Below are 56,328 nucleotides of genomic sequence, written 5' to 3'. Positions count from 1 at the left end.
CGCGATGAGGGATATGTCATGACATCGGGTGGGCGCTCTGGCGGCGCGGCGCAGGCGGGCGAGGCGCGCGGCGGGCTGCGGCTTTTGGCGCTGCTCGGCGCGCTCTGTGCGGTGGCGCTGATGGGGGCGGCGATCTGGCGCTCCTCCGAGCAGCAGGCCTTGGCGGGCATCGCCCAAAAAGGCAGGGCCGATCTGGCGCTGGCCTCGGACCGCATCACCTCGCAACTCAAACGATATCAAGAGCTTGCCGTATTGATGGCCGATCATCCGGTTCTGGCCGATTTGGCCGGAGGCGGGGCCGCCGAGCGTGATGCGGCGCGCGCCCTTTTGACGGCGGCGGCGGATAAAACGGCGGCGCTTGATCTGGCCTTTGCCGATCCTTCGGGGCGGATTTTGGCGCGGGCCACGCGCGGGCGCGCGGCGGCGCAACTTGACTTGCGGCGCAGCGATTATTTTGCCCGCGCGATGCAGGGCGCGCTTGGCACGGGGCATGGGGCCTACGGGCGCGGGGCGGTGGATATGCCCGACCCCTCCGATGCCGATGGGGCGCAGCAAAGCGTGGATCGTCCGCAGCGGGCCTATTTCTACGCCGCGCCGCAGTTTGCGCCCCAAGGCCACGTGGCGGGCGCCTTGGTCGTGGTGGTCAATATCGACATGATGGAATGGGATTGGATCGGCGGCAATCCGGCGGTCTATTTCCTTGACGAAGCGGGCGAGGTCTTCATGTCCAACCGCAGGGAATTGCTGTTCTGGCAGGAGGGGGCGCAGGGCGCTTTGATCGCGCCGCAGGTGGCACAGAGGGCGATGGAGCAGGCGGCGGGGCAAGCGGTCGGGCAGGTGTCTGCTCTGGCGTCAGGGGAGGCGGGGCAAGACGGGCCAAGCGCGCGCCATGTGCCGCGCGGCAGCTATGATTTGTGGCGCCTTGAGTGGGGGCCCTATCTGCCCGCGCGCGCCATGGCGCTCAGCCGTGATCTGCCGGTGATCGGATTGCGTGCGGTCGCGATGGTCGATGCGGCACCCGCGCGGCGGATCGCGTGGCTGCAAACGGGGGTATTTTTGGCGCTGTGCTTTGGATTTGCGGCGATGCTGGTGCCGGTGATGGCGCGGCGGCGCGTCTTGGCGCGGGCCAATGCGCAGCTGGAGCGGCGGGTGGCGCGGCGCACCCGCGAATTGTCGGGCACCAATGCCGCCCTGCGCCGCGAGGTGGCCGAACGCATTGCCGCCGAGGCGGCGCTCAAACAGGCGCAGGCGGAATTGGTGCAGGCCGAAAAACTGTCGGCGCTGGGACAGATGTCGGCGGGGATCAGCCATGAATTGAACCAGCCCTTGATGGCGATCCAGCAGTTTGCCGAAAACGGCGCGCTTTTGCTGCAAAAGGGCAAGGCGGATGTCGCGGGCGAAAACCTTGGCCGGATATCGGCCTTGGCGGCGCGGGCGGCGCGGATCATCAAGAACCTGCGCGCCTTTGCCCGCAACGAAAGCGAGCCGGTGGTTAAGGTGGACCTTGTGCAAGTGATTGATACGGCTGTCGAAATGACGCAGGCGCGGCGCGAGAGCGACGGCGTGGTCTGTGATTGGCAAAGCGGCGCGCGCGCGCCGATCTATGTGCGTGGCGGCGAGGTGCGCTTGGTGCAGGTCTTTGTCAATCTGATCACCAATGCCGCCGATGCGATGTCGGGCGCGGACGGCGGGCGTATCGAGATCACCATCGAGCAGGGCGCGCGCCTCAAGGTGCGGCTGCACGACACGGGTCCGGGGATCAAGGACCCCGAGAAGATATTCGAGCCGTTCTATTCCACCAAAACCGTGGGCGAGGGCGCGCCCGACGCCGACGGCATGGGTTTGGGCCTGTCCATCTCTTACGGCTTGGTGCAAAGCTTTGGCGGACAGATCAGCGGCGCGAATGCGGCGCAAGGCGGCGCGGTGTTCACCGTTGAGCTTGAGCAATGGCAAGACGCGGAGGCGGCGGCATGACGCGGCGGGTTTTATGTGTGGATGACGACGCGGCGGTGCGCGAGGCCCTGCGCCAGACGCTCGAACTGGGCGATCTGGTGCCGCAGGTCGCGGGCAGCTTCATCGAAGCTAAGGACCATATCACCCCCGCCTTTGACGGGGTGATTTTGTCCGATATCCGCATGCCGGGGCGCGACGGGTTCCATTTGCTTGCGTTTACGCAGGGCGTGGATGCGGAATTGCCGGTGATCCTTTTGACCGGCGAGGGGGATATTCCGATGGCGGTGCGGGCCATGGGGCAGGGGGCTTTCGGCTTTTTGGAAAAACCTTGCAGCCCTGCGGATTTGCTGGCCGAGGTGGAGCGGGCGCTCAAAACCCGCGCTTTGGTTTTGGAAAACCGCCGTTTGAAGGCACAGTTGCAAACCGGTGATCCGGCGGCGCGGATGCTGTTCGGCACCTCTCAAACCTCGGAGGCGCTGCGCGATGCGGTGCGCCAAGTGGCGCAAACACAGGCCGAAGTCTTGATCTTCGGGCCGCCGGGATCGGGGACATCCAAGGTCGCCGAGGTGATCCATTTGATGTCCGCACAGGCCAAAGCGCCCTTCGTCAAACGCGGCGCGGCGGGGCTGACGCGCGCCGATCTGGCGGCGACCTTCGAGGCGGCGGAGGGCGGCAGCCTTTATCTGGACGAGATCGGCACCTTGCCGCGCGAGGCGCAATTCTTGCTCCTCGATCTGATGGACAGCGGCGCGCGGGTGCGCATCATGGCGGGGACCACGCGCGATCTGGCTGCCGATGTGGGTGCGGGGCAAATCAGCGCCGATCTCTATTACCGGCTGGAGGTAACGCGGGTGCATATCCCGTCCTTGGCCGAGCGCCCCGAAGACATCGCGCCGATGTTTCGCCAATATGTGGCCCAAGCCGCCGAACAGGCGGGCCTTGCCGCGCCCGAGGTCACATCCGAGGTCATCGCCGGATTGATGGCGCGCGACTGGCCGGGCAATGCGCGCGCGCTGATGAGCGAGGCGATGCGCTTTGTGTTGGGCGTGGGGCAAGCGGCGGCAGGGGGCGAGGCCACGGAATTGGGCCTCGCGCAGCAAATGGCGCAGGTGGAAAGCTCGCTTTTGGTTGCGGCCCTGCGCCGCGCAGAGGGGCGCGCCAGCGTCGCCGCCAAGGAGCTCAAGCTGCCGCGCAAAACATTTTATGACAAGCTGGCGCGTTTTGGCCTGCGGGCCGAGGATTACCGGTAGAGCATGGTTAACCCTTTGTGCGAATTTTCGCACAAAGCGCGGGCGGGCCTGTGCGGCTTTTCGCACATTGCCGCGCTGCGGCATGGCGCGGTCTCGCGATTGCCGCCTCTATCTATCTGTAAAATATGGATTAATGAGGGTCTCGTCGCGGGGCGATCACGGGGGCTTGAGCTTGCGCTGGCAAAAGCGAATCCTCTCTTCATCCCGCGTGGCCGCTTTGGCTTCGCGTTGATCACTTGTCTCAAAGAGGGAGGAGACCCCAAATGAAATTTATCACCGCAGCCGCCACCGCATTGGCGCTCACCGTGACCGCAGGCGCGGCCACTGCCGCCTGTGATGATGGCGAAATCGTCATCAAGTTCAGCCATGTCACCAACACCGACAAGCACCCCAAAGGCATCGCCGCCTCCTTGCTTGAGCAGCGTGTGAATGACGAGATGAACGGCAAGGCCTGCATGGAGGTCTATCCGAACTCCACGCTTTATGATGACAACAAGGTTCTCGAAGCGATGCTGCAAGGCGATGTGCAACTGGCCGCGCCCTCCTTGTCGAAATTCGAGCAGTTCACCAAACAGTTCCGCCTCTTCGATCTGCCCTTCATGTTCAAGAACATCGATGCGGTTGACGCCTTCCAGAACTCCGACAACGGTCAGGCGATGCTCGACTCGATGCAGCGCCGCGGCCTGCAGGGTCTGGCGTTTTGGCACAATGGCATGAAGCAGATGTCGGCGAACAAGCCTTTGGTGCTGCCCTCCGATGCCAACGGTCTCAAATTCCGCGTGCAATCTTCGGATGTGCTTGTCGCGCAAATGGAAGCCATCGGCGGCAGCCCCCAGAAAATGGCCTTCTCCGAAGTTTACGGCGGTTTGCAGCAGGGCGTTGTGGACGGTCAGGAAAACACATGGTCGAACATCTACGGCAAGAAGTTTTTCGAGGTTCAGGACGGCACGACCGAAACCAACCACGGCGTGATCGACTATCTCGTGGTGACCAATGTGGATTGGCTCGAAACGCTTGATGCGGATGTGCGTGACCAATTCCTCACCATCCTCAAAGAGGTGACCGAGACCCGCAACAAGGAAAGCTTTGCCGTCAACCAGCAAGCGCGCCAAGCGGTGCTGGATGCGGGCGGCGTGATCCGCGAATTGACGCCCGAGCAGCGTCAGGCATGGGTGGACGTGATGATGCCGGTATGGGCGCAATTCGCCGGTGACGTGGGTCAGGATATGATCGACGCGGCGCAGGCCATCAACGCGACGCACTAAGGCGCCAAGCGCCGCCTTGCCTCTCGCAAGGTGCAAAATGAAACGGGGCGGGCCGCGCAAATGGCCCGCCTTTTTCAAACCACGAAACACCCAAAATAAAACGGGGAGGGACGAGATGCATCCGCATCCGAGTGAAAGCCTCATGGACCGGCTCGAGGAGACGCTGATCGCGGTTCTCATGGGGCTGATGACCATGGTCACCTTTATCAATGTGGTCGTGCGCAAGCTGTTTTACAACGATCCGCCCGCCGTGATCGAATGGATGAAGCTTGAAAATATCGGCCTTTGGGGCGGCGAATTGACGGTGTTCATGTTCGCGTGGCTCGGGCTGCTCGGCGCCTCCTATGCGGTCAAGAAAAACGCCCATCTGGGCGTGGATGCGATCATCGATCTGTTCGGCACCAAAACCCGCCGCCGGATTGCTCTGTTCGTGGTTGCGGTCTGTTTGACCTATACGTTTTTGCTGCTCAAAGGGTCGTGGGATTATTGGGCGAATTTCGCCAATCTGCCCGCCACCGAGGGACGTTGGTTCCCGCTGGGCTTTGAAGAGAAATTCCGCCCCAAGGGCTGGTATGCGGTCGATAGCGTGCCCAATCCTGGCGCTTTGAAATGGCTCGAAGGCATCTTTAACGAGGGCGAGACCTACGACAAGCTGCCACGGCTTGTGCCCTATCTGGCGCTGCCTTTGTCGATGGCGCTGCTCTTGCTGCGCTTTGTGCAGGCGGGGCAATTGGTTTGGGCGGGGCGCCAGGACCGGCTTGTCGCCAGCCATGAAGTCGAAGACGAAATCCAAGAAATTCGCGAACAACGCGGGGAGTTTAACTGATGGAAGTGTTCCTTCTCTTCGTATTGATCGTCGGCCTGATGCTGGTCGGCGTGCCGATCGCGGTCAGCCTTGGCATGTCGTCGATCCTGTTCTTGCTGGTCTATTCGGACAGCTCGCTGGCCTCTATCGCGCAAACGCTCTTTGCCGCCTTCGAGGGTCATGCGACCTTGCTTGCGATCCCGTTCTTCATTCTGGCCTCGTCGTTCATGTCGACGGGGGGCGTGGCGCAACGGATCATCCGGTTTTCCATCGCCTGCGTCGGGCATTTGCGCGGCGGGTTGGCGATTGCGGGTGTGTTCGCCTGTATGCTTTTTGCGGCTTTGTCGGGCTCTTCTCCGGCGACCGTGGTGGCCATCGGATCGATCGTCATCGCGGCGATGCGTCAGGCCGGATATACCAAGGAATTCGCCGCAGGCGTGATTTGTAATGCGGGCACATTGGGGATTTTGATCCCGCCGAGCATCGTCATGGTGGTTTATGCCGCTGCGGTTGAGGTTTCGGTGGGGCGGATGTTCCTCGCCGGTGTGATTCCGGGGATCATGGCTGGGGTCATGTTGATGATCGCCATCTACATCATGGCGCGGATCAAGAACATGCCCAAAGGCGAATGGGCCGGATGGGGCGAGATTGGCGCATCTTTCAAGGATGCGGCATGGGGGCTTGGCCTGATCGTGATCATCATGGTCGGCATCTACGGCATCCCGGGCGTGACCAATGCGATTTTCACCCCGACCGAGGCCGCAGCCGTCGCGGCGGTCTATGCCTTCTTGATCGCCAGCTTCGTTTACCGCGATATGGGGCCCTTGTCGGGCAAGGATGGCGGGGGCAATGTCTCGCTCTTGTCCAAACCGCTTGCCCTGCTCACCGCATGGGGGCACAAGGACACGCGCCACACGCTGTTCGAGGCGGGCAAATTGACCGTCACCTTGATGTTCGTGATCGCCAACGCCTTGATCCTCAAGCATGTTTTGACCGACGAGCAAGTGCCGCAGCATGTCGCCAACGCGATGCTCTCGGCGGGCTTTGGTCCCGTGATGTTCTTGATTGTGGTCAATGTGATCTTGCTCATCGGCGGGCAGTTCATGGAGCCGTCGGGCCTTTTGGTCATCGTCGCGCCGCTGGTCTTCCCGATTGCGATCGAGCTGGGCATTGATCCGATCCATCTGGGCATCATCATGGTGGTGAATATGGAAATTGGCATGATCACGCCGCCGGTGGGGCTGAACCTCTTTGTCACCTCGGGCGTGGCGGGGATGCCGATGATGGCGGTGGTGCGGGCGGCTTTGCCCTTCCTTGCCGTGCTCTTCGTCTTCTTGATTATGGTGACATACATTCCGGCGATCTCGACCTATCTGCCCAATATGATCATGGGGCCGGAGATCATCACCAAATAGGACCGCGGCCTTAACCGGCGGTCATTATCGAACAAGATTGCGGCGCCTCGAAACGGGGCGCCGCGATGCGTTCAAGGGCGCGCGATTGCCCGCGCAAACCCCTTGTTTTCCGGCACTTTGATTGCTTCTCGGAAAAGGTGACAAATTTCTTGTCATTGATGCTTGACGGGGCAGGGGCTTGGGCCTAGAACGCCCTTCACGTTCGAAGGCTTTCGGACGGCAGCGAGCGGTTGTAGCTCAGTTGGTTAGAGTACCGGCCTGTCACGCCGGGGGTCGCGGGTTCGAGTCCCGTCAACCGCGCCATCGCTGCCCAAGATAAGCCCACGCAAACGTATGCGCGGTTGTAGCTCAGTTGGTTAGAGTACCGGCCTGTCACGCCGGGGGTCGCGGGTTCGAGTCCCGTCAACCGCGCCACTTTCCCCAAGGTCCAGAATTTGATCTTCGCAGCGCCGCCCGATTTTTTGGTCGCAATGGGATATATTCTTCGCAACCGCTATCCGGCGCGGGGTGTTTTGCTGTGAAGGGCCTGCCCGATGCAACGCCTTGGCCGATTGCCGTTTTTTACCGTTTTGCTGCTGTGCTCGGCGGTGGGCCTCGTGCTCTTCGCGCCCGAGCCGCATGATTGGGAAAAGCGCAAGATGCTGGCGGCGGGGCAGTTCCGCGCGCCGATGGATCATCTTTGATCTGGCCCTGCTTGGGGCACCTTGGGCGGTGTTGGCGCTCAAGGGGCTGCGCGCGATTAGCTGGGCAAAAACGCCTTGAGCGCCGCAAGGGTCGCAGCGGGATTGGTGTCGGGAAAGAAATGCCCGCCGGTGATCGCCTCGGCGCGCATATCGGTGCAGCGCGCGGCCCATGTGGCGGGCACGTCATAGGCCGAGGCCATCGCGCCCTCGGCCCCGTATAGCACCAAGGCGGGGCAGGTGACGGGGCGCGCCAGATCTGCCGCGTCATGATCGAAATCGACCGCAAGCGCGGCGCGGTAATCGTTGCACATGCCGCCCGTCACCGCCGGATCACGCCATGCCGCGCGGTAGGCCTCCAATTGCGCCGGATCGAAATCCTCCAGCCGCGCCGCGCCCCAGCCCAACAGGCAGCTTTCGTAAAACGCATCCGGATCATGCAAGATCATGGTTTCGGGAAAGGGCGCGGGCTGGGCCAGAAAAAACCAGTGGTAATAGCCTTTGGCCACATGGCGGTTCAGATCGTCCAGCAGCAGATGCGTCGGCACGATATCCATCACGGTGAGGGAGCGGATGCGCTCGGGCGCGTCCAGAGCCATGCGATGGGCGGTGCGCGCGCCGCGATCATGGCCGACCAGATCGAAGCGCCTGTGCCCAAGATGGCTCATCAACCCCAAGAGATCGGCCCCCATGGCGCGAAAGCTGTGCTCTGGCATGGTTTGCGGTTTTTCCGAGGCGCCATAACCGCGCAGATCGGCGCAGATCACGCGGCGGTCCTTGGCCAGCTCGGGCGCGATATGGCCCCACATGGCGCGGGTTTGCGGAAAGCCGTGCAGCAACAGGAGGGGCGGCAGGGCGCCGCCGTCAGGCCCGCCGATGCTATAGGCGACGCGCGCGCCGTCTATGGTGGCGATATGAGCGGTGAAGCCTTGGATCATCTCCTAGGTCTTCGCGCTCAGCGCGGCCAGAACCCGCGCCCATGACCGCGTGCCTTTGTGAAAGCTTTCCATGTCGTATTTCTCGTTCGGGCTGTGGATCTGGTCGTCGTCCTTGCCAAAGCCGATGAGCATCGCATCCATCCCGAGGATGTCCTTGAAATAGCCGGCAATCGGGATCGAACCGCCGCAACCGATATAGGCGGCGGTGTCGGGCCATTCGTCGCTGAGCGCGCCGCGGGCGGCTTCGAAGGCGGGGTTTTGGGTGGACATGACCGAGGCAGGCGAGGCCCCGTGGCCGCGAAATTCGACCGAGCAATCGGGGGGCAGCATGGAGGTCACATGGGCGCGAAAGGCCTCGCGCAGTCTATGCGGGTCTTGCCCGCCGACGAGGCGAAAGCTGATCTTGGCGCTGGCGCGGGCGGGCAGCACGGTTTTGAACCCGTCGCCCGTGTAGCCGCCGGTGATGCCGTTGACCTCGCAGGTCGGGCGCGACCAGACCATTTCAAGCGCCGTGCGGCCCACCTCGCCCGCAGGGGTCGACAGGCCCACATCGCCCAAAAAGGCCTTTTCGTCAAAGCTGAGCGCTTCCCATTGCGCGGCGATATCTTCGGGCAACTCCTCGATGCCGTCATAAAATCCGGGCACGGTGATGCGGCCTTGCTCGTCATGCAGCGAGGCGATGACCTTGGCCAGCACGCGAATGGGATTGATCGCCGCGCCGCCAAAGAACCCCGAATGCAGGTCCTTGTCGGGGCCGGTGATGGTGATCTCTTCGCCCAGAAGGCCGCGCAGCATCGTGGTGATGGCGGGGGTTTTCGATTGGAACAACGCCGTGTCGCAAATCAGCGCGATATCGGTTTTGAGCTCTTCGGCGTTCTGCTTCATGAAGGGCACCAGCGAGGGCGAGCCTGATTCCTCCTCGCCCTCAAAGAAAAACGTGATGCGGCAGGGCAGGGTGCCATGGACCGCTTTCCACGCGCGGCAGGCCTCGACAAAGGTCATAAGTTGCCCCTTGTCGTCCGACGATCCGCGCCCGCGGATCACCGCGCCGCTCGGGCCGTTCTCAACGGCGGGTTCGAAGGGCGCAGCGTCCCATAGCTCCAGCGGGTCAACCGGTTGCACATCATAGTGGCCATAGAACAGAACATGCGGGGCGTCGCTTTGCTCGCCGATATGGCCGATGACCATCGGATGGCCTGGCGTTTTGCGAATTTCTGCTTTTGCGCCAAGGCTTTGCAAATCGCACACCAGCCAGTTTGCGGCCTCCAGACACTGCGCCTGATAGGCAGGATCGGTCGAGATCGACGGGATGCGCATCAGGTCGAGAAGCCGCGCCGTCGCCGCCTCCAGATCGGTGTCGATACGCGAGAGAACAGGGTCGAGAAGCGGGGCGGCAGCCATCGGAATTCTTCCTTTATCAGTAAGTTACCGCAGCCTAACGTGTGATGCGCCGCTGTCTAGGGTCGCTTGATCGAAATCAATGCAGCAAAACAGATGCATGTCTAAAACAGTTGCGAAATGGATGCGCGAACGGTATTCATTCATGAAATTGAATAACTGACCTTCTGGAGACATGGCGCGACGTCATAACGCGGGAAGATCGACTTTCGCGGGGTAGGACTCTCTTAAAAGATGGTCTATAGCCTCGCGGCAAGAGCAAGACGGAGGACTGCCCGTGGACTACACGGCCAAGCTGGATCAAGCCATCAATAGCCTGCACGATGAGGGCCGCTATCGGACGTTCATCGATATCGAGCGCAAGAACGGGCAATTCCCGCATGCGACTTGGACCCGTCCGGACGGGGCGGAGCAGCCGATCACCGTATGGTGTGGCAATGATTATCTTGGCATGGGGCAGCATCCGGTGGTTTTGGCCGCAATGCATGAAGCCATTGATGCGGCGGGCGCCGGATCGGGCGGCACGCGCAACATTTCCGGCACGACCGTGTATCACAAACAGCTCGAAGCCGAATTGGCCGACCTGCATGGCAAAGAGGCGGCGCTTTTGTTCACCTCGGCCTATATCGCCAATGATGCGACGCTCTCGACCCTGCCCAAGCTTTTCCCCGGTTTGATTATTTATTCGGATGAATTGAACCATGCCTCGATGATCGAAGGCGTGCGCCGCAATGGCGGGGCGAAGCGGATTTTCCGTCACAACGACGTGGCGCATCTGCGCGAATTGCTGGCGGCGGATGATCCCGCCGCGCCCAAACTGATTGCCTTCGAATCGGTCTATTCGATGGATGGCGATTTTGGCCCGATCGAAGCGATTTGCGATCTGGCCGACGAATTCGGCGCGCTGACCTATATCGACGAAGTGCATGCGGTTGGCATGTATGGTCCGCGCGGTGCGGGCGTGGCCGAACGTGACGGGCTGATGCACCGTCTGGACATCATCAACGGCACTTTGGCCAAGGCCTATGGCGTCATGGGCGGCTATATCGCGGCTTCGGAGAAAATGTGCGATGCGGTGCGCTCCTTTGCGCCCGGTTTCATTTTTACCACCTCGCTTGCGCCCGCAATTGCGGCGGGGGCGGCGGCCTCGGTCAAACACCTCAAAACCGACAGCACCCTGCGCGAGCGTCACCAGACCCAAGCCAAGATCCTCAAGACCCGCCTCAAGGGCATGGGCCTGCCGATCATTGACCACGGCAGCCATATCGTGCCGGTGATTGTGGGCGATCCGGTGCATACGCAAAAGCTCTCGGACATGCTGCTGCAAACCTACGGCATCTATGTCCAGCCGATCAATTTCCCCACCGTTCCGCGCGGCACAGAGCGGCTGCGCTTCACGCCCTCGCCGGTGCATGGGGCGGGCGAGATGGATCATCTGGTCAAGGCCATGGACGCGCTCTGGAGCCATTGTGCGCTGAATCGCGCCGAATTGGCGGGGTAGCCTGTGGATAACGTGCAATCTCGGTTGCACTGTGCTAGGCTTCGGTAAAGAAATAGCACACATCGAATCGGGGATGGTTCGTGGTGTATTCCGAAGTGGGGCAGCAGCGATGATCAGGCGCAAATTCTCGCGCAAAAAGGTCGAAGCAGACGTGGAAGAACCGCGTGGCTTTGATGCGTTCGAGTTGCGTCTTGGCGATACCATGCGCGGCGAACGGGCGACGATGGGCAAAAGCTTGCTCGACGTGCAACGCGAGCTGCGGATCAAAGCCTCCTATATCGCCGCCATCGAAAACACCGATCCGACCGCCTTTGATACGCCCGGGTTTATTGCCGGATATGTGCGCTCTTACGCGCGCTATCTGAATATGGATCCCGATGCCGCCTTTGCGCAGTTCTGCGCCGAAAGCGGATTTTCCATCGCGCATGGCATGTCGTCGGAGGCCTCCAGCCCCCGCCGCGAAGCCGCGCCTGCGCAGCGCGTCGAAAAGGACCCCTTTGGCGGTGCGAAAACGCCCTTCACCCCGATTGCCGAAAGCTTCCTGTCGCGGATCGAACCAAGCGCTGTCGGCTCGGTTCTGGTTCTGGCGCTGCTGATCGGCGGCATCGGCTATGGCGGTTACAGCGTTTTGAACGAAGTGCAGCGTGTGCAATTCGCGCCGGTTGAAAATACCCCGACCGTGCTCTCCGATCTTGACCCGCTCGATGGCGCTCTGGCTGCAAATAGCGGCCTGAGTGATGACGCAGACACGGCGCGCGCCGCCGGTGCGATGGCTTCGGGCGACACCCCGACCGGCATTTTCGCGCCGCCCGCGGCATCGCTGGACCGGCTCTATCGCCCGCAAGCTTTGGATGTACCGGTGATGGTCGCGCGTGATGCGCCGATCTCGACGCTGGACCCATCCACGATTGGCACCTTCTATGGCGAAGCCTCGCCGCGAGCGACACCCGCGCCGATGATGGCCGATGGCACGGGCGCAGGTTTGAGCGCCGATCCCGCCGCGCGCAGCAATCAAAGCGGCGTGCAGGTGGTCGAAGGCCCCGCACCCGAAGTCGTCGTTGTCGCCGCCCGTCCCGCATGGGTGCGCGTGCGCGCCGCTGATGGCACGGTGATCTTCGAAGGGATCATGAATGCGGGCGACCGCTATGCCGTGCCCGCCACTGAAGAAGCACCCACCTTGCGCGTGGGCGAATCCGGCGCAATCTATTTCGCGGTGAACGGCCAACATATCGGCCCCGCCGGACCGCGCGGCTCGGTGACGTCCAAGCTGCCGCTTTCGGTGGCCCATCTGACGCAAACCTATAGCGTGGCCAGCCTCGACAAGGATGGCGATCTGGCCCGCGTTGTGGCCGAATTGGTGCAGGCACAAAACTGAACCCGCGATGGTGCGCGCGCCCTGCTTGCCGGTTCTAAAAATATCCCCGCCGGAGGCTTCGACCTCTTCTTCGGCACCTCTCGCCAAGGTGAGTATTGCCTGATTGCAGCCCCGTGCCCAAGCGCGTATTCCTAGGGCCGAACACCTCGGTGAAAGGCCCGCCTTATGTCGCTCAATCACGTCCGCCCGTGGAAAAACATCTATCGCCGCAAGAGCCGTCAGATCATGGTCGGCAATGTGCCCGTGGGGGGCGACGCACCGATCACCGTGCAAACCATGACCAATACCGACAGCGGCGATGTGCGCGCCACGCTGGCGCAGGTGATTGCCGCCTCTGAGGCTGGCGCCGATATCGTGCGCATTTCTGCCCCCGATGTGGCCGCGACCACGGCGCTCAAAGAAATCTGCCGCGAAAGCCCCGTGCCGATCGTCGCGGATATCCATTTCCATTACAAACGCGCCATCGAGGCCGCCGAGGCTGGCGCGGCGTGCCTGCGCATCAATCCGGGCAACATCGGCGACGAGACCCGTGTCAAAGAGGTGATCAAAGCGGCCAAGGATCACGGCTGTTCGATCCGCATCGGCGTTAACGCGGGCAGCCTTGAAAAACATTTGCTTGAGAAATACGGCGAGCCATGCCCCGATGCGATGGTCGAAAGCGGGCTGGATCATATCAAAATCCTGCAAGACAATGACTTTCACGAGTTTAAAATCTCGGTCAAAGCCTCGGATGTGTTTCTCTCTGCTGCCGCTTACCAAGCCTTGGCCGAGGCCACCGATGCCCCGATCCATTTGGGCATCACCGAGGCGGGCGGGCTTATGTCCGGCACGATCAAATCGGCCATCGGGCTGGGCAACCTGCTCTGGATGGGCATTGGCGATACGATCCGCGTGTCCTTGTCTGCCGATCCGGTCGAAGAGGTCAAGGTCGGCTATGACATCCTCAAATCGCTTGGCTTGCGACACCGCGGGGTGAATATCATTTCCTGCCCGTCTTGCGCGCGCCAAGGCTTTGATGTGATCAAAACCGTCGAGGCGCTGGAAAAACGGCTTGAGCATATCAAAACCCCGATGAGCCTGTCGATCATCGGCTGTGTTGTGAATGGTCCAGGCGAGGCATTGATGACCGATGTCGGCTTTACCGGCGGCGGCGCAGGGGCGGGGATGGTCTATCTGGCGGGCAAGCAAAGCCATAAGATGAGCAACGACAAGATGATCGATCATATCGTCGAAGAGGTCGAGAAGAAGGCCGAGGCGATACAGGCCGAAATGGACGCCGAAGCCCGCGCCAGCGCGGCCGGATAGGGCTATTTGTCCAAGCGCTGCGCGATATAGCGATCCATTACCACGGCGGGCATCGCGCCGCTAAGCACCATGTTTTCAAAGACATAGGCGGGCAGGTCGGTGATCTGCATCTCGCTCAGGAAGGTCGCGGCCTCCTCGGGCATAAGGCGCCGCACGCGGATGTCATAGCGATCGGCCAAGGCGCGCAAATCCGCCTCTGCCATCTGGCAAGGCGCGCAGTCCCCAGCGCCGATCAGCGCAATCACAAGCGCAGCATCAGCCTCGCCAAATCCCTCTGCGCGCCGATCAAACAAAAGCGCCTTGTGGCGCGCGATGATCGACAGATCGGCCTCGCGGTCATCGGCATAAAGATCGGTGGGCGTGGTTGCCGATAGCGCCTGCGCGATCACCGATGGATTGGCCATCAGATAGGATTTCACCAAGGCGCCAAAGGCTTGCCGCTCGGCGGGGGTGAGCGCCGTGATATCGGTCGCGCCCATCGGCCCGCCCCAAAGGGCAAGCGCCAGAACCGCGGCAGCGCGCACAGGACGGGCGCGCATGGGATCAGTCCTTGCGCGCCTCGGCCACCAATTGCTGCATCCCGTCGAAAGGCACATAGCCGCGCAGCATCCGGTCGCCCAACACAAAGGTCGGCGTGCCTCCGATCTGCAAGCGGCCCGCCAACGCATGATTGCGCGCGATCACTTGCGTGACCTCATCGGCCTCCATCTTGTCAAGGATCGGACCCGCGTCCAGATCAAGCGCCTTGGCGATTTTCGTCAAGCTGGCGTCATTGATACCGCCCTTATGCGAGATCAACGCATCATGCGCGCCCTTATAGGCCGCATCGCCATGCAGCATCCGCACCGCAATCGCAAAGCGCGAGGAGGCGACAGAGGCCTCGCCAAGGATCGGGAATTCTTTGATAATAAAGCGGATATTGCCGTCGGTCTTGAGCAGTTTTTCCACGTCGGCCACGGCCTTGCGGCAATAGCCGCAGCGGTAATCGGTGAATTCGACCAAGGTGATGTCGCCGTCCGGATTGCCGCCAACCCAAGAGGTCGGATCGTCAAAAATGTCTTTGGCGTTGACCTTGACCATATCCACATCGGTTTGGGCCTGCGCGGCGGCTTGGCGGTCTTCGAGAGAATTGACCGCATCCATGATGACTTGCGGATTTTCCATCAAATAGGCGCGCACCTCGGCGCCAAAGGCCTCTTTCTCGGCGGGGCTCATGGCGTTGATGTCAAAGGCAAAGGCCGGTGCAGCAAGGAGCGAGGCGCTCAACAGGGCGGCGGGCAGGGTGCGGTTCATCGGCTATCTCCGTTTCGATGCGGCTTTAGCAGCAAAGATCACATCCTGCGCGCGTTGCCAAGCACCAGAGCCGCGCGGCAACAGGCCCTCGGCGCGTTGGGCATGCACCGCCGCGTCCTTCATATTGCCGCCAAGCGCATGGCGTTCGGCCACCGTCAAGGAGGCCATGCCGTGATTGCCAAGCCGCGCATAAGCCATGCCCAGTTCGCGCATCGCATTGGCGTTGGAGTAATCACGCGCGCGTGATTTTTCGAGCACGGTCAAGGCTTTGCGCGTCGCATCCTTGGTGTCGAGCGCCAAAAGCGCGCGCCCGAGGCTGGCGAGGATCAGCGGGTCATTGGGCGCGCGGCGGGCGGCGGATTCATATGCCGCAACGGCGGCGCTGAACTGGCGCCGCTCGATCAAAAACTGGCCCTTGAGTTCCAACAAGAACGGGTCATTCGGCCGCATCACGATCGCGCGATCCAAAGTGGCCAGCGCCTCTTTGGTTTGGGTCTGGCGGTGATGGGCGATGGCTTGTCGCATCAAGGTGATATCGGGCGAGACGCTCTCTTTGGCGCGGCGCATGGTCCATTTGGGGGCGCGCTGAAAGGCCGAAAGCTTGCCCTTGGCGCGGTCGAACCAATAGCGCGCCTCGGCGGTGTCGCCATCTGGCGTTTTGCTGGCCAATCCGGCGGCGGCGGCCTCCATGCGGCGATACCTGTCACGGCTCATCGGGTGGGTGCGCGCATAGGGGTCTTGGCGCGACGTGCTCAGCGCCTCTTGTCCGCGAAACAGATCAAGCACCTCTAGCGCGCCCTTCGCATCCACGCCCGCCCGCGCCATATAGCGCAGGCCCGAATTATCGGCAGCGTTTTCCTCGTCGCGGGTGTGCGCCATAAACAGCCGCGCCGCCGAAGAGCTGACCCCGAGGCCGATGCCGGAGGCGGCTTTGGTATTGCCGGTGGTGGCCGCCGTCGCCGCCGCAAGTGCAAGGCCCAGCCCCGCCGCAGTGCGCATATTGGCCATATTATTTCGCCGCCGCGTGAGGTGCCCGCTGGCGATATGGGCGGCCTCATGGGCGATCACGGATTGCAGTTGCGCCGCGCGATCCAGTCGCAAAATCAACCCCGAGTGGATGAAAATATGATCACTATCAATCACATAGGCGTTCAGGTTGCTGTCATTGATGACCATGATCTTGACGCGGCTGGGGCTGAGCCCTGCGGCCTTGAGCAAGGGCGCGGCCAATTGGCCCAGCGAATACTCGATATCGGGATCGCGGATCAGGCTGGCGGCGCGCGCCGGTGCGCCGATCAGCGCGGCCATGAGGCACAGCGCAGAGGCGGCAGCCATGAGAGAGCGGAGAAGACGCATTGACGAGGGGCCTTTATCCTTGTGACAAGGAGGGACGAGCGGCGGCGCGTTGCGCGGCCTTTGGCACAGCTTAGGAAGAATTAGATGCGAACATCAAGGCGCGGCGCGGTCGATCCCTTCATTGTGATGGATGTCATGGAAGCGGCGCGCAAGGCCGAAGCCGAGGGCCGCCACATCATCCATATGGAAGTGGGCCAACCGGGCACGGCCGCGCCCGCCGGAGCGCGGGCGGTTTTGGCGCGCGAAATGGAGCGCTCGGCGCTCGGTTACACGGTGGGGCTGGGGCTGCCCGCATTGCGTGCGCGCATCGCAAAGCTTTATGGCGATTGGTATAATCTCGATCTTGACCCGAACCGCGTGGTGGTGACATCGGGCTCGTCGGCGGGGTTTATCTTGGCCTTTACGGCACTGTTTGACGGCGGCGACCGCGTGGGCATCGGCATGCCGGGGTATCCGTCCTACCGCCAAATTCTTAAGGCGCTGGATCTAGAGGTTGTGGCCATCGAGGCGCAGGCGGAAAACCGCTATCAACTGGTGCCGCAGGACTTTGCAAACCGTGATTTGCAAGGTTTGCTGGTGGCCTCGCCGGCGAACCCGTCGGGCACGATGCTTGGCCGCGAGGCGCTCGGGGCGTTGATGGGCGCGGCGGCAGAGCAGGGCGCGAGCTTTATCTCGGACGAGATTTATCACGGCATCGAATATGAGGCCAAAGCCGTGAGCGCCTTGGAGATCAGCGATGAGGCCTATGTCATCAATTCCTTTTCCAAGTATTTTTCGATGACCGGATGGCGCGTGGGTTGGATGGTGGTGCCCGAAGATCATGTGCGCGTCATCGAGCGGCTGGCGCAAAACCTCTTTATCTGCCCGCCCCATGCCAGCCAGATCGCCGCGCTTGGCGCCATGGAGTGCGATGATGAATTGCAATTGAATCTAGAGACTTACAAGGCGAACCGCATGTTGATGCAAGAGGGGCTGCGGGCGGCGGGATTTGACCGTTTCGCGCCGCCTGACGGGGCGTTTTATGTTTATGCCGAGGTCGGGCATCTGACCCGCGACAGCCGCGCCTTTGCCGCAGAGATCTTGCGCGACGCGGGGGTGGCGGTGACACCGGGTTTGGATTTTGACCCGCACCGCGGCAGCAGCACCTTGCGGTTTTCCTATGCGCGCAGCACCGAGGATATCCGCGAGGGTCTGGCGCGGCTCAAGGCCTTTATGGCCGCGCGCGGCCATGTTTAGGCCTAGGTGCAGCCGCTTGGGTTTGGCGCGGATCTGTTGTATCGTAGAGCGTAGAGAGCAAGCCCGAACGGGCAAAAGAGCAGGAAAATCAAGGTAATGTATCCCATTCCTCATCTGCGAAGCTGGGCGGTGATCGCCCTTGCGGCTGTGGTGCTTGCACTTGATCCGGCGCGCGCCGCCGCGCAGCAAGACCCAAGCCCGCCGTCGCCGCCCGCCTTTAGCGCCTTGGCCCGCGCCGAGCCAGGGGGCAGCCAGATACGCGACACTTGGGGCGGTTTGCAGATTGCTTTGCGGCTCAGCCAAGGCGTGCCTTACAGGTTGTTTTCGCTCGAAAATCCGCCGCGTCTGGTGATGGATTTCCGCGAGGTGGATTGGTCGGCGTTGCGCAGTGATACGCTGCTGAACGCGGATCGTGCCCTCTCGGTGCGGATGGGCGGCTTTCGTCCGGGATGGTCGCGGATGGTGGTCGAGCTGGCCGAGCCCATGGGTCTCGACAGCGCCTTGATGAGCATCGATCCCGAAAGCGGAAAAGCCGATTTGAAGCTTGACCTGTCGCCGCGCTCGCAGGAGGAGTTCGCCGCCTTGGCGGGCCTTCCACAGGACCCCCGATGGGATCTTCCCGAGCCGCAGCCCTTGCCGCGCAAACCGGCGCTGCGGCAGGCGGATGATCCTTTGGTGGTGGTGATTGACGCGGGGCACGGCGGCATTGACCCCGGTGCGCAAAGCGGCGGCAGAGTAGAAAAAGATCTGACGCTGCGGATCGCAAAAGAACTTGAAGAAGCGCTTTTAAGGCGCGGAAATTACATTGTTTATTTGACGCGGGATGCTGATTTTTTTGTCTCGCTGGAGCGCCGCGTTGCGATTGCGCACCGCGTGAACGCCGATGTGTTTATCTCGCTTCATGCGGATGCTTTGGCCGAAGGATTGGCCCATGGCGCAAGCGTGCATACGCTTTCGCATCAAGCCTCTGACGAGGCCTCGGCGCTTTTGGCCGAGCGGCATGACCGCGCCGATATGTTGTCGGGCGTGGATTTGACCGGCAAGGACGACGAGATCGCAGGCGTTTTGTTTGATCTGGCGCGCCTTGATACGGGGCCGCGCTCGGAAACCTTGGCCAAATCCATTCTTGCCGCGCTGCGCCGTGCGGGCGGGCCGGTCAACAAACGCGCGCTGCGCCATGCGAATTTTTCGGTCCTGAAGGCGGCGGATATCCCTTCGGTGCTGATCGAGATGGGCTATATGTCCAGCCCGCGAGATCTGGCCAATCTGCTTGACGCGGGGTGGCGGACCAAAATGATCGATGCGATTGCCGAGGCGCTTGAGGTCTGGCGCAACGAGGATGCGGCTGCGGCGGGGCTACGTCGGCAATAGGGGCGGTGCGCGCGGCGGCGGAGCCTTGCCGCAGACAAAGCCGTGACAATGATGTGTTTTGACCCCGCGCGCGCGCATGCGTATATGGGGGGCAAATTGGTGTGGGGACCGAGCTTTGATCAGATTCATCTTTTCCATTTTCGGGGCGTTGTTCAGCCTCGTGACGCTCGGTGTGATGATGATCGCGCTGACCATTGGCGCGGTGTTCTGGATTTACGGGCGCGACCTGCCCAGCCATGAGTTTCTCAAGCAATATCAACCCGCGACCATCAGCCGGATTTATTCGGGCGAGGGGCAGATCATCGATGAATTTGCCAAGGAACGCCGGTTGTTTGCGCCCTCGGACGAAATTCCCGATCTGGTCAAACATGCCTTTATTTCAGCCGAAGATAAGAATTTCTATGTCCACAAGGGCTATGACGCGCGCGGAATGATTTCGGCGGCGGTGGATGCGGTCAAATCGCGCGGGCGTGATGTGCGCGGGGCCTCGACGATCACGCAGCAGGTGATGAAGAACTTCCTGCTTTCGGGGGACCGTCAGGCCGAGCGCAAGATCAAGGAAATCATTCTTGCCACACGGTTGGAAAAGAGCCTGAGCAAGGAGAAAATTCTCGAGCTTTATCTCAACGAGATTTATCTGGGGCAAAACTCCTATGGCGTGGCGGCGGCGGCGCAGACCTATTTCAACAAGCCTTTGGCCGATCTGGCCCCGCATGAGGCGGCGTTTCTGGCCTCGCTGCCCAAAGCGCCCTCCGATTACCATCCGGTGCGCAAGAAGGAGCGCGTGACCAAGCGGCGCAACTATGTTTTGCGCGAGATGGCCGAGAACGGTTACATCAGCGAAGAACTCTATCAGGCCGAGCGAGAACTGCCGCTCAAATCCGTGCAGAACGGCGATTTCGAACCCTTCCGCGATCAATTGCCGCCGCGCGATTATTTTACCGATGAAATCCGCCGTCAATTGAGCAAGGATTTCGGCGAGGAGGAGTTTTTCTCTGGCGGGATGACGGTGCGGGCGACGATTGATCCCGACATGCAGACCGAAGCCGCCGAGGCGCTTCGCGGCCAGCTTGAAGCCTATGATCGCGGTTTAGGCATCTGGCGTCCGACGCGCAAAAACCTGCCCGAAGAGGTGTTGGGCGACGAGACCCAGTGGCGCGAGGCTTTGGCCAAGCTGAACCTGCCGCGCGACATCACGCTGGAGGCGCAATGGTATCCGGCGGTGGTTCTGGAGATCGGCAAGAATGATGCGCGGATCGGGATCGAGGGGGTCGAGACCGTCGAGGAGGGGCACTGGATCCCTGCCAAGGACGTGCAATGGGCGCGCCGGTTGAACAACGACGGCAAGCTTGGACCCAAGGCCAAGGTCGCAGGGGATTTGCTGCGCGCTGGCGAGGTGGTGATGGTGCGCCGCATGGTCGCCGACAGCGACGGCAGCTTCATCCGCTGGACCCTGCGCCAAGTGCCGCAGGTGCAAGGCGGGTTTATGGCGATGGATGTCAACACCGGCCGCGTGATCGCCATGCAGGGGGGCTTTAGCTACCAGCATTCGGTGTTCAACCGCGCCACGCAGGCGCGCCGTCAACCCGGATCGAGCTTCAAGCCCTTTGTCTATGCCTCGGCGCTCGACAGCGGTTATACCCCCGCCACAATCGTGATCGACGCCCCGATCGAGATCAATACGCCGCAGGGGCTTTGGCGTCCGCGCAACTCGTCAAATAAGTTCTACGGGCCGACGCCCCTGCGCACGGGGATCGAGCAATCGCGGAACCTGATGACCATCCGTCTGGCCGAAGAGGTCGGGATGGATATTGTCGCCGATTATGCCGAGCGTTTTGGTGTTTACGAAAACATGGGCCGGTTTTTGGCCAACTCTTTGGGGTCCGAAGAGACCACATTGTTCCGCATGGTCGCGGCCTATGCGATGTTCGCCAACGGCGGCGAGCGGGTTGAACCGACGCTGGTTGACCGCGTGCAGGACCGGTTTGGCAAGACGCTTTACCGCCACGACAAACGCTCTTGCGTGGATTGCGAGGCGCAATTGCTGCCTGCGGGGCTGGGGCCGCGGATCGTTTCCAACCGCGAGCGGGTGATGGATGCGATCACCGCCTATCAGCTCACCTCGATGATGAAAGGCGTGGTCGAGCGCGGCACCGCGGCGCGCACGGTCGGCCTTTCGGTGCCGGTGGCGGGTAAAACCGGCACAACCAACGAGGCCAAAGACGTGTGGTTCGTCGGCTTTACCTCCAATATCGTCGCCGGTTGCTTCATCGGCTATGACAACCCGAAGCCCATGGGGCGCGGGGCGACGGGCGGCGGCATGTGCGGTCCGGTGTTCCAACAGTTCATGAAAAAGGCCACGGCGAAATATGGCGGCGGCGAATTTGCCGTGCCGCCGGGCGGGCATTTTATCAAGATCGACCGTTTCACCGGTGCGCGCCTGTCCGATGATGCCTCTGGCGAACATGTGGTGGCCGAATATTTCCGTGACGGCGAAGAGCCGATTTTCGGCATTACCTTTGACGGCGGCTTTGCCATGGGTGAGGGCTTGCCCTTGATCGGGCGCGACGGCGACGCGGGGGCCAAACAAGTCACCACCTCGACCGGCAAAAAGGCCACCGTTGGCCCCAAGGCCAGCTTCGGCTCGCTCAGCGCGGGCGGGCTTTACTAAGGCCTGCGCGCGCCGATTGGGCACAGGCGGGCGGGGGCAAGTGGCGCGGCGATCTCGCGGATTATCGCAGGTCGCAGCCCCGCGCAGCGCTTGCGGGTCCGTGCGAGGGCCACTATAGTTAAAACCCCGCGCGGCTTGACGTTTTGCGCGGGTTTACCTTGAGGGACCAACATGCGCGCAGAGCTTCAAAATACCGTGGCCGAGATCGAAAAATCGCTTGATCTGCTCTATCAACGGATGGACGGGGAAACCGCGTCGCACAGGCTTGAAGAGTTTAACGCGCGCGTCGAGGATCCGACCCTTTGGGACAATCCCGACGCCGCGCAAAAGCTGATGCGCGAGCGCCAGATGTTGGTCGATGCGATCGACACCCATGCCAAGATCAAACAAGACCTTGCCGACAACATCGAGATGATCGAATTGGGCGAGATGGAAGACGACCAAGAGGTCGTGACAGACGCCGAAGAGGCGCTCAAGGCCTTGGCCGTCGTTGCCGCCGAAAAGGAGCTTGAGGCGCTGTTGGACGGCGAGGCCGATGCCAATGACACCTTCCTCGAGATCAACGCCGGCGCGGGCGGCACCGAAAGCTGTGACTGGGCGTCGATGCTGGCGCGGATGTATGTGCGTTGGGCGGAAAAGAAGGGCTATAAGGTCGAGTTGCAATCGGAAAGCCAAGGCGACGAGGCGGGGATCAAATCGGCGGCCTATAAGATTTCCGGCCACAATGCCTACGGCTGGCTCAAATCCGAAAGCGGCGTGCACCGTTTGGTGCGTATTTCGCCCTATGACAGCGCCGCCAAACGCCACACCTCGTTTTCTTCGGTCTGGGTCTATCCGGTGGTGGATGACAATATCGAGATCGAGGTCAATCCCGCCGATATCCGCATCGACACCTACCGCTCCTCGGGCGCGGGCGGGCAGCACGTCAACACCACGGATTCGGCGGTGCGCATTACCCACAACCCGACGGGCATTGTCGTGACCTCTTCGGAAAAATCGCAGCACCAGAACCGCGATATCGCAATGAAGGCGCTCAAATCGCGGCTCTACCAAATGGAGCTGGACCGGCGCAATGCGGCGATCAACGAGGCGCATGAAAGCAAAGGCGATGCAGGCTGGGGCAATCAGATCCGCTCTTATGTCTTGCAGCCCTACCAGATGGTCAAAGACCTGCGCACCAGCCATGAGACTTCGGACACCAAAGGCGTGCTCGACGGCGATCTCGATGCCTTTATGGCGGCGACTTTGGCGATGGATGTGTCGGGCAAGAGCCGCGCCGAGGCGCAGGGCGAATAATCACGCGCGCGGCGCTAGTCGCGTTTTTGTGTTGGGCTGCGTGCCCTTGCTGGCGGCGGAAATTTGCACCATCGGCCTGCCGCAGTTTTCGGCGCGGATGCGGCGAATATCTCCGCGCTCGGCGGCGCGCATGCCAGCAATCTATGCATTCCCTTGCCGTATCTGTTCATCGGGCTTGCCGCCGGTTGGCTTGAGCGCGCAGGGCGCGCAAGCGCGGGGCTTGCCCTGCTGGCCGCTTTGTCATTACCAATAAGCAGCCCCTCCAAGCGGGCGATGCCTGTGGAGGAGCATGATGGATATTTTGGAGCTTGAAGGCGCGGTGTTGGCGTCGATGTTGGCGCGGCGTGATCTGTCGGCGGCAGAGGTGATGGAGGCGTGCCTCGACCGCATCGAGGCGGCGAACGGGGCGGTCAATGCGGTGGTGGCCTTGCAAGATCGTGAGGCCTTGATGGACGCGGCGCGCGGCGCTGACAATCGCGCTCCAAAGGGCCCCTTGCACGGTATGCCGATCGCGGTCAAGGACCTTGCCAATGTTGCGGGCATCCCGACGACCATGGGCTCGCCCTTGATGCGCAATTTTGTCCCCAAATCCGACACGCTCGCCATCGGGCGCATGCGCGAGGCGGGGGCGATATTCATCGGAAAAACCAATTCCCCCGAGTTCGGCCTTGGCTCGCATACGGTCAATCCGGTCTATGGCGCGACCCACAATCCCTACTGCCACGGCAAATCGGCGGGGGGCAGTTCGGGCGGGGCGGCGGCGGCTTTGGCGGCGCGGATGCAATGGCTGTGTGATGGGTCCGATATGATGGGCAGCCTGCGCAATCCGGCGGGGTGGAACAATGTTTACGGCTTTCGCCCGACCTATGGCCGCATTCCGGGCGAGCCTCTGGGCGATCAATATATGCATCCGCTGGCCACCTATGGCCCGATGGCGCGCACGGTGCGCGATCTGGCGCTATTGCTTGACGTGATGTCGGGTCCCGATCCGCGCGTGCCCTTCAGCGCCCCGCGCGAGGCCGTCTTGCCGCATCTGGAGGCCGATGTGGCGGGCCGCCGGATCGGATGGCTCGGCGATTGGGGCGGGGCCATGGCGATGGAGGACGGCGTCATCGAGACCTGCGAGGCGGGGCTGGCGGGGTTCACGCAGGCCGGATGCACCGTCGAGGCGGCCCCGCCGCCCTTTGATGCGGAGCAAATCTGGCGCGCATGGATCGATTTGCGCGCCTATGCCAATGCCGCCCGCATCGCGCCCTTCTACAACGATCCGGACAAACGCAAACTGCTGCGCGACGATGTGATTTGGGAGGTGGAGCGCGGCATGGCGCTGAGCGGCGCGCAGGTGCAGGCCGCGTCCAATATCCGCTCGGCGTGGTTTGCCGCCGCCGCCAAGATGCTGCAAACCTATGATGCGGTGGTTTTGCCGACGGCGCAGGTCTGGCCCTTTGACGTGGAGATCATGCACCCCAAACAGATCGCGGGCCGTGCGATGCAAACCTATCACCATTGGATGGAAGCAACGTTGCCTGCCTCGCTCTTGGGGCTTCCGGCGATGGGCATGCCTTGCGGGTTCGGGGCGGCGGGACTGCCGATGGGGCTGCAATTGATCGGGCCTTGGATGGGGGATCTGGGGGTTTTGCAAATCGGCCATGCCTATCATCAGGTCACCCAATATCCCCAGCGTTTCGCGCCCGCGCTCGCCCGCGCAGAAAGACGCATTCTAGATAAGCCTTTGACGCCACGAGAAAATTGCGCCCGCTTGGCCCGCGCGAGGGTTGATTTGCGCCCCAAAACAGGTTCTGCTCTTTGACTGTATCGGCGGCGCGCGGGGAGGCGCGGCGCTGATCACACGGGGAGGGCGCAATGCACGATGCAAGCCAAAGCGGCGCGGGCCGCAACCATGAGACGCCGCAACTGGGCGCGCCGCAAATGCGCGCGGTCCGCTTTGCCATGCTGCGCGAGGCGCTGGCTCTGGCATGGGCCGATATGCGCCGCGCGCCGGTTTTTGGCGTGATCTTTTCGAGCGCCTATGTCTTGATCGGCTATCTTCTGGCGATGATCACATGGGCGACAGGGCAAAGCTACTGGCTGGTCTTTGCCGCCATCGGATTTCCCTTGATCGGGCCATTTGCGGCGGTGGGCCTTTATGAGGTCTCGCGCCGGTTGGAGCGCGGCGCGCCCTTGGACATCTACAAGATTTTCGGCGTGGTCTTTGGCCAAAGCAAACGGCAATTGCCGTCGATTTGTGCCGTCATCATCATCGTCTTTTTGTTCTGGTTCTTTTTGGCGCATATGATTTTCGCGCTGTTTTTGGGCCTGTCGACGATGACCAATATCTCGTCAAGCTATGAGGTCTATTTCACCGCCAACGGGTTGACCATGCTCGCCGTTGGCACGGCTGTGGGCGGGGCATTCGCGCTGCTGCTCTATAGCATCACGGTTTTTGCCCTGCCTTTGCTGCTCGACCGCGAGGTGGATTTTGTCACCGCGATGATCGTCAGCTTCAAGACCGTGACCGAGAACCTTTTGCCGATGCTGGTGTGGGGCGGGTTCATCGCAGGGGCGACATTCGCCGCCTTGCTGCCGTGGTTTTTGGGGCTGTTCATCACCTTGCCGCTCTTCGGTCACGCCACATGGCACCTTTACCGCCTGACCGCGGTCGAGGGCAGCACGCGGGGCTGAGCTGCGCGGGGCGTTACTGGAACGGCTCGTCAGGGCGCAACAGGCGCAGGTGGAAGGGCGAGAGGTCTTCTTTGTTGCAAATCCCCGCCGTACGCGCGGTGGTGAGGATTTCGCCGGTCTGATTTCCCAGATGCTCATAGACCATGCGCGTGGCGCGCCGCCCCGTGACGCTTTCGCGCACCGTGCGCGTGGCGTAGCCCTCAAAGAAGTTGGCCTGAAACGAGGTAACCTTGGACAGGAAGTTATAGGTGCAGGTCATGGCGTTTTTGTGCGAGACCAGCGCCGCGATACCTTCTTCTTGGCGCAAGACCAGACCGCGAAATTCGCGCGCGTCCTTTGTGGCCTTCAAACCTTGGTGCAGCATCGCTTTCTTTGGCTCGAACCCGCGCATGATGGTGAACCCGTCCTTGCGCGTGACAAACAACAGGCCGCGGGCATAGAGGCTGTTGTCGATGAAGGCGCGGCGCGAATAGCGATAGAAGCCCGAGGGAAATTCGGTTTCGGGCAGGTTGGTCGAACCGTGACCGACATATTCGGCGATCTCGGGATGGGACAGCAACCCGCTGCTAACCGGCGTCAGGTCTTCGACAGGTTCCAGCAAAATACGCGCATCAACGCCAAAGAACCCGCAGATGCGATGCAAGACATCGGGGCGCGGGAAGCTTTCGCCCGACAGATAGCGGTTAAATTGCGTCCGGTTGATTCCCAAATCGCGGCAAAGACCAGCAACCGAAGGGTAATTGCGGCTCAAATTGCGCAGATTCTCTCCGAAAATTCCGCGTAATTCGACGGGGTCTACATGTGTGTCACGATTTCGGACTCTTTGAGACATTTTTCCCCCGTTTCATGGCGCGACCCCCCGAATTAACGGATTCTCATAGGTTGCATACGCCAAAATCGCATCTTTCTGACGCTAGTTTGATCCTCGTGGGGTGCTTAATAGCATCACATTGCGTCTGATGCGACACAAAATTCGAGTCAGTCGACACTGAAATGGGAATGTTTTTTACCCGCCGAATACGGGAACCTGAGTTCAGGAAATAAACACTCACGGAATGACATCGAGGGGATGACACAATGTTCGGCGTAGTACTTTGGAGCGACACAGAAGACCAAAAGGCAGTGATCTGGTGCGAAGATCATGGCGACCTTGCTTTCTACAACGCAGGGCAGAAAAGCTGCTTTGACGGCGTGTCCTTGGATGCGGGCGATCTGGTTCAATTCGAGGTCGACACCGCCGAGGCAACACGCATTGCGCGCAACCCGCGTCTGGTTGCCGAAGGTCAGTATCCGACGCTGGCGGCCGATCTGGCGGGCAAGGGCGCGGCTGCTGCGGCTCCGGCTCCCAAGCCCGTGCAAGAGACGCCTGCGGCTTCGGTCGAAGGCAATGTGGTGGCGTTCCGCCCCGCTGCTGGTGGCAGCGCGCTGGCACGTCGCAATCGCGTGGCTTCGGCAGCGCTCTAAGACAGCCAAAACAAGACGGCGCTCCCTCGCGCCTGATCCTTGGATGCGTCTGCGCATCCGGCTGATACTCCCAAGGCATGCGGTTCCCCTCACTTGCATGCCGGTCCCAAGGCAAGGGGCGCCGAGTTCTCCCGGCGCCCCTTTTTTGTGGTCAGTGATATCTTGAACGGCGGCGTGGCGCCGCGCCGCGGTGATGCGGCGGCGCGTCAGGCCCCGCGCGACAGCGCCGCAACGCCGGTGCGCGCCACTTCCTCAAGACCCAAGGGGCGCATGAGGTCGGCAAACGCGTCGACTTTCTCCGGCGTGCCGGTGATCTCAAAGACAAAGCTTTCCAGCGTGCTATCGACCACATTGGCGCGGAAAATATCGGCGAGGCGCAGGGCCTCGACCCGTTTTTCACCTTCGCCTGCGACTTTGAACAGCGCCAGCTCGCGCTCGACCGAGGCCCCTTCGACCGTCAGGTCGTGGACGTCATGCACGGGCACGATGCGGCCGAGCTGTGCCTTGATTTGCTCGATCACCTGCGGTGTGCCCGTGGTGACGATGGTGATGCGCGAGAGCTTCCCAAGGTGGTCGACCTCGGCCACGGTCAGGCTTTCGATGTTGTAACCGCGCCCCGAGAACAGCCCGATCACACGGGCCAGAACGCCAGCCTCGTTGTCGACCAGAACCGCCAGAGTATGGCGTTCGGTGACATCGGAAAAATTCGGGCGCAGGTTGTAGGCCGAATGTTTGTTGGAGCCTTTTTTGATTTTTAGAGCAGACATTTATGTGCCTTTCTTAATGTAGTTGATCACGCGTTTTGCGCCCCGCTTGTTGGGGGCGCAAAACAGGCTCACACCAGAACCGCGCCTTTGGCACCGATGGCGTCATCCGTGGCATCGTCGCCCATCAGCATCTCGTTATGTGCCGCGCCCGAGGGGATCATCGGGAAGCAGTTTTCATGCTTTTCGACAAGGCAATCAAAGATCACCGGCCCGTCATAGTCCAGCATCTCCATAATCGCGTCATCAAGCGTGTCGGGATCATCGCAGCGGATGCCCTTGGCCCCGAAGGCTTCGGCCAGTTTGACAAAATCGGGCAGGCTTTCGGACCACGAATGGCTGTAGCGCTCGCCGTGCAGCAATTCTTGCCACTGGCGCACCATGCCGAGACGTTCGTTGTTCAAGATGAACTGTTTCACCGGCAGGTCGAATTGAATGGCGGTGCCCATCTCTTGCATGTTCATCAGCCACGAGGCCTCGCCCGCGACGTTGATCACAAGACCCTCGGGGTGGGCGAGTTGCACCCCGATCGAGGCCGGAAAGCCGTAGCCCATCGTGCCCAATCCGCCCGATGTCATCCAGCGATGCGGATCGTTAAAGCCCAAGAATTGCGCCGCCCACATCTGGTGCTGGCCGACCTCGGTGGTGATATAGCGGTCGTGATCCTTGGTCAGTGCCTCAAGCCGTTGCAAAGCGTATTGCGGCTTGATGATCTTGCCCTCCTGCTTGAAGGACAGGCAATCGCGCGACTTCCATTCGTCGATCTTCTTCCACCATTTGGCGAGACCTTCGGTATTGGTTTTGCGCCCGCGGGCCTTCCACACCTTGAGGATATCCTCAAGCACATGGCCGACATCACCGACGATGGGGATATCGGCGCGGATGACCTTGTTGATCGAGGAGGGGTCGATGTCGATGTGGGCCTTGATGGAGTTGGGGCTGAAATGGTCGATGGTGCCGGTGATCCGGTCATCGAAACGCGCACCGATGTTGATCATCAAATCACAGCCGTGCATCGCCATATTGGCCTCATACAGGCCATGCATGCCCAGCATCCCGAGCCAGTTCTTGCCATTGGCCGGATAGGCGCCAAGCCCCATGAGCGTCGAAGTGATCGGCGCGCCGGTGGCATCGACCAACTCGCGCAAGAGCTGGCAGGCCGCCGAGCCGGAGTTGATCACGCCGCCGCCGGTATAGAAGATCGGCCGTTTGGCGCGTTCGAGCGCATCGACCAATTTGGTGATCTCTTCCATATCGCCTTTGACTTGCGGCTGGTAATGGGAGGTGCGGGTTTTTTGCGGGCCGACATAGGTGCCATTGGCAAATTGCACGTCTTTTGGCACGTCGATCAGCACCGGACCAGGGCGGCCGGAGGTGGCGACGTGAAAGGCCTCGTGGATGGTCGAGGAGAGCGCATCGGTCTCGCGCACCAGCCAGTTGTGTTTGGTGCAGGGGCGGGTGATGCCCACGGTATCGGCCTCTTGGAAGGCGTCATTGCCGATCATGAAGGTCGGCACCTGACCCGAGAAGACGATCAGCGGAATGCTGTCGAGCAAAGCATCGGTCAATCCGGTCACCGCATTGGTCGCACCGGGGCCGGAGGTGACAAGCGCCACGCCCGGTTTGCCGGTCGAGCGCGCATAGCCTTCGGCGGCGTGGATCGCGGCCTGTTCGTGGCGGACAAGGATATGGCGAATGGCGTTTTGCTGAAAGATCTCGTCATAAATCGGTAGCACCGCGCCGCCAGGGTAGCCAAAGACGACTTCCACGCCCTGGTCCTTGAGCGCTTGCACCACCATTTTTGCTCCGGTCATCTGACGTGTCATCTTGTTTGCTCCGTGACTGACTTGACGTATCTTTTGCGCAATAAAAAAGCCCCCGTTTTGGCGGGGGCGCATGGGGTTCCCAGATGGGTGCCGTTACCGGCCCATGCGCCAAAATCCTACATTTACGACTAGCGTGCCCATAGGGGGTGCTCCTTTGCTTGCGTGGGAGACATTATTGACCCCTCTGGGGGGCGTCAACCGCGTTTTGCGCCAATAATCTGTCCTCAGGGGTGTTTTTTTGGTATTTTTGTTGCGCATGGGTGCTTGCCTTCGAAATTATCGCAAAATTATTGCCTGCCGGAAGGCTTGGCCGCCGCGCGCTGCGCAGGCGCGGTGCAAAAAAGGCGGCTCTCGGAGCCGCCTTTGCGCGCGCTGGATGCGCGGTTTGTGTGATGGTGCGCCGATAGGTCAGCTTGCTTTGCGCTTGCGGCGCAGGGCGGCAAAACCGCCCATGCCGGCAAGAAGCAAGGGCAAGCTGGCGGGCAGCGGAACCGCAGGCGCCATCGTGGTCAGCAAAGCATAATCGAGCGCCCATGTGTCAATGCTTCCGTCCAGTTTGACAAGCTCGATTGTATTGATCCCGTCGACAAGAAGGCTCGTGCCGAAGGAGTAGCTATGGGTGACAACCTGTTGGGATTCGAAGACGCTGCCGGTTACCATGGCGATGGAGCCGATGGATGTTCCATTGACGGTGACATCATAGGGGCCGCGATTATCGGCCATTGCATAGGTGCGAAATTCCAAAGACGCCATCGTGTCGCCGATGCCCGCATAGCTATGGGTCCAGCTGACGCCGTTGCTCAAGCCATGCATGTCCGTGATCGGCGATGTCGGATCGCTGCTCATGGCGCCGGTAAAGGTGCTGAAATCGCTCGCACTGCCGGTGCCGATGACCCCATCGGCGCAGACAAATCCGGTGCCAAAACAGTCGATGTCGCCAAAAAGCGACGAGGTGGCGGCCTGAGCAGCAGGAGCGGCAAGGACGCAGGCGCCAATTGCGCCCAATAGAATATGTTTCATGAAAGTCTCCATGGTCGGTAAAATATGTTGTTGTCGGTGTTGTGACACCGTGGCACCGAGTAATCGCAAGGCACAAGAAAACGGTCTCATAAAAGCGGCGTCGAAAAATGACAGCCCGACGCCCCCCCGCTCAGCAATCTGCCGCATTGTTAACGTGGAGTCAATTTTAGTTAAAATCCGGCGCCCGTGCCTTGCAATACCCCATGCTCCAAAGCGTAGCGCGTCAGCCCCGCGGTCGAGGAAATCCCCAGCTTGCGTTTGATGTTCTTGCGGTGGGTTTCCACGGTGCGCACCGAGATGTCCAAGGCGCTGGCCACGTCCTTGTTGGATTTGCCCTGCGCCAGTTGCAGCAAAATCGTTTGCTCGCGGGTGGTTAGCGGCTCGCGCCCTGTGCCTTGCGCGGGTTCCAAAGATCCTTTGGCGCCGGTGCACAGGTAGCGCTCGCCGCGCATCACCGCGTCGATGGCATGTTTGATCTCATCGGTCGGCACGTCCTTGAGAATATAGCCCATGGCACCATGGCTGAGCGCGGCGCCGATGTATTCGGGGCTGTCGTGCATCGAGAGGATCAAAATCCGCGTGCCAGGGCGGCGTTCGAGGATGATCTCCGTCGCGCTCAGCCCGCTGACTTCGGGCATATTGAGGTCGAGCAGGATCACATCGGGGGCGAGGGCTTCGACTTGATCGATGATCGCACGCCCGTTGCTGAGCGTGGCGATGACATTGATGTCGTCATAGCTTTCCAAAATCGCCTCAATGCCTTCGGCGACCATCGGGTGGTCATCGACGATCACAACGCGGATGGGGGCGGAGGCGGGCGGATGGGCGGCGGTGTCGGTCATGAGCGGGTCTTTTCGGTAGGGGCGAGGGCAGGCGCGGCAGGACCCGCGTTTGACGTCTCGCTTTCGGTTTGCGGTGAGAGCATATGGCTCAGCGGCACGATGGCCTCGATCGAGGTGCCTTTGGGCGAGGTTTGAATGCTCAGCGTGCCGCCCAATTGGTCGATACGTTCTTGCATATTGCGCAGGCCCAAACCGCGGCTGCCGCGTCCGGCGGCGACATCGGCAGGCATCCCCGCGCCATCGTCCTCGATCCGCATCAATGCGCCGATCTTATAGCCGCGCAGGGTGATTGTGAGCTTGCTGGCGCCGGCGTGGCGCTCGACATTGGTGAGCGCCTCTTGCGCGATGCGGTAAAGGGCGATCTTGCTTTCGCCGTCGAGGCGGTTGCGGAACGGGACGGTGTAAAACTCGATCTCGATGCCGGTGCGGGTGCCGAAATCATCCGTCAGCGCCTTGAGCGCAGGGCCAAGGCCCAGATCGTCCAAAACGCCTGGACGCAAATCGCGGCTGATGCGGCGCACCTCTTGGATGGCGCCGGACAGATGGGTGATCCCCTTGTCGAGGGTCGGCACCGCGCCGCTGTCTTCGCGCGCAAGGCGGCGGCGGGCGCTGTCGAGCGCATAGCGCACGCCGACAAGGATCTGGCTGATGCCGTCGTGAAGTTCGCGCGCCACGCGCCCGCGCTCTTCCTCTTGGGCGTCAAACACCCGCTGGGTGAGCCGCTTGAGCTTGGCATCGGCAAGGCGGCGCTCGTGGATCGTGATCCCCATGCCGGTGGCAAAAACCGCCAAAAGCGCCGCGAGGGTAATCCCCCCGATGTAGAGAAAGGTGCGTGCGATGCGGGCATTGACCTCGGCGCGGCTGGCGGCAACGGTTTCGAGCACATCGTCGATAAAGATGCCGGTGCCGATCACCCAGCGCCAGTCTTGCAGCCCGATGACATAGGAGACCATCCGCGCCTCTTCGCCGGTCGAGGGTTTGGGCCAGTCATAGGCATGATAGCCGCCGCCCGAGCGGGCGATGGTGATCAGCGGGCCCACGACGGGCGTGCCCGCAGGGTCGGTCAGATCGATCCAGTTGCGCCCGATCAAATCGGTTTTGCGCGGCGCGACGAGGTTGTTGCCCTCATAGTCATAGACAAAGAAATACCCGTCCTGCCCGTAAAGCATAGAGGAGAGGATCTGGCTGACCAGAAGTTTGGCCTCGGCGTCATCGGGCGCGGCCACGCCGTAGATATTGATAAAGGCCGTGCGGGCGATGGACATATAGTTTTTCAGCTCGGCCTTTTTGGCGGCGATGAGCTGGGCTTCGAGGGCGGCGATCTCGCCGGTGGCCAATTGCCGCGACTGGCTCAGCGCCAAAGTCGAGATCAATGCCACCGCAAGGATGAGCGGCACCGTGGCCAGCAAGAACAGCTTGTGCCCATAGCTCAGACGCCGAAGAAACGGCGGCGTCAGCATCGAGAAGGCAGGGCGCAAAGAGGGCAAGGTTGATTCGACCTAAATGGAAGGCGGCCACCATAGGGCGGTTGAACCAAAAGGGCGAGCATAGGCAGGCGCGCGCGAGAGTAAATTCATAATATCGGTCAAAAAATGTGACCGCAGGCGGCTTTCTACGCAATTCTAGGTATTTCCTCATGGGGCAGGCGCGGCTAGGCTCTGCGCACTACATGATCCGCGTTTCGCGCCCGGGAGAGGTGCGAACGCCGTTATACCTTGGGAGGAAAACCATATGGATCGTCGTTCCTTTTTGAAAACATCCGCGCTTGGCGGCACCGCTGCCGCTGCTTCTACGCTGGCCGCTCCGGCCTATGCGCAGGGCAAGCGCACATTGACCATGGTCACCACATGGGGCCGCGGTCTTGCCGGTGTGTTTGACGCCGCCGTCCACGCCGCCGACAGCATCACCGCGATGACAGACGGTCAGTTGACCGTTGACGTCAAAGCCGCTGGCGAATTGGTTGGTGCCTTTGAAGTGTTTGACGCGGTGACCTCCGGTCAGGCCGATATGTATCACGGCGCCGACTATTACTTTGTCGGTCAGCACCCGGGCTATGCCTTCTTCACCTCCGTGCCCTTCGGCATGACGGCGCAGGAACTGGCCAACTGGTATTACCATGGCGACGGCGCGGCCCTGCATGACGAGCTGGGCGAAATCTTCGGCCTCAAATCCTTCCTCGGCGGCAACACCGGCGCCCAAGCGGGCGGCTGGTTTGCAAAAGAAGTCAACGGCCCCGAAGATTTCAACGGCCTCAAATTCCGCATGCCTGGCCTTGGCGGTAAAGCCTTGGGCAAACTGGGCGCATCGGTGCAGAACCTTCCGGGCGCAGAAGTGTATCAGGCGCTGGCCTCCGGCGCGATTGACGGCACCGAGTGGATCGGTCCTTGGGCGGATGAAAAAGCCGGTTTCCAAGAGATCACCAAATTCTACTACACCGCCGGTTTCCACGAGCCGGGTGCCGGCCTGTCGATCGCGACCAACCGCGAAGTCTTTGACAGCCTGCCGGCCGCGCATCAGAAGGTCATCGAGATCGCATCCGCCGAGGCCCACCAGTGGAACCTCGCGCAATTCCTCAACAACAACGGTGCGGCGCTCTTGCGTCTGCAATCGGCTGGCGTGAAAACGCTCGAATTCCCCGAAACCGTTTGGGATGCCTTTGGTAAGGCATCGGAGGAAGTGCACGCCGAGAACATGGGCGATGAACTCTACAAGAAGATCTACGACAGCTACACCGCTTCGATGAAATCGTCGTCGGCATGGCTGCAAAAATCCGAAGGCGCATACCGTGCGCAACGCGACCGCGTTCTGGGCTAAGCCCCGCTTCGACACCGATTGGGCCTCGCGACATGTCGCGGGGCCTTTTCAAAAGGTCTGCTGATCCTCGCGCGCGGGACATGCGCGCGATGCGCAAGGCACATGCCCCGCTCAGCGTTCAACCGGACGCAGGGCAGGCGCAGCCGAGGCAGATGACACCTCGAAAACTGAGCTGGGGACAGGGATGCTGGACGCGATTGTCTGGTTCTTTACGAACATCGGATTGGCTTTCTATCACATGGCATATGCGGTGACGCATCCGTCGATGTGGCTGGATTGGACCAACAAAGAAGCCTTGATGCGCTTCATCTATTTTGGCGGCTCGACCGAGTTCTTCTTTGTCGCCTTCACGCTGTTTCTCGTCGTCACGGCGGTCGGATTTTGGAAACGCGCGTTTATGTGGGGCTGCGTGCGCGGCCTTGAGGGCATGGCCAATGGCATCGGGCGGTTCTTTGCTTGGGCGGGTCTTTTGATGGTGCTGCAACAGATCATCATCGTGTTCATGCAGCGTATTTTTGCCGCCGCCGAGATCAGTTTCGGTTTTGGCAAGGTGCTGAGCCACGACGTGTCGTGGTGGGCCGAAGAGCTCAAGCTTTACAACGCGATGATCGTCGCGCTTTGCGCCACATATACATTCGTTCAAGGCGGCCATGTGCGGGTGGACCTTGTCTATTCGGGCATCTCGTTTCGCGCCAAACGCGTGATCGACATGATCGGCGCGCTGGTGTTCATGATGCCGGTGGCGGTGCTGACGTGGATGTATGGGTGGTATTTCATGTGGCGCCATCTGGTGGTGCCCAAACCTTCGGCTTCCGACACGCTCGAGCGTTTGTTGATGAAGTCGCGCGCTCTGCGCTGGAACGTCGAAACCATCGGGTTCTCGCCCAACGGCTTCAACGCCTATTTCCTCTTCAAGGTGCTGCTTTTGGCCTATGCGGGCCTCGTCTTCTTGCATGCCATTGCCTTCTTCTACCGCTCTTATCTGGAGTGGAAGGAAGGCGAGGCCTCGGACGGCAAATACCTTGATCGTGATACCCTCGGCGAGGGTGAAGAAGCCTATGAGGGCACACACTAACCTTAGGGACAGAACCTATGCTTTTTGGACTTGATGGCGTCGAGATCGGCCTGATCATCGTCTTTCTGTGCCTCTTCGGCGGCATTCTTTCCGGCTTTCCGGTGGCTTTTTCCATTGGCGGCGCGGGGATCATTTCCTTCGGGATCATCGCGGGGCTCGATAGCGCCGGACTTTTGGTGCATCAGGCGATCGATACCGGATCGGCGATGTATAACGATCTGGTCAACTCGGGGGTGAAAGCCGATACGATTTCGGTCTTCCGCTATCCTGAGTTGCCGCGCGTGGCTCAACCTGTGTTCGAACGCGGTTGGGAAATGGCGATGGACCGCAACCTGTCGTTTATCGTCAACCGGATGAACGAGCGGGTCTTTGCTGGGGCCTCGATTGAAACGCTTCTGGCGGTTTTGATGTTCGTTTTGATGGGCATCACGCTGGAACGCTCGAAAATCGCCAATGATTTGCTCACCACGATGGCGCGGGTCTTTGGCCCCTTGCCAGGCGGTTTGGCGGTGTCGGTTGTGGTTGTGGGCGCGTTTTTGGCCGCCTCGACGGGCATCGTCGGCGCGACGGTTGTGACCATGGGGCTTTTGAGCCTGCCGACCATGTTGCGCGCGGGCTATTCGCCGCAACTGGCGACCGGTGTGATCGCGGCCTCGGGCACCTTGGGGCAGATCATTCCGCCCTCGATCGTGATCGTTCTTTTGGGCACTTTGGCCGGCGATCTTTATTCCGCCGCGCAAGAAAGCCGCGCGCAAGTCGCCGGATGCGGCGATGCGCTGACGCTTTTGGGCGAACCGGCGGTGGTGTCGGTGGGCACGCTGTTCCAAGCGGCGCTTTTGCCCGGGATCATGTTGGCGGTGCTCTACGGGCTTTATGCTTTTGGCTATGCGATGCTGAACCCGTCCAAGGCACCGGCGGTCGAAATGGCGGCCTCGACCGGCGAGGTGATCACCCGCCGCGAGAGCCTGACATGGTTCGTCGCCGCGCCCGTCGCCTTGATCTTTGGGGCCATCCTTTTGGCGCAGGTGAATGTCATCGGTTCGCAAAATGTGGTTGTCGACAGCTATTCGGACGCGGGTCAAACCGCCAGCTTGCGCACTAATGTGGGCGAGGAATGCCAAGCTTCGATGATCGAACTGCATGGCCAAGAGGCGTGGGATACCGCCGTCGCCGAACAAGCGGCGATTGACGAGGCGGGCGGCGTGGAGCAATCGCACCAACTGACGGACGAAGAGCGCGCCGCAGCTTTGGTGCAAAAGCTTGAAGATGCCGCACCGATCGGCACAGGCATTGCGGTGGGCTTTTTGCTCATGGCGCTCGTCCTGACCACGGCGCGCGGCGTTGCGCCCGCCGCCGCAGTTACGCCGTTGATGATCGGTGCAGGCGGTATCTTGCTGGGCCTGTTGGTCGACATCTTGTTGATATCGCCGCAAACCTCGCCGGGGATGACGGTGATCTTGCTGGCGATCCCTCTGGCATTGACGCTCTACGGGGTGAAATACGCGGCGGGATCATTGGCCAAGAACGAGCTGTTGCGCGTGGTCTTCCCGCCGCTGGTTCTGATCGTGGCGGTGCTCGGCTCGATCCTCGGCGGCATCACCAACCCGACGCCTGCGGCGGCTTTGGGGGCGGGCGGAGCGATCATGCTCGCGGCCTATCGCCGTCTGGCCGATGAGGGCCGTTCGGGCAAGATCGTGATCTGGACCACCTTTGCGATCATCATCATGATCCTTGTGGGGGTGAATTTCGATCTGCGGGTGAACCAAACGGATGTCTCTTTCGAGAGCTGGATCGCATTTATCGTCGCGCAGGGCGCCTATCTGTTCGCGGTCTTTGGCATTCTGTACGGGTGTTTTGTGCTCTGGCGCGGTGCGGTTTTACCGCCGATCGTGCGCGAGACGGCCAAGGTGACCTCGATGGTCTTTACCATCTTGATCGGCTCGCAATTGCTCAATCTGGTGGTGATTTCCTTTGGCGGCGAACATTACATTCAGGACTTCCTCAAAAGCTTTGACAGCGAATTCAAAGTCTTCCTGATCGTGATGCTGGTGCTCTTCGTGATGGGCTTTGTGCTTGATTTCCTTGAAATCATTTACATCGTCATCCCGATCGTCGGGCCGGTGATCTACGGCGGCACATTTGATCCCAAATGGGTGACGATCATGATCGCGGTGAACTTGCAAACCTCCTTCCTGACCCCGCCCTTTGGCTTTGCGCTGTTCTACCTGCGCGGGGTTGCGCCCAAAGAGGTCACCACGGCGCATATCTACAAAGGCGTTGTGCCCTTTGTTTTGATCCAAGTCGCGGGGCTGGCCCTTTTGTGGTTCTTCCCATCGATTGTGACCATTGTTCCGGCGCTGATCCCGAACTGATCACAATCACATACCACGTCACGCGGCCGCCCTTTCGGGGCGGCCGTTTGCATTGGGGACGTGCAGGCATGAAAAAACCGCCCCCAGAGCAAGGGCGGTTTGTAGCCGTGACAGGCGGGGGCGTTTGTGCGGCCTGCTCAGCCGCGCTCGGCGGCGCGTTTGGGGCTGAGGTCGGGCAGGGCGATATTGGCGACCTGCTCGGAAATCGGATCATTGGACAAAGGATGCGCGGGCGCTTCGTAGTCGTCGGGATGGGTCATCGGTTGCCATTGACCGCCGGTGTAAAGCTCCAGCCCCGAGAAACGCGCCTTATAGCCCATCTTGTCGCTGCCTGGCACCCAATAGCCAAGGTAGACATAGGGCAGCCCCGCATCTTGGGCGATCTGGATATGGTCGAGGATCACATGGGTGCCAAGGCTGTCTTTGGGGCGGTCGGGCGTGTAAAAACTATAGACCATGCTCAGCCCGTCGGAGAGCACATCAGTCAGGCAACTGCCGACCAATTCATCCGCCTCGCGGTCGGTGTATTCGATCACGCGGGTGCGGATCGGGGTTTCCTCGATCATCGCGGCGAATTCATAGACATCCATATCGGCCATGCCGCCATCGGCGTGGCGGTTTTCCAAATAGCGCCGGAACAGCGCGTATTGCTCTTCTGTGGCCCAAGGCGAGGTCGCGCGGCGGGTCAGATGCGCATTGCGCTTCATGATCCGGCGCTGGCTTTTGGTCATTTTGAATTTCGACACATCGATGCGCGCCGACAGGCAGGCGGCACATTCGGTGCAAGACGGGCGGTAGAGCACATTCTGGCTGCGCCGGAAGCCTTGATGCGACAGGCTGTCGTTGAGCTTTTCGGCATTGTCGCCTTGCAAGGAGGTGAACAGCTTGCGCTCCATCCGGCCCTCAAGATAGGGGCAAGGTTGCGGGGCCGTCACATAAAATTGCGGCGCAAGGGGCAGGGTGTGGCGCATCAAATAACCGTTAATTTGGATTCACTTAAAAAGATACCAATGATCCATCATAGCGCCAAGCCTTGATTAAAATCCGGTTAATTGTAGCGTTAAGGGCATGAAAATATGCCCCTAAGACAGCGCTTTTTGCGAATTTGGCGATTCGCTTGGGGCGGCCTTGCGCAACGTCACGCGCCGGCGCGTTTGTTCAAAACCACCGTGCCGATCACTTGGTCGGTCAGCCCCTGACCGCGCGCGGTTGCCAGCATCATGACGATCGAAGCGATCTGTGCAGGGAAAAAGGCAAAGGACAGCGTCGTGCCAAGCGTATGCGCAGCGGCCATCGGCAGCGACAGGCGCGCGCCCGTCAAGGTGCGCATTTCAATCGCCATGATCCGCATGCCGGGTGTGGCGGAGCGGTTGGCAATGCTCATGGTGCGGTAGATGAAGCTGATCACCGCATAGACCAGAGCGGCGATAAAGGTGAACAAGAACAGCGAGAAAATGATCGCGATGACGGTCAAAACCCCGATCAGCAGCACGTCGATCACAAAGGCCAAAAGCCGTTTGGTCGCCACATCGGCGTAAAACTCCGGCTGGGTCTCGGGGTCGGGCAGGGCGTGGGTGAACTCGGGCTGATACATTTATGGCTCCGCTAGGCGCGTCGATGCGCGACGGTTGAAATCGGCCTTGCCCGCGCGAAAGGTTGCGCGGGCAGGGCATTGGCTTGGCGGGCGGATTACGCTTCGCGGGGTTGGCCGTTTGCGTCATCCATGTCCGGCGCGGCGGCGCGTTTGGCACGGTCTTCCATGAAGCTGTCGAACTCGGATTTGTCCTTGGCTTCGCGCAGGCGCTGCAAGAAGGCTTCGAATTGCTCTTGCTCTTCTTCAAGGCGGCGCAGCGTGTCCATCTTATAGGCGTCAAAGGCACTGTTGCCCGTGGTTTTCATCGCGGACATGCCGTGATGGGAGAACCGCGCGCGGCGGCTGCAGTTTTTGGAAAACATTTTCTTGCTCCAGATCATATAGGCCAGAAGGGCGAGGCCGACAGGCCAAACAAAGATAAAGCCCAGCACCATAGCGGCGATCCATGCGCCTTTGCCTTTTTGGTCAAGCCATGCCTCGCTGCGGGCGAGCCAGCTCATTTGCGGCGCGTGGGGTTGGGCGGTTTGGGCGGCGAGGGTCATGTCTGTCTCCGTAAGTAAAAGGGCGCTTTGGGTGTGGCCCGTGGGTTAATGTTTATCGTCTTCACATTGATAACATCGGCACGGAGCACCGATTTGCCAAGGGGCTATGTGAATGTTTTTTACATTATTTTTGATTGTGAAATAAAATCAGCTACTTGCGCGCCGGTTAGGCGCAAGATTTCTTGCGGTGCGAGGGCGAAAATATGCCGCGGCGTGCCCGCAGCGGCCCAGATTCGGTCAAAATCCAGCAAGCGCGGGTCGAAAAAAGCGCGCGGCGGTGTCAGATGCCCGACGGGCGCGACGCCGCCGATGGCAAAGCCGGTTTGCGCGCGAATAATGCCCGCATCTGCCTTGCCAAGCGGCTCACCGGCCAATGCGCCGGCTTTGGCGCCGTCGACCTGATTGCCGCCTGCGGTCAAAAACAAGATCACGGCACCCGATGTCTCGCCGCGAAACAGGATGGATTTGACGATGGCGTCGATCTCGCAGTCTGCCGCGACGGCGGCCTCGGCGGCGGTGCGCGCCGCGCCGACCTCGCGGATATCAGCCTCGACCTGCATCGCCTCAAGCGCCGCGCGCACCCGTTTTAAACTTTTGCTCATGCCCGCGCCTCTCCTTGCCTGTGCCGTCCGGTTGCACGCAGATTTACCCATCGACATCCGCTTGACCAGCCCCCCGCGCGGGCGCAACCTGCGGCCATGACACAGCAAACCTCCTTCGCCGCCCGCATCACCCGCACGCCTTTCGCCTTTGACGCCGACCGCGGCGCCGAGGCGCGGGCGCTTTTTGCCGATCAGACCGGCGCCGTGGCCGAATTGATCACGGGGGCGGGGGGCTGTTCGCCCTATCTGTCGGGGCTGATGACGCGCGAGCGTGATTGGCTGGCGCGGGCGCTGGAGGGGCCTGAGGCGGCATTGGCCGCGCAGGCGCGCGCCCTGACCGAGATGGCCGAGGGCGATTGGACCGGTGATTTGTCGAGCGCGCTGCGCCAAGCCAAGCGCCGCACCGCGCTATTGACCGGATTGGCCGATCTGGGCGGCGTGTGGAACTTGGAAGAGGTCACCGGCGCGCTGACCGATTTTGCCGCCCTTGCCGCCGATCTGGCGCTCAAATCCGCCGTAGCCACCGAGATCAAGCGCGGCAAGCTGCCGGAGGCGGGCGAGCAGGATATCGCCGTCGCGGGCGGTATCGCCGTTCTGGCCATGGGGAAAATGGGCGCGGGAGAGCTGAACTATTCCTCCGATATCGACTTGATCTGCCTCTTTGACGAGGGCCGCTACGGGCGCGATGACTATCACGAGGCGCGCGCCTCGCTGATCCGTGCCACGCGCAAAATGGCCGCAACGCTGAGTGAGATCACCGCCGAGGGCTATGTGTTTCGCACCGATCTGCGCCTGCGTCCCGACCCGTCGGTCACGCCGGTTTGTATGTCGATGGAGGCCGCCGAACGTTACTACGAGAGCCTTGGCCGCACATGGGAACGCGCCGCCTATATCAAAGCGCGCTCTTGTGCGGGCGATGTGGCGGCGGGCGAGAGGTTTTTGAACGATATCAGCCCCTTTGTATGGCGCCGTCATCTCGATTTCGCCGCCATTCAGGACGCCCATGACATGCGCCTCGCGATCCGCGAACATAAAGGCACCGGCGGGGCGATCACGCTTTTGGGACATGATATGAAGCTGGGGCGCGGGGGCATCCGCGAGATCGAGTTTTTCACCCAGACGCGGCAATTGATTGCGGGCGGGCGCGATCGCGGGCTGCGCGACCGGCGCACGGTGCCCTCGCTCAATGCCTTGGCCGATAAGGGCTGGGTGCCGCGCGACGTGGCCGAGGCCTTGGCCGCGCATTACCGCTGGCACCGCGAGGTCGAGCACCGGTTGCAAATGGTCAATGACGCGCAAATCCACGCCTTGCCGCAAACCGAAGAGGGCATGGCGCGAATCGCGGCCTTCATGGGGCGCGATCTGGCGGGGCTTAAGGCGGAGCTGACCGAGCGCCTGAGTGCCGTGCATGAGATTGCCGAACAGTTTTTCACCCAAGAAAGCATGGCGGGGCGCGCATTGGAGATGCCCGCCGCGCCCGACGCCCTGCCTAGCCAAGCCCCCGAGCGGCGCGCACAGCCCGAGTTCGACCCCGAGGTCATAGCCCGTTGGCGCAGCTATCCGGCGCTGCGCTCGGCGCGGGCGCAAGAGATATTCGACGAGCTGTCGCCGCAAATCCTCGCCTGTCTCGGGCGCGCGGCGCGCCCTGCCGAGGCGCTGGCGGCCTTTGACGGGTTTTTGGCCGGATTGCCCGCAGGGGTGCAGCTTTTCTCGCTCTTTAAGGCCAACCCGCAACTGATTGATCTGATTGCGGATATCTCCGGAACCGCGCCCGAATTGGCGCGCTATCTGTCGCGCAATTCCTCGGTCTTTGATGCGGTGATCGGGGGCGATTTTTTTGCCCCTTGGCCGGGACCGGAGGCGCTTGAGGCACAGCTGGGCGCCGTCCTTGACGCGGAGCGCGATTACGAATCCAAACTGGACGCCACCCGCCGTTGGGCCAAGGAATGGCATTTCGGCATCGGGGTGCATTTGCTGCGCGGATTGACCGATGCAGCGCAGGCGGCAGAGCAGTATTGCGAATTGGCGGCAAGCTGTTTGAAGGTGCTGTTCGAGCATGTGGCGGCGCAGTTCGCGGTCAAACACGGCCCGCCACCCGGGCGCGGGGCCTGCGTTTTGGCGATGGGCTCCTTGGGCGCGGGGCGGCTCAATCCGGCCTCCGATCTGGATGTGATCGTGATCTATGATCCGCAGGAGGCCGAGGAGTCGCTGGGCACGCGTCCCTTGCCCGTGCGGACCTATTATGCGCGGCTGACCCAAGCCCTGATCACCGCCGTGAGCGCGCAAATGGCGGGCGGGCGGCTATATGAGATCGACATGCGCCTGCGCCCGTCCGGCACCCAAGGTCCGGTGGCAACCTCTTGGCAAAGCTTTCAAAACTACCAAGATAGCGAAGCATGGACGTGGGAGCATCTGGCCCTGACGCGGGCGCGTATCGTCGCCGATAGCGGCGGCGCGGCGCAGGGTCTGGGCGCCGATATCGAGGCGTTTCGCGCGGCGCTTGTGGCGCGCAAAGGCGCCGCCGAGGAGGTGCTGCGCGAATTGGCGCAGATGCGCACGCGGATCAACGCGGCCAAAGGCGGCGGCGGGCCGTGGGAGGTCAAAATCGGCGCGGGGCGGATGCAGGATATCGAGCTTTTTGCGCAGGCGGCGCTGTTGATGGCGGGGCAGGCGGCGCGCGATGTGCAGGCGGGGTTGGCGGCGGCGGGCCAAACCGGATGGATCACCGATGAGGGCGCGGCGCAGTTGACCCAAAGCTATGCGCTTTGCTGGAAGCTTCAGGTGGTCAGCAAGCTTTTGACCGAAGGGGCGCTCGACACAGATGTGATCGGGCGCGGCGGCTGCGCCTTGCTCTTGCGCGAAACGGGGCAGGAGGATATCGCGGCCCTGCGCGAGACGCTTGCGCGCCTGTCCGCGCAGGCCGCGGCGGTAATCGAGGCCGCGCTGCAAAGGCCCGCAGCCGCCATTCGGCAGACCGGCAAAGAACCCGCCCGCGCCCCGCGCGGCGATATGACGAGCTAAAAACAGGAGCGAGGCGAGCCAATGAAGGGCGATGAAATGGATCCCAAGGCCTTGATCCGCGAGGCCTATCATATCGAGGGCATTCGGGCCGAGGAATGCCGGTCGGTGTTTTTGGATTGGGCGCTCAGCTTGCCCGCCGGTTTGGATGCGCCCGAGGCGGCAAAGCAGCTTTTGACGCGCTATGGCGCGCAGGCGCCGGAGCATCCGATGACGCAAGTCCTGCGCGAGGCGGGCGACCGCATATTGGCGCCGAAACGGCGCGGCGGCCGGTCGACGCGGATCGCGGATGCGTGATGTATTTCAGCGATTTGTGCGGCGCTCTTAACGCGGCAATGCCGCCGCTTGCGCCGCCAGTTCGGCAATAGCGTCCCAATCTTTTGCCGCGATCAAATCCGCCGGTGCGACCCAGCTTCCGCCGACGCAAAGCACATTGTCCAGCCCAAGGTAATCGCCCGCATTCTTGAGCGAGACGCCGCCCGTGGGGCAAAACCGCACCTGCGGGATCGGTGCGCCGATGGCTTTGAGAGCCGCCGCGCCGCCGTTGATTTCGGCGGGAAAGAATTTTTGCACCCGATAGCCGCGCTCCAAGAGCGCCATGGCCTCGGAGGCGGTCGCGGCGCCGGGCAAGAGCGGCAGGTCCGCCGCCTCGCAGGCCTCCAGCAGCCGCGCCGTGCTGCCTGGCGAGACGCCAAAACGCGCGCCGGCCTGCACGGCGGCGGTGACGTGCTCGGGGGTGAGCAGCGATCCGGCGCCAACCACGCCGCCGCCGACCTTGGCCATCTGCGCGATGACCTCCAAGGCTTTGGGCGTGCGCAACGTCACCTCAAGCACCGGCAAGCCGCCTTTGACCAAGGCGCGCGCGAGGTCTTGGGCGATGTCGGGATCGTTGAGAACCAGCACCGGAATGACCGGCGCCAGAGTGCACAGGGCTTCGGATTTTTGCGAGGCGACTTCGGGCGTCATTGGGGCAAGTCCTTATGAAATATGAAAAAGAGCGGGTTAGACCACGACCGCCGCGCCGGTTTTGGCGGGGCCGACTGCGGCGCGAAAGGCCGAGAAAAGCTCGCGCCCGACGCCGGTGCCATTGCCGGTCAGATCGGCGGTGACGGCGGGGCGGTCGATGAAACCGGCGGTGAGGTTTTCCAATGTGCCCGCCTCGGCATCAAGGCGCAGGATGTCGCCATCGGCCACATGGGCGAGCGGCCCGCCTGCGGCGGCTTCGGGGCTAAGGTGGATGGCGGCGGGGACTTTGCCCGAGGCACCGGACATGCGCCCGTCGGTCACCAGCGCGATTTTCAGACCGCGATCTTGCAGCACCGAAAGCGTCGGGGTCAGCCCGTGCAATTCCGGCATGCCGTTGGATTTCGGCCCCTGAAACCGCACCACGACGATGGTGTCACCGGTAAATTCCCCTGCTTTAAAGGCGTTTTTCACACTCTCTTGGTCGTGGAACACGCGGGCGGGGGCTTCGATGATGCGCCGCTCGGGCGCGACGGCAGAGGTTTTGATGATCGCCTCGCCAAGGTTGCCCTTAAGCAATTTGAGCCCTCCGGAGCTTTGGAAAGGATCGGCGGCGGGGCGGATGATCTTTTCGTTCTCGGATCGGCGCGGACCCTCGACAAAGGTCAGCTTGCCGCCCTCAAGGCGCGGCTCGCGCGTATAGTGGTGCAGCCCGTCGCCCGCCACGGTGCGCACGTCCTCATGCAAGAGGCCTGCGTCCAGAAGCTGCGCAATCATCAAGCCAAGCCCGCCCGCCGCATGGAAATGGTTCACATCGGCCAATCCGTTCGGATAAACCTTGGCCATCAGCGGCACGATGGCCGAGATCTCGTCGAAATCCTGTAAATCGAGGATCACTCCCGCCGCCCGCGCCATGGCGGGCAGGTGCAGCACGAGATTGGTCGACCCGCCCGTGGCCATCAGCCCGACGATGCCGTTGACAAAGGCCTTTTCATCCAAGATCGCTGCCGCAGGGCGGTAATCATTGCCAAGCGCGGTGATTTGCAAGGCGCGCTCGGTCCCCGCGCGGGTCAAGGCCTCGCGCAGCGGCGTGTTCGGGTTGACAAAGCTGGCCCCGGGCAGGTGCAGCCCCATGAATTCCATCAACATCTGGTTGCTGTTGGCGGTGCCGTAAAAGGTGCAGGTGCCCGCGCTGTGGTAGGAGGCCATTTCGGCGGCCATCAAGGCGGCGCGGTCCACCTCGCCAGTGGCGAATTTATTGCGCACGGCGGCTTTTTCATCGTTGGGCAGGCCCGAGGGCATGGGGCCTGCGGGCAGGAAAATCGCCGGAAGATAGCCGAATGTCGCGGCGGCGATCACCAATCCGGGCACGATTTTATCGCAAACCCCGAGGAAGAGTGCCGCATCGAAGGTGTTGTGCGACAGGCCGACACCGGCGGCCAAGGCAATGACATCGCGCGAGAAAAGCGACAATTCCATGCCGGTCTGGCCTTGGGTGACGCCGTCGCACATGGCGGGCACGCCGCCTGCGACTTGGGCGGTGCCGCCATTGGCGCGTGCCGTGTCGCGGATCATCGCGGGGTAGGTTTCAAACGGCTGATGCGCCGAGAGCATGTCGTTATAGGCGGTGATAATCCCGAGGTTCGGCGCGGGCGATTGCACCAAACGGTCCTGATCCGCGCCCATGGCGGCATAGGCATGGGCTTGGTTGCCGCAGCTTAGATGCGCGCGGCGCGGCCCGCCCTGTGCGGCCGCCGCCATACGGTCCAGATAATCGGCGCGCGCGCCTTCGGAGCGTTTGCGGATGCGGTCGGTGATGGCGGCAAGTGTCGGATTGAGGGGCATATTTTACTGGCCTTGGCTATGCTTTCGCCGGTTTGCGCGGCGGCGCGTGGCGGATTTTCCGCGCCGGTATTGCGCGCGGTTATGGGGCGTTTTGCCTTGCTATATCAAAGTTCGTTAGCGCTAACAAGTTCACTCTTGGGCATGATCTATATCGGCGAAGGACCGTTGGGCAGAGCCTGCGATGCAGCGCCGGATGTGCAAAGCGATTTTGGCCCTTTGGCGCGCAGATGTCACGCAAACATCCTCTAAATATACGCAATTTGCCGCAAATTCGCCCAATTTACGCGGGAATATAAAGACAATCAAAACCGGCCCGAGCGGGAAAAACCGCCCAAAGGCCAATAGAGGGTCAAAGCGGGCAGGTCGCGGCGCCTCTCACATAGACGGGCAGAAGGCCCGATGAAGGACGGGACATGAAACATATCCGTGTAATCGCACTCATGATGATGGGGCTGAGCGTTTCGGCGTGCGCCTCGGTTGATACCGCCACGCGCAACGCGCCGCTGGAGACGCAAACGCACCAGCAGATGGCCACCGCGCCGCTTGACGTGAATATCGTCGGCTACAATATCGTCGCGCCCGACAGCTTGCGCGTCTCCGAGGCCAATATGTATTACCCCTTGGGCGATGTGGTCTGGCGCGAAGATGCGCCGGGCAACCGTTTGCGCCAGATCGAGGCGATTTTCAAAACCGCTTTCGAACGCGGCACCGAGCAGGTCAAAGGCTCGGTTCCGGTGGTGGCCCAGATCGAAATCAAACGCTTTCACGCGTTGACCGAAAAGGCCCGCTATACAATTGGCGGGGTGCATTCTCTTAAGTTTATCATGACCTTGACCGATCCCTCGACCGGTGCGGTGGTGGCGCCTGCGCGTTTGATCGAAGCCGATCTGGAAGCGTACGGCGGGGCCAAGGCGATCTATCACGAGAACCACGGCATCACCCAAAAGGTGCGCATCACAGAGCATCTGGCCAAGGTCTTCCATAAGGAATTGACCGACCCGACACGGCCGGAGCCCGAGAAAACCGCCGCGATCCAAAACTGATCGCGCGGCGCATGGCGGGGCTTCCCCCGCGCCACAAACACGATTAAGGAGGGCGGTATGAACCAGCCCTCCTTTTCCGCTTCATTGCCCGTCATTCGCCTACTGCCCAAGACCAAGCCGCAGGCCATCCGTCACGGGTTCCCTTGGGTCTATGCCAACGAGCTTGTCCTCGACCGGCGCGCCAAATCCTTGGCCGCAGGGTCTTTGGCGGTGCTGGAGGATGCCGAACGCCGCCCGATGGCCATTGTCGCGGTCAATGTCTCAAGCCGGATCACCGCGCGGGTGTTGGAGCGCGATCTGGACGCGGTGATTGATCAGGCGTGGTTTGCCGCCAAAATCCGCCGCGCGCTGGCGGTGCGCGAAACCCTATATGATGCGCCGTTTTACCGGTTGATCCATGCCGAATCTGACGGGCTGCCAGGGGTGGTGATCGACCGCTTTGGCGATACCGCCGTGGTGCAGCCCAACGCGGCCTATGCCGAGGTGATGATCGACGCGCTGGCGGCGGCTCTGGCCGAGGTGACGGGCGTCAAGAATATCCTCAAAAACGCCTCGGGCCGTGCGCGCAGCCTTGAAGGTCTGGACGAGGAAAGCTCTGTTTTGCTGGGCGCTGCGCCCGATGCGCCGGTGCCGGTGCAGATGAATGGCGCGACCTATATGGCCGATCTGACCGGCGGGCAAAAGACCGGTATTTTCTTTGACCAGCGGCCCAATCACGAGTTTGCGGCGCGTTTGTCAAAGGGCGCGCGGGTGCTCGATGTTTTCTCCCATGTGGGGGGCTTTTCGCTGGCCGCTTTGGCGGCGGGGGCGGCTTCGGCTCTGGCGGTGGACGGCTCCGATCCGGCGCTGGCCTTGGCGCAGGACGGCGCGCGCGCCATGGGCGCGGCGGACCGGTTCGACACCCGCAAGGGCGATGCCTTTACCACGCTCGAAGCCTTGGCCGCAAAGGGCGATCAATTTGATGTGGTGATCTGCGATCCGCCCGCATTTGCCCCGAATAAACAAGCGCTTGAGGCCGGTTTGCGCGCCTATGAGCGCATCGCCCGTCTGGCCGCGCCTTTGGTGGCCGAGGGGGGCTATCTGGGCCTGTGTTCGTGTTCTCATGCGGCGGATCTGACCAAGTTTCGCAACGCCTCGGCGCGCGGGATCGGGCGGGGCGGCCGGCGCGGGACGTTGATCTATACCGGCTTTGCGGGGCCGGACCATCCGCTGTTGCCGCAGTTGGCCGAAAGCGGCTATCTCAAGGCGCTGTTTTTCCGGCTGTGAGGGCAGGGTCGTGAAAGTCCTGCTCGACGCTTGCGTGTTGTTTCCCACGGTGATGCGCGAGATGTGCCTTGGCGCGGCGCGGCGCGGGGCCTTCGAGCCGGTCTGGTCGGCGCGTATCTTGGAAGAATGGGCGCGTGCGGCGCGCAAGATCGGCCCCACGGGCGAGGCGCAGGCGCGGGCCGAAGTGGCGCTGTTGCGTGCGGCGTGGCCCAAGGCCGAGACGGGCGTTCAGCCGCGGCTTGAGGCGCGGCTCTGGCTTCCCGATCCGGCCGATATCCATGTTCTGGCGGCGGCGGTCTCTTCCTCGTCGGATATGATTTTAACGTTGAATGCCAAAGACTTCCCGCGCCAGATTTTGGCCGAAGAAGGATTGGAGCGGCGCGATCCGGACGGGTTTTTGCACGGGCTGTGGCAGTGCGATCCGCAGATGATGGCCGATGTCGCAGCGCAGGTTCTGGACGAGGCGCGGCGGCTGTCGGGGGAGGAGTGGCAGATGCGCGCCCTGCTCAAAAAGGCGCGATTGCCGCGGCTGGCAAAGGCTTTGGGATAGGCGCTGTCGGGCGCGGTTTGGGCCTTGGTCCCTAGACGCCGCTGACGCTCCATTTGCGCTCCAAGGCCTCGATGGCGCGAATGCGTTCGTCGGTCTTGGGATGGCTCAAGAGCCACGCAGGGGCATTGCCCGCGCGCCCGCCTGTAAGCTCCATCAGCTTGTTAAATAAGGATATTTGCGGCTCTGTCCCGATCCCTGCCTTGGTCAGAAGCGCGGCGGCATAGGCGTCGGCCTCATATTCATCGCTGCGCGAGAGCCGCGCGGCGAGGGCGGAGGCCATGAAATTGGCCACATAGACCGCCAGTTGCCGCAAGAAGGGCGCCAGCAGGATCATCAGCAGCATGCGCAGCGCGTTTTGCCCCGTAAAATCGATCATCCGGCGACGCGAATGGCCCAAGGCGACATGGCCCAACTCATGCGCGATGACCGAGGTCAATTCATCGGCCGTGACCTTGCCTTGGCGAAATTTGTTGTAAAATCCACGGGTTATAAAGATACGCCCGTCCGGCGCGGCCAATCCGTTCACCGCCTCGATATCGTAAAGATAGACCCGCACCCGCGGCAGATCGAGCGCCTTGGCCAGCCGGTCAAAGCTTTGCTTGAGGGCCGGATCGGCCAGTTCGGCAGAGTTGTTATCCAGCTCGGCGAGCGTGCGGCGCACCGAGAAGAAATACATCACGAGGCCGAAACCGATGGCGAGCAGGACGGGGATAAGACGCAGCATGCACCAGATATGGCGGCTTGCGCGGGCGCTGACAAGAGGGCGCGAAGGGGGGCGCGAAGGGGGCGCAAAACCCGCGTCGGTAACACGTCGGTATTTTGTCGGTATCGCGTCGGTGCGGTTTTGGCGCAAACCCGTGCCCGCAGGGGGCGGCGGTGGCATCGCGGGGGAAGCGGCGGCGAGCGGGCGGCTAGCGCGTCAGCTCGCGCATCCCGCGCTCCAGCCCTTCAAGCGTCATCGGCACCATCTGGCCTTCGAAAATCTCCGACACCATCTGGATCGAATGGGTGTAGCCCCAATATTTCTCCGGCACCGGATTGATCCACAGATTGCTTTTCCATTGCGCGCGCGTGCGTTCGAGCCAGACCTGCCCCGCTTCGGGGTTCCAATGTTCGTTCGCACCGCCCGGATAGGCGATCTCATAGGGCGACATCGAGGCGTCCCCGACAAAGATGCATTTGTAATCGGGCCCGTAGGTGCGCAGGATTTCGTCGGTCGGCACCTGTTCGGCCCAACGGCGGCTGTTGTCGCGCCACACGCCTTCATAGAGGCAGTTGTGGAAATAGAAATGTTCGAGATGTTTGAATTCGGACCGCGCGGCGGAAAACAATTCTTCGACCACTTTGATATGCGGGTCCATCGAGCCGCCGACATCCAAAAACAGCAAGACCTTGACCGCATTGCGCCGCTCGGGGCGGGTCTTGACGTCAAGATAGCCGTGTTCGGCGGTGGCGCGGATCGTGCCGTCGAGGTCAAGCTCCTCATGCGCCCCGTCGCGCGCCCATTTGCGCAGCCGTTTGAGCGCGACCTTGATGTTGCGGGTGCCCAGTTCGACCGTATCGTCGAAATTCTTGAATTCGCGCTTGTCCCAGACTTTGACCGCGCGCTGGTGGCGGCTTTCCTTTTGGCCGATGCGCACGCCTTCGGGGTTGTAGCCTTCGGCGCCAAAGGGCGAGGTGCCCGCCGTGCCGACCCATTTGTTGCCGCCCTGATGGCGGCCTTTTTGCTCTTCGAGCCGTTTTTTGAGCGTCTCCATCAGCTTTTCAAAGCCGCCCAAAGCCTCGATCTCGGCTTTTTCTTCCTCGGTCAGGTGCTTTTCGGCCATCTTGCGCAGCCAGTCTTCGGGGATGTCCACGGCTTCGAGCATCTGCTCCATGCTGATCGCCTCCAGCCCCTTGAAAGAGGTGGCAAAGGCGCGGTCGAAGCGGTCGATGTGGCGCTCGTCTTTGACCATGGCGGTGCGCGCGAGGTAGTAAAACGCCTCGGGGTCATAGGTGACAAGACCCGCGCGCATGCCTTCCAAAAAGGTCAGGTATTCGCGCAAGGAGACGGGCAATCCTGCGGAGCGCAGGTTTTCGAAGAAGGGCAAGAACATGCGCAGACGCTATCGCCGCGCGGGGGATTTGCCAAGTGGGATCAACGGGTTTTGACGTGGAACGCTACGGCGCGATCACATCAGGATGCGGTGCGTGAGGATGGTGGCAAAGAGGCCCGTCAAGGCGCCGATCAGCCCGTAAATCACCGCATATTGCAAGATATCGAGCGGTTTGCCTTTGCGTTTGCGCGCCAAAAGCCCGCCGTAAATCAACCCGATCACAAATCCTGCCAATACGATCATAATGCGCCACGCTTTCCTTTCAGCGGGCTGAGCGATCCGATTTCGCGCAGTTTTGCACGCACGGCCCAATCCGCGCCGAACCCGTAACGCGCCCAGCCCAGACTGTCCAGACGCACGGTGCGTCCTTCGGACACGCGCCCTTCAAGCTCCAGCGCCTCGGCGCGCAGCAACATCAAGGTCGACAAAAGCGCGGCGTTCTCATGGCGCGCGGCGACGTTCTGGTAAGGCCCGATCAGGCGCAGCGCGTCTTCGCCGCGGCCATGGATGAGCGCATAGGCGGCCAGTTGCGAGGCGACATAGGCGCGGTGCAAATTGGTGCCGGGGGTTTGCGCATAATAGCGTTCGGCAAGGACAAATTGCTCTTGCGCGCCATTGGGATCATTGGCGAGGGCAAGGCGGCCCATGGCGTAATGGGAAAAGGCGCGGCGGTGGTCGGTCCATCCCATCGCCTGTGCGATGCGCAGGGCCTCGGCGCCCGCGGTGCGGCGCTGGATCGGGTTGGCACCCGGGCCAAGCGCGGTCTGGATGGCGCGGATCCATTCGCGCGGGGTGCGCGAGATGGCCATGGGCGAGACATGCTCGCCCGCCGGATTGATACGGGCCAGAACCGCCGGAAGACGTGCGGCGACCTCGTTATAGGACATGCCGTTGCGCAATTCGGGGGCGTAATAGGCGCGCAGGATCATCATGTCGAAACCGGTCAGCACCGTATGCACATTGTCGTCGTTAAAGACGCTGTCGGGCAGGCGGTAAAGATCGTTGAGCGGGCCGAGCGCTTGGGCGACTTCCTCGTGCAGGCAATCGCGCACCTCTTGCGGGGCGGCGTCATTGGGCAAGAAGACCGCCAGCTTGCGCCGCTCGCTGAGCAAGGCCCAATTGGTTTTGGCGCTGCGTTTGGCGGCGCGGTATTCGCTAATGTCGGAAATATTGGGGACGACGAAACAGGCGGCCTGCGGCAAGGCGGCGCGAATGGCGCTGCGCGGCACGGCCTGAATGGTGATATTGGCCTCGCCTTGGGAAATCTGCTCGATCCGCAGCCCCGCTTCGGTGCGCAGCCGGTGCAGCAGGCGGTTGAGATCGGGCGCGAGGCTGGCGGGGGGCGTGCCGGTGACGCGCACCGAGATCGGCGCTTCAAAACGGGTCAGCGCGGGCAATTGGCGCCCCGATTCCAGTTGAAAGCTCAGCTCCAAGAAATCGCGGGCAATATCGCGGTTCGAGCGCACGGGGCGTTCGGGGCGCGGGGTGGAAAAGCTCTTCATCGGGGGCAGGGCGCTTTGCGGCGCGCTGGCCATGATGGCGCGGGTCGGCATTTCGGAGGCGCCAGGCATACAGGCGCCCAGCATCAACATGAAGGGCAGCACAAACCGGCTTGGGATATGAATTCGGCGCATTCGGCTCTCAGTAACTTTTAAACGTGCATGGGGAGCCGGACCTGCGGATGCAGGAGGTGGCCACGACAGGGCCAAGGGGGGAAACCTCGTGACACCGGAGCCTGCGGGATGCGGCCGCACCTGTAGAGACCTCGAAAGGCGTCTTGGTCGGTCGGGGTGTGTTACCTGCTTGCTCGGTCATCGCGGCGTTTCTCGCTCTTGGATGTTCGTAACCTCGCCTCTTATCTGGTCGGTTCTAGGGACGAATTAAGGCAAGAATGTGGCCGAATCGCCGGCGCGCGCCCGAATGTGGCGGCGTAAAAAATGCGCTTTAAAAACAGGAGTTTAACCTGTGTTCTGGCGGCAACATCTGGTGAAATCTTGCCTTTGATCTGCCGCGAAGAGGGGGATTTGGGGCTTGTTTGCCCATTTGCTTAACGCAAGGTAAATTTGCGGTTTTCGCGCCCTCAAAGGCGGTGATTTGCGCCGCTGTGCCGCGGCGCAAGAATCGCCCGCCGCCATGGCGCGCGCGGGCGCTAGCGGCGGCGCGGGCGGTGTTTGCTGCGGCGCGGTTTGCTGCGCAGCGGGGCCAGACGCGGGCCGATCAGATTGGCCAAGGCGCTCAAGCTGCATAGGGTTATCAAGGCCACCAAGGGAAAGAACACGGTCAGTAGGGTCAATGAAAAGGGCATTGTCGCCTCCTCGGGCTAGGCGCGCCTTCTGCGCGCAGGCCCAAGATACGCGCTCATGGTAAAGCGGGGGTTAACCGAGGTTGCAAAAGCCCTGCCTCCCCGTTCGCCTCCGTTCGCTTGCCTGTGCCGGTCAGGGGCAGATCAGGCCCAGATCAGGCCCAGATCAGGCCCAGATCAGGCGCCGACAAAAACGGCGGCCCGATTGCGCGGGCCGCCGAAGGGAAGGTCAGGGTGGGACAGGGGAGAAATCAGGCCTCGCCCGCCTAGGGCGTTATGTCAGCCCTTGCGCGCCTAAGGCGCGATATCAGGCTTTACGCGCCTTGCGCCGTCCCAAAAAGCCCAAAGCCGCGAGGCCGGAGGCGATCAACGGCAGGCCCGCAGGGACCGGCACGGAGGGCGCCATTTCATTGAGCGCCAGATCGTCGATCAGGTAGTAGCGGCCCATGCCGAGCACCAATTGGTCAATCAAACCGGCTTGACCCTCAAGGAATTGATAGCTGCCGTCGAGCACGGTGTTGACCGACCAGACCAGAGCGCCGTTGTTAAAGCCTTGCATCACGCCGAACAGATTGCCGCCCGCGGTGCCGCTTTCGGGGGCGGTGGCCCAGCGTTTGGCCCAGACGCCGTCAAAGGTGAAATCCGACGCATCCGCAGCGGCGACGGTGATGCTGCCCGTGCCGCCGTTGTTGAGCAGGGCAAAATCGCCGCTATGGGCACCGAAGTTCCAATGCGACCCTGTGCCGACGTCGATGATGCTGGCAGGGGCAGAAAAGGTGAACCCTTCGGTGGGCACGTTCAGATAGCGCCAATTGTTGTCGATGCTTACGCCTGCGACGGAGTCAAAGTCGACGACGACGGCTTGGGCGCTGCTGGCAAAGCCGACAAACGCGAGGGTGGCGAGGGTCTTCTTGATCATGAAATTCTCTTTTGTTGTGTCATTTGTGGGGGGCCGCGCGACACACAACATGCAAGGGGAAAGCCTTGCGAAAAACTTGCGGCGGATATGACCTAAGGGAATGGAGCACGGCGCGCTTGGCCGCAATCGGCGCGCTGGCGACGGATTGGAAACCGATTGTTCGCGCCGCGCGCTCAATCGCGTGCGGGCCATGCGGGTAAGGCCCGAATGCAAACCACCCCGCCGCTGGGTGCGGCGGGGTGGTGCTTTGCGGTCACAGCCTCGGCAAGGATTACAATTTGGTTAAATTCTTGCCCTATTGCCGCCGTAAAGATTTTGCGGGCGCGTTATCGCCCGCCTTGGCTGCGCGCCATAAAGGCGAGGCGTTCGAACAAATGCACGTCCTGCTCGTTCTTGAGCAAGGCCCCGTGCAATTTGGGCAAGGCATTGGCCCCGTCGCGCTTGAGGTCTTCGGCGCTCAGGTCTTCGGCCAAAAGCAGTTTGAGCCAATCGAGCACCTCGGAGGTCGAGGGTTTTTTCTTCAGCCCCGATTGCTCGCGCAGCTCGTAAAACTGCGTGAGTGCGGCGGCGAGCAGGTCGCCCTTGATGCCTGGATGGTGGACTTCGACAATCTTGCGCATGACCGAGGGTTCGGGGAAGCGGATGTAGTGAAAGAAGCAGCGGCGCAAAAACGCGTCGGGCAGTTCTTTTTCATTGTTCGAGGTGATGATCATGATCGGGCGCTGTTTGGCGCGCACGGTCTCGCCGGTCTCGTAGACGTGGAATTCCATCTTGTCGAGTTCTTGCAAAAGATCGTTGGGAAATTCGATATCGGCCTTGTCGATCTCGTCGATCAAAAGCACGACCTTCTCGTCGGCGTCAAAAGCTTCCCAAAGCTTGCCCTTCTTGATGTAGTTGGACACATCGCGCACGCGCTCCTCGCCCAGCTGGCTGTCGCGCAAACGGCTGACGGCGTCATATTCATAGAGGCCTTGCTGCGCTTTGGTGGTGGATTTGATGTTCCATTCAATCATCCGCAGGCCAAGCGCGCTGGCCACTTGGCGCGCCAGTTCTGTCTTGCCGGTGCCTGGTTCGCCCTTGACCAGCAGCGGGCGCTCGAGGGTCACCGCCGCATTGACCGCCACGGTCAGGTCCTCTGTCGCCACATAATCGGATGTGCCTTCGAATTTCATCTGCTGTTCGCTCCATGGAATAATATTCCACGGCAAGTTAGACCAAGCCTCAATTCGCTGCAACGTGATGCTTTGGGAACTGGACAATCCCTATCCCTTCGGGTAATCCCACGCGCAGGGGCGCCAACTGTCCAGATGAGGAAAATTTACGTATGACGGACACTGGCCTGAGTGAGGGGAATGATATGAAAGCAGAGACTTTTCTGCCTGACGATTACCAACCGGCTGAAGACGAGCCGTTTATGAACGAACGCCAGCTTGAGTATTTTCGCCGCAAGCTGAACGATTGGAAAAACGACATTCTGGCCGATAGTCGCGATACCATCGAAGGGTTGCAAGACGGCACGCGCAATATTCCCGATGTGGCCGACCGTGCCAGCGAAGAGACCGACCGCGCGCTGGAATTGCGCACGCGTGACCGTCAGCGCAAGCTGGTCTCGAAAATCGAT

At 61.6% G+C, this 56,328-nt stretch carries 49 protein-coding genes and 2 tRNA genes (1 of these 51 cut by a window edge); 27 read left to right on the top strand and 24 right to left on the bottom strand.

Annotation, left to right across the window (positions count from 1 at the left end):
- Positions 1–18: 18 nt before the first annotated feature.
- From ABWV64_RS02155 to ABWV64_RS02120, 8 genes are all read left to right on the top strand, one after another.
- On the top strand, positions 19–1,974 hold the full coding sequence (locus ABWV64_RS02155; RefSeq protein WP_353342632.1) for a sensor histidine kinase: 1,956 nt from the start codon (positions 19–21) through the stop codon (positions 1,972–1,974).
- A complete protein-coding gene (locus ABWV64_RS02150) occupies positions 1,971–3,203 on the top strand; it encodes a sigma-54-dependent transcriptional regulator (RefSeq protein ID WP_353344458.1) in 1,233 nt (410 codons plus the stop codon). Before ABWV64_RS02155 ends, ABWV64_RS02150 begins: the two co-directional genes overlap by 4 nt.
- 263 nt (positions 3,204–3,466) lie before the next feature.
- Positions 3,467–4,468, top strand: a complete 1,002-nt coding sequence (locus ABWV64_RS02145; protein WP_353342631.1) for a DctP family TRAP transporter solute-binding subunit — start codon at positions 3,467–3,469, stop codon at positions 4,466–4,468.
- 142 nt (positions 4,469–4,610) lie between these two features.
- Positions 4,611–5,294: a TRAP transporter small permease gene (locus tag ABWV64_RS02140; RefSeq protein WP_353342630.1), complete on the top strand. Its 684-nt coding sequence runs from the start codon at positions 4,611–4,613 to the stop codon at positions 5,292–5,294.
- Positions 5,294–6,688 (top strand): TRAP transporter large permease, encoded by a 1,395-nt coding sequence (locus ABWV64_RS02135; RefSeq protein WP_353342629.1) that lies wholly within the window; start codon positions 5,294–5,296, stop codon positions 6,686–6,688. Before ABWV64_RS02140 ends, ABWV64_RS02135 begins: the two co-directional genes overlap by 1 nt.
- Positions 6,689–6,914: 226 nt before the next feature.
- Positions 6,915–6,991: transfer RNA gene (locus ABWV64_RS02130), tRNA-Asp, on the top strand.
- Positions 6,992–7,025: 34 nt separating this feature from the next.
- Positions 7,026–7,102: transfer RNA gene (locus tag ABWV64_RS02125), tRNA-Asp, on the top strand.
- Positions 7,103–7,221: 119 nt separating this feature from the next.
- On the top strand, positions 7,222–7,371 hold the full coding sequence (locus tag ABWV64_RS02120; protein WP_353342628.1) for a hypothetical protein: 150 nt from the start codon (positions 7,222–7,224) through the stop codon (positions 7,369–7,371).
- 56 nt (positions 7,372–7,427) lie between these two features.
- Here ABWV64_RS02120 and ABWV64_RS02115 read toward each other — a convergent pair whose 3' ends face one another.
- Complete coding sequence (locus ABWV64_RS02115) at positions 7,428–8,306, bottom strand: alpha/beta fold hydrolase (protein ID WP_353342626.1); 879 nt, start codon at positions 8,304–8,306, stop codon at positions 7,428–7,430.
- A 3-nt stretch (positions 8,307–8,309) separates the two neighbouring features.
- Positions 8,310–9,707 carry a M20/M25/M40 family metallo-hydrolase gene (locus ABWV64_RS02110; RefSeq protein WP_353342625.1) on the bottom strand — a complete coding sequence of 466 codons (1,398 nt, stop codon included), beginning with the start codon at positions 9,705–9,707 and terminating at the stop codon, positions 8,310–8,312.
- Between the two features lie 274 nt (positions 9,708–9,981).
- On the opposite strand from ABWV64_RS02110, the gene hemA reads away from it, so the two are divergent.
- The 3 genes from hemA to ispG all read left to right on the top strand — a co-directional run bounded on the left by hemA (position 9,982) and on the right by ispG (position 13,885).
- Entirely contained in the window at positions 9,982–11,205 is a 1,224-nt protein-coding gene (gene hemA / locus ABWV64_RS02105) for a 5-aminolevulinate synthase (RefSeq protein ID WP_353342623.1), read from the top strand.
- A gap of 109 nt (positions 11,206–11,314) precedes the next feature.
- Complete coding sequence (locus ABWV64_RS02100; RefSeq protein WP_353342622.1) at positions 11,315–12,580, top strand: helix-turn-helix domain-containing protein; 1,266 nt, start codon at positions 11,315–11,317, stop codon at positions 12,578–12,580.
- Between the two features lie 165 nt (positions 12,581–12,745).
- On the top strand, positions 12,746–13,885 hold the full coding sequence (ispG, locus tag ABWV64_RS02095; protein WP_353342621.1) for a flavodoxin-dependent (E)-4-hydroxy-3-methylbut-2-enyl-diphosphate synthase: 1,140 nt from the start codon (positions 12,746–12,748) through the stop codon (positions 13,883–13,885).
- Positions 13,886–13,887: 2 nt separating this feature from the next.
- On the opposite strand, the gene ABWV64_RS02090 is transcribed toward ispG, so the two are convergent.
- From ABWV64_RS02090 to ABWV64_RS02080, 3 genes are read right to left on the bottom strand one after another with little or no spacing between them, the layout of a single operon-like run.
- On the bottom strand, positions 13,888–14,424 hold the full coding sequence (locus ABWV64_RS02090) for a hypothetical protein (protein ID WP_353342620.1): 537 nt from the start codon (positions 14,422–14,424) through the stop codon (positions 13,888–13,890).
- Between the two features lie 4 nt (positions 14,425–14,428).
- Positions 14,429–15,178, bottom strand: coding sequence for a DsbA family protein (locus ABWV64_RS02085; RefSeq protein WP_353342619.1), 750 nt, complete (start codon positions 15,176–15,178; stop codon positions 14,429–14,431).
- A gap of 3 nt (positions 15,179–15,181) precedes the next feature.
- Positions 15,182–16,534, bottom strand: a complete 1,353-nt coding sequence (locus tag ABWV64_RS02080) for a M48 family metalloprotease (RefSeq protein WP_353342618.1) — start codon at positions 16,532–16,534, stop codon at positions 15,182–15,184.
- Positions 16,535–16,618: 84 nt separating this feature from the next.
- Here ABWV64_RS02080 and ABWV64_RS02075 point away from each other — a divergent pair, with 84 nt between their 5' ends.
- The 6 genes from ABWV64_RS02075 (at position 16,619) to ABWV64_RS02050 (ending at position 25,790) form a co-directional block, all read left to right on the top strand.
- Positions 16,619–17,770 carry a pyridoxal phosphate-dependent aminotransferase gene (locus ABWV64_RS02075; RefSeq protein ID WP_353342617.1) on the top strand — a complete coding sequence of 384 codons (1,152 nt, stop codon included), beginning with the start codon at positions 16,619–16,621 and terminating at the stop codon, positions 17,768–17,770.
- A gap of 96 nt (positions 17,771–17,866) precedes the next feature.
- Positions 17,867–19,141, top strand: coding sequence for an N-acetylmuramoyl-L-alanine amidase (locus ABWV64_RS02070; protein WP_353342616.1), 1,275 nt, complete (start codon positions 17,867–17,869; stop codon positions 19,139–19,141).
- 115 nt (positions 19,142–19,256) lie between these two features.
- On the top strand, positions 19,257–21,812 hold the full coding sequence (locus tag ABWV64_RS02065; protein WP_353342615.1) for a penicillin-binding protein 1A: 2,556 nt from the start codon (positions 19,257–19,259) through the stop codon (positions 21,810–21,812).
- Positions 21,813–21,983: 171 nt separating this feature from the next.
- Entirely contained in the window at positions 21,984–23,108 is a 1,125-nt protein-coding gene (gene prfB, locus ABWV64_RS02060) for a peptide chain release factor 2 (protein WP_353342614.1), read from the top strand.
- Positions 23,109–23,397: 289 nt separating this feature from the next.
- Positions 23,398–24,918, top strand: a complete 1,521-nt coding sequence (locus tag ABWV64_RS02055; protein WP_353342613.1) for an amidase — start codon at positions 23,398–23,400, stop codon at positions 24,916–24,918.
- A gap of 53 nt (positions 24,919–24,971) precedes the next feature.
- Positions 24,972–25,790 (top strand): DUF2189 domain-containing protein, encoded by an 819-nt coding sequence (locus ABWV64_RS02050; RefSeq protein WP_353342612.1) that lies wholly within the window; start codon positions 24,972–24,974, stop codon positions 25,788–25,790.
- Positions 25,791–25,803: 13 nt separating this feature from the next.
- Here ABWV64_RS02050 and ABWV64_RS02045 read toward each other — a convergent pair whose 3' ends face one another.
- Positions 25,804–26,541 carry a helix-turn-helix domain-containing protein gene (locus tag ABWV64_RS02045; RefSeq protein WP_353342611.1) on the bottom strand — a complete coding sequence of 246 codons (738 nt, stop codon included), beginning with the start codon at positions 26,539–26,541 and terminating at the stop codon, positions 25,804–25,806.
- A 326-nt stretch (positions 26,542–26,867) separates the two neighbouring features.
- Between ABWV64_RS02045 and ABWV64_RS02040 the strand changes: the two genes are divergently transcribed.
- A complete protein-coding gene (locus ABWV64_RS02040) occupies positions 26,868–27,254 on the top strand; it encodes a hypothetical protein (protein ID WP_353342610.1) in 387 nt (128 codons plus the stop codon).
- A gap of 206 nt (positions 27,255–27,460) precedes the next feature.
- Here the strand turns inward: ABWV64_RS02040 and ilvN are convergent, their stop codons facing one another.
- The 5 genes from ilvN to ABWV64_RS02015 form a co-directional block, all read right to left on the bottom strand.
- Entirely contained in the window at positions 27,461–28,021 is a 561-nt protein-coding gene (gene ilvN / locus ABWV64_RS02035) for an acetolactate synthase small subunit (protein ID WP_353342609.1), read from the bottom strand.
- A 68-nt stretch (positions 28,022–28,089) separates the two neighbouring features.
- Positions 28,090–29,844, bottom strand: coding sequence for an acetolactate synthase 3 large subunit (locus ABWV64_RS02030; RefSeq protein ID WP_353342608.1), 1,755 nt, complete (start codon positions 29,842–29,844; stop codon positions 28,090–28,092).
- Positions 29,845–30,252: 408 nt separating this feature from the next.
- Positions 30,253–30,864 carry a VPLPA-CTERM sorting domain-containing protein gene (locus ABWV64_RS02025; RefSeq protein WP_353342607.1) on the bottom strand — a complete coding sequence of 204 codons (612 nt, stop codon included), beginning with the start codon at positions 30,862–30,864 and terminating at the stop codon, positions 30,253–30,255.
- Positions 30,865–31,034: 170 nt separating this feature from the next.
- The gene (locus ABWV64_RS02020) at positions 31,035–31,706 is read right to left on the bottom strand and encodes a response regulator transcription factor (RefSeq protein ID WP_353342606.1); all 672 of its coding nucleotides are present in this window, start codon (positions 31,704–31,706) and stop codon (positions 31,035–31,037) included.
- Entirely contained in the window at positions 31,703–33,166 is a 1,464-nt protein-coding gene (locus ABWV64_RS02015; RefSeq protein WP_353344456.1) for a cache domain-containing protein, read from the bottom strand. Before ABWV64_RS02015 ends, ABWV64_RS02020 begins: the two co-directional genes overlap by 4 nt.
- A 271-nt stretch (positions 33,167–33,437) precedes the next feature.
- Here ABWV64_RS02015 and ABWV64_RS02010 point away from each other — a divergent pair, with 271 nt between their 5' ends.
- The 3 genes from ABWV64_RS02010 (at position 33,438) to ABWV64_RS02000 (ending at position 37,967) form a co-directional block, all read left to right on the top strand.
- Positions 33,438–34,520: a TRAP transporter substrate-binding protein gene (locus tag ABWV64_RS02010; protein ID WP_353342605.1), complete on the top strand. Its 1,083-nt coding sequence runs from the start codon at positions 33,438–33,440 to the stop codon at positions 34,518–34,520.
- Positions 34,521–34,704: 184 nt separating this feature from the next.
- Positions 34,705–35,595: a TRAP transporter small permease subunit gene (locus ABWV64_RS02005; protein WP_353342603.1), complete on the top strand. Its 891-nt coding sequence runs from the start codon at positions 34,705–34,707 to the stop codon at positions 35,593–35,595.
- Between the two features lie 17 nt (positions 35,596–35,612).
- Positions 35,613–37,967 (top strand): TRAP transporter large permease, encoded by a 2,355-nt coding sequence (locus tag ABWV64_RS02000; RefSeq protein ID WP_353342602.1) that lies wholly within the window; start codon positions 35,613–35,615, stop codon positions 37,965–37,967.
- Positions 37,968–38,104: 137 nt separating this feature from the next.
- Here ABWV64_RS02000 and ABWV64_RS01995 read toward each other — a convergent pair whose 3' ends face one another.
- From ABWV64_RS01995 to ABWV64_RS01980, 4 genes are all read right to left on the bottom strand, one after another.
- The gene (locus tag ABWV64_RS01995) at positions 38,105–38,938 is read right to left on the bottom strand and encodes an arginyltransferase (protein ID WP_353342601.1); all 834 of its coding nucleotides are present in this window, start codon (positions 38,936–38,938) and stop codon (positions 38,105–38,107) included.
- A gap of 167 nt (positions 38,939–39,105) precedes the next feature.
- Positions 39,106–39,561, bottom strand: a complete 456-nt coding sequence (locus ABWV64_RS01990) for an RDD family protein (RefSeq protein ID WP_353342600.1) — start codon at positions 39,559–39,561, stop codon at positions 39,106–39,108.
- Between the two features lie 95 nt (positions 39,562–39,656).
- Entirely contained in the window at positions 39,657–40,103 is a 447-nt protein-coding gene (locus tag ABWV64_RS01985; protein WP_353342599.1) for a DUF2852 domain-containing protein, read from the bottom strand.
- A gap of 119 nt (positions 40,104–40,222) precedes the next feature.
- Positions 40,223–40,705, bottom strand: a complete 483-nt coding sequence (locus tag ABWV64_RS01980; RefSeq protein WP_353342598.1) for a YbaK/EbsC family protein — start codon at positions 40,703–40,705, stop codon at positions 40,223–40,225.
- 96 nt (positions 40,706–40,801) lie between these two features.
- Here ABWV64_RS01980 and ABWV64_RS01975 point away from each other — a divergent pair, with 96 nt between their 5' ends.
- Together ABWV64_RS01975 and ABWV64_RS01970 are read left to right on the top strand one after the other, a co-directional pair.
- Positions 40,802–43,726: a bifunctional [glutamine synthetase] adenylyltransferase/[glutamine synthetase]-adenylyl-L-tyrosine phosphorylase gene (locus tag ABWV64_RS01975; RefSeq protein WP_353342597.1), complete on the top strand. Its 2,925-nt coding sequence runs from the start codon at positions 40,802–40,804 to the stop codon at positions 43,724–43,726.
- 21 nt (positions 43,727–43,747) lie between these two features.
- The gene (locus tag ABWV64_RS01970; protein ID WP_353342596.1) at positions 43,748–44,020 is read left to right on the top strand and encodes a hypothetical protein; all 273 of its coding nucleotides are present in this window, start codon (positions 43,748–43,750) and stop codon (positions 44,018–44,020) included.
- 27 nt (positions 44,021–44,047) lie between these two features.
- On the opposite strand, the gene eda is transcribed toward ABWV64_RS01970, so the two are convergent.
- Together eda and edd are read right to left on the bottom strand one after the other, a co-directional pair.
- Entirely contained in the window at positions 44,048–44,689 is a 642-nt protein-coding gene (gene eda, locus ABWV64_RS01965; protein WP_353342595.1) for a bifunctional 4-hydroxy-2-oxoglutarate aldolase/2-dehydro-3-deoxy-phosphogluconate aldolase, read from the bottom strand.
- Positions 44,690–44,725: 36 nt separating this feature from the next.
- The gene (gene edd / locus ABWV64_RS01960) at positions 44,726–46,531 is read right to left on the bottom strand and encodes a phosphogluconate dehydratase (RefSeq protein WP_353342594.1); all 1,806 of its coding nucleotides are present in this window, start codon (positions 46,529–46,531) and stop codon (positions 44,726–44,728) included.
- A gap of 413 nt (positions 46,532–46,944) precedes the next feature.
- Here edd and ABWV64_RS01955 point away from each other — a divergent pair, with 413 nt between their 5' ends.
- From ABWV64_RS01955 to ABWV64_RS01945, 3 genes are read left to right on the top strand one after another with little or no spacing between them, the layout of a single operon-like run.
- Entirely contained in the window at positions 46,945–47,574 is a 630-nt protein-coding gene (locus ABWV64_RS01955; RefSeq protein WP_353342592.1) for a DUF6778 family protein, read from the top strand.
- 57 nt (positions 47,575–47,631) lie between these two features.
- Positions 47,632–48,840, top strand: a complete 1,209-nt coding sequence (locus ABWV64_RS01950; RefSeq protein ID WP_353342591.1) for an RSP_2647 family RNA methyltransferase — start codon at positions 47,632–47,634, stop codon at positions 48,838–48,840.
- Positions 48,841–48,850: 10 nt separating this feature from the next.
- Entirely contained in the window at positions 48,851–49,390 is a 540-nt protein-coding gene (locus ABWV64_RS01945; RefSeq protein WP_353342590.1) for an RSP_2648 family PIN domain-containing protein, read from the top strand.
- Positions 49,391–49,421: 31 nt separating this feature from the next.
- On the opposite strand, the gene ABWV64_RS01940 is transcribed toward ABWV64_RS01945, so the two are convergent.
- The 7 genes from ABWV64_RS01940 to ABWV64_RS01910 form a co-directional block, all read right to left on the bottom strand.
- Positions 49,422–50,114 carry a M48 family metalloprotease gene (locus tag ABWV64_RS01940; protein ID WP_353342589.1) on the bottom strand — a complete coding sequence of 231 codons (693 nt, stop codon included), beginning with the start codon at positions 50,112–50,114 and terminating at the stop codon, positions 49,422–49,424.
- Positions 50,115–50,301: 187 nt separating this feature from the next.
- Positions 50,302–51,486, bottom strand: coding sequence for a vWA domain-containing protein (locus ABWV64_RS01935; RefSeq protein WP_353342588.1), 1,185 nt, complete (start codon positions 51,484–51,486; stop codon positions 50,302–50,304).
- A 75-nt stretch (positions 51,487–51,561) separates the two neighbouring features.
- Entirely contained in the window at positions 51,562–51,729 is a 168-nt protein-coding gene (locus ABWV64_RS01930) for a hypothetical protein (protein ID WP_353342587.1), read from the bottom strand.
- Entirely contained in the window at positions 51,726–53,120 is a 1,395-nt protein-coding gene (locus ABWV64_RS01925; RefSeq protein ID WP_353342586.1) for a DUF2927 domain-containing protein, read from the bottom strand. Before ABWV64_RS01925 ends, ABWV64_RS01930 begins: the two co-directional genes overlap by 4 nt.
- 515 nt (positions 53,121–53,635) lie before the next feature.
- Positions 53,636–53,791 carry a hypothetical protein gene (locus tag ABWV64_RS01920; RefSeq protein ID WP_353342585.1) on the bottom strand — a complete coding sequence of 52 codons (156 nt, stop codon included), beginning with the start codon at positions 53,789–53,791 and terminating at the stop codon, positions 53,636–53,638.
- A gap of 304 nt (positions 53,792–54,095) precedes the next feature.
- Positions 54,096–54,707 carry a VPLPA-CTERM sorting domain-containing protein gene (locus ABWV64_RS01915; protein WP_353342584.1) on the bottom strand — a complete coding sequence of 204 codons (612 nt, stop codon included), beginning with the start codon at positions 54,705–54,707 and terminating at the stop codon, positions 54,096–54,098.
- Between the two features lie 326 nt (positions 54,708–55,033).
- Entirely contained in the window at positions 55,034–55,879 is an 846-nt protein-coding gene (locus ABWV64_RS01910) for an AAA family ATPase (protein WP_353344454.1), read from the bottom strand.
- Between the two features lie 185 nt (positions 55,880–56,064).
- On the opposite strand from ABWV64_RS01910, the gene dksA reads away from it, so the two are divergent.
- Positions 56,065–56,328 carry the 5' portion of an RNA polymerase-binding protein DksA gene (gene dksA / locus ABWV64_RS01905; RefSeq protein WP_353342583.1) on the top strand. 159 nt of this gene lie beyond the right edge of the window, so the window shows 264 of its 423 coding nt (coding positions 1–264); it begins with the start codon at positions 56,065–56,067; its stop codon lies off the right edge, out of view.

The sequence above is a fragment of the Litorivita sp. NS0012-18 genome, assembly GCF_040371945.1.
Lineage (GTDB): Bacteria > Pseudomonadota > Alphaproteobacteria > Rhodobacterales > Rhodobacteraceae > Litorivita.
The sequence above is the reverse complement of the archived record's forward strand: the minus strand, read 5'-3'. Positions and strand labels throughout refer to the sequence as shown.

Excerpts from the sequence above, each read along its gene's own strand:
- ABWV64_RS01980 (WP_353342598.1), bottom strand. The coding sequence starts at position 40,705 with ATGAGCAAAAGTTTAAAACGGGTGCGCGCGGCGCTTGAGGCGATGCAG.
- ABWV64_RS01970 (WP_353342596.1), top strand. The coding sequence starts at position 43,748 with ATGAAGGGCGATGAAATGGATCCCAAGGCCTTGATCCGCGAGGCCTAT.
- ABWV64_RS01955 (WP_353342592.1), top strand. The coding sequence starts at position 46,945 with ATGAAACATATCCGTGTAATCGCACTCATGATGATGGGGCTGAGCGTT.
- ilvN (WP_353342609.1), bottom strand. The coding sequence starts at position 28,021 with ATGTCTGCTCTAAAAATCAAAAAAGGCTCCAACAAACATTCGGCCTAC.
- ABWV64_RS02050 (WP_353342612.1), top strand. The coding sequence starts at position 24,972 with ATGCACGATGCAAGCCAAAGCGGCGCGGGCCGCAACCATGAGACGCCG.
- ABWV64_RS02040 (WP_353342610.1), top strand. The coding sequence starts at position 26,868 with ATGTTCGGCGTAGTACTTTGGAGCGACACAGAAGACCAAAAGGCAGTG.
- ABWV64_RS02015 (WP_353344456.1), bottom strand. The coding sequence starts at position 33,166 with ATGCTGACGCCGCCGTTTCTTCGGCGTCTGAGCTATGGGCACAAGCTG.
- prfB (WP_353342614.1), top strand. The coding sequence starts at position 21,984 with ATGCGCGCAGAGCTTCAAAATACCGTGGCCGAGATCGAAAAATCGCTT.
- ABWV64_RS02085 (WP_353342619.1), bottom strand. The coding sequence starts at position 15,178 with ATGAACCGCACCCTGCCCGCCGCCCTGTTGAGCGCCTCGCTCCTTGCT.
- ABWV64_RS01985 (WP_353342599.1), bottom strand. The coding sequence starts at position 40,103 with ATGACCCTCGCCGCCCAAACCGCCCAACCCCACGCGCCGCAAATGAGC.
- ABWV64_RS01925 (WP_353342586.1), bottom strand. The coding sequence starts at position 53,120 with ATGCGCCGAATTCATATCCCAAGCCGGTTTGTGCTGCCCTTCATGTTG.
- ABWV64_RS01975 (WP_353342597.1), top strand. The coding sequence starts at position 40,802 with ATGACACAGCAAACCTCCTTCGCCGCCCGCATCACCCGCACGCCTTTC.
- ABWV64_RS02145 (WP_353342631.1), top strand. The coding sequence starts at position 3,467 with ATGAAATTTATCACCGCAGCCGCCACCGCATTGGCGCTCACCGTGACC.
- ABWV64_RS01995 (WP_353342601.1), bottom strand. The coding sequence starts at position 38,938 with ATGCGCCACACCCTGCCCCTTGCGCCGCAATTTTATGTGACGGCCCCG.
- ABWV64_RS01950 (WP_353342591.1), top strand. The coding sequence starts at position 47,632 with ATGAACCAGCCCTCCTTTTCCGCTTCATTGCCCGTCATTCGCCTACTG.
- ABWV64_RS02115 (WP_353342626.1), bottom strand. The coding sequence starts at position 8,306 with ATGATCCAAGGCTTCACCGCTCATATCGCCACCATAGACGGCGCGCGC.
- eda (WP_353342595.1), bottom strand. The coding sequence starts at position 44,689 with ATGACGCCCGAAGTCGCCTCGCAAAAATCCGAAGCCCTGTGCACTCTG.
- ABWV64_RS02135 (WP_353342629.1), top strand. The coding sequence starts at position 5,294 with ATGGAAGTGTTCCTTCTCTTCGTATTGATCGTCGGCCTGATGCTGGTC.
- ABWV64_RS02075 (WP_353342617.1), top strand. The coding sequence starts at position 16,619 with ATGCGAACATCAAGGCGCGGCGCGGTCGATCCCTTCATTGTGATGGAT.
- ABWV64_RS02020 (WP_353342606.1), bottom strand. The coding sequence starts at position 31,706 with ATGACCGACACCGCCGCCCATCCGCCCGCCTCCGCCCCCATCCGCGTT.
- ABWV64_RS02030 (WP_353342608.1), bottom strand. The coding sequence starts at position 29,844 with ATGACACGTCAGATGACCGGAGCAAAAATGGTGGTGCAAGCGCTCAAG.
- ABWV64_RS02005 (WP_353342603.1), top strand. The coding sequence starts at position 34,705 with ATGCTGGACGCGATTGTCTGGTTCTTTACGAACATCGGATTGGCTTTC.
- ABWV64_RS02080 (WP_353342618.1), bottom strand. The coding sequence starts at position 16,534 with ATGCGTCTTCTCCGCTCTCTCATGGCTGCCGCCTCTGCGCTGTGCCTC.
- ABWV64_RS01920 (WP_353342585.1), bottom strand. The coding sequence starts at position 53,791 with ATGCCCTTTTCATTGACCCTACTGACCGTGTTCTTTCCCTTGGTGGCC.
- ABWV64_RS01910 (WP_353344454.1), bottom strand. The coding sequence starts at position 55,879 with ATGAAATTCGAAGGCACATCCGATTATGTGGCGACAGAGGACCTGACC.
- ABWV64_RS02025 (WP_353342607.1), bottom strand. The coding sequence starts at position 30,864 with ATGAAACATATTCTATTGGGCGCAATTGGCGCCTGCGTCCTTGCCGCT.
- ABWV64_RS01930 (WP_353342587.1), bottom strand. The coding sequence starts at position 51,729 with ATGATCGTATTGGCAGGATTTGTGATCGGGTTGATTTACGGCGGGCTT.
- ABWV64_RS02110 (WP_353342625.1), bottom strand. The coding sequence starts at position 9,707 with ATGGCTGCCGCCCCGCTTCTCGACCCTGTTCTCTCGCGTATCGACACC.
- ABWV64_RS02055 (WP_353342613.1), top strand. The coding sequence starts at position 23,398 with ATGATGGATATTTTGGAGCTTGAAGGCGCGGTGTTGGCGTCGATGTTG.
- ABWV64_RS01940 (WP_353342589.1), bottom strand. The coding sequence starts at position 50,114 with ATGCTGCGTCTTATCCCCGTCCTGCTCGCCATCGGTTTCGGCCTCGTG.
- edd (WP_353342594.1), bottom strand. The coding sequence starts at position 46,531 with ATGCCCCTCAATCCGACACTTGCCGCCATCACCGACCGCATCCGCAAA.
- ABWV64_RS02155 (WP_353342632.1), top strand. The coding sequence starts at position 19 with ATGACATCGGGTGGGCGCTCTGGCGGCGCGGCGCAGGCGGGCGAGGCG.
- ABWV64_RS01915 (WP_353342584.1), bottom strand. The coding sequence starts at position 54,707 with ATGATCAAGAAGACCCTCGCCACCCTCGCGTTTGTCGGCTTTGCCAGC.
- ABWV64_RS02090 (WP_353342620.1), bottom strand. The coding sequence starts at position 14,424 with ATGCGCGCCCGTCCTGTGCGCGCTGCCGCGGTTCTGGCGCTTGCCCTT.
- ABWV64_RS02070 (WP_353342616.1), top strand. The coding sequence starts at position 17,867 with ATGTATCCCATTCCTCATCTGCGAAGCTGGGCGGTGATCGCCCTTGCG.
- ABWV64_RS02100 (WP_353342622.1), top strand. The coding sequence starts at position 11,315 with ATGATCAGGCGCAAATTCTCGCGCAAAAAGGTCGAAGCAGACGTGGAA.
- ABWV64_RS01990 (WP_353342600.1), bottom strand. The coding sequence starts at position 39,561 with ATGTATCAGCCCGAGTTCACCCACGCCCTGCCCGACCCCGAGACCCAG.
- ABWV64_RS02140 (WP_353342630.1), top strand. The coding sequence starts at position 4,611 with ATGGACCGGCTCGAGGAGACGCTGATCGCGGTTCTCATGGGGCTGATG.
- ABWV64_RS02150 (WP_353344458.1), top strand. The coding sequence starts at position 1,971 with ATGACGCGGCGGGTTTTATGTGTGGATGACGACGCGGCGGTGCGCGAG.
- ABWV64_RS02000 (WP_353342602.1), top strand. The coding sequence starts at position 35,613 with ATGCTTTTTGGACTTGATGGCGTCGAGATCGGCCTGATCATCGTCTTT.
- ABWV64_RS02010 (WP_353342605.1), top strand. The coding sequence starts at position 33,438 with ATGGATCGTCGTTCCTTTTTGAAAACATCCGCGCTTGGCGGCACCGCT.
- ispG (WP_353342621.1), top strand. The coding sequence starts at position 12,746 with ATGTCGCTCAATCACGTCCGCCCGTGGAAAAACATCTATCGCCGCAAG.
- ABWV64_RS01935 (WP_353342588.1), bottom strand. The coding sequence starts at position 51,486 with ATGTTCTTGCCCTTCTTCGAAAACCTGCGCTCCGCAGGATTGCCCGTC.
- ABWV64_RS02120 (WP_353342628.1), top strand. The coding sequence starts at position 7,222 with ATGCAACGCCTTGGCCGATTGCCGTTTTTTACCGTTTTGCTGCTGTGC.